Genomic DNA, 41,060 nt, shown 5'->3' with positions numbered 1-41,060 from the left:
GCGGGCTTTGGGGTCTTGGGGTGTCATGCCACAGGTCAAGGATGGCATGACGTTGCCAGCAGGATGCTCGAGATATCCCGGGCTGATGCTTTAGACCAGCTCGCGTTCTTCTTCTCGTGCACTGCGGCGGTCGCGGGCAACCGCACGGCAGATGACAACCAGTACCGCCAGTGTCAGCACCGGCCAGACCAGGACATAAACAGCGAAGAGTAACGTCATGATGAATGTCTCCTTGTGTTCAGGTGCTATGCATTCGTTGGAGTGGCAGGCCGTGTCTGGATCGAATCAGAGTCACGGCGATTCTCGGCATCCAGCGCTTCATCGTAGTTGCCGACCTTTTCACCGATGGTGGCAAAATCGAAGCGCTCCTGACGACTGGACAGGCTCATCACCACACACACCAGCGTGCTGGTGCCGTAGGCGGTAAGTGAAGCCAGCAGCACGGTGTAATCGCGAAGGAAGCCGGTGGCGAAGATCAGCATGGCAATCATTGCCGCAACACCTGCAATGATGCCGAGTGTGCGTCCGAGGAAGCCAAATACCATCAGGCCGATGATGACACCGCCCCCGATGCAGGCGAGCAACTCGAAGAACAACCCGCTGAGTCCAGTGAGCGGAACCAGTTCAAAGCGCGCAACGCAGAACAGCACCATGGCGACCAGTACCGAGACGGTAAAGGCGGCATTGGTGACCCGATTCCAGAAGCAGCTGGCGATGACAGGGAATACGATAGCCCCCCACAGCGCACCGACGAATACCAGCATCACGAGGATATCCAGTGAGAAACTGGCGAAGGTAATACCGAGCATCGTCGCGACAATCATGGTCACACGACCGATGAGCAGCATGCGTCTGGGGTCTGGCTTGCCGCGGGCGATATTCTTGCCGTAGACATCGGCCATGATGATGGCGGACAGCGCAGATAGATCAGAATCGGCGGTGGACGACAGTGAGCCGATCACCAGAATGAAGAACAGTGCGATGAAGAAGGGCGGCAAGTACTCAGACACCATCTGAGGGATCAGATTGTTCATGTCGCCATTCATGGGCTCGACACCCAGTGTCAGCGCCATCAGGCCGATCATGCCCAGGCCGATGACGATGGCGCCATAGCCTACGGTCGCCGTGATGAAGGTCGGTTTGATGTGGTCTTCATTGACGGCAAAGAGGCGCTGGGAAATGGTCTGGTTACCGATCGCGTAGGCCAGTACAGCCACGAAGAAGGGAGCCCCCTGATTGAGGATGGCATCCATCGAGAAGAAGTCCGCCTGTTGTGGCGTGACATGCTTCAAACCTTCGACGAGCTCTGCAGGCCCCCCCATGGCAAAGAACACCGCGGGTATGATGATGATGGCGATGGTCATCAGGGCGACCAGCTGGGCGAAATCGGTCAAGACCGATGCGCGGAAGCCAGACCAGAAGGTGTAGAAGAGCACCCCTGTCCCCGCCATGATCACGCCCGCCTGGAACGACAGCGGAGACAGCACGGAGACCAGTGCGCCGGCGGCAGTGAAGTTGACCATCAGGCTGATGATGCTGCCTAGCACGTTGGAGAAGGCCAGGATCAGCTGGCTGCTTGAACCGTGTCGCGCATGGATCAGCTCCCCCAGCGTGTGGGCATTGGGGGCAAGCTTGCGGAACCGACGGCCGAAGGGATAGATGAATAGAATCATCAGTGCCCCCCAGAAGCCATAGTGTATCGGGCCAGAGACGCCATAGGTGAAGCCCGAGGTAGCTGCTGCGTAGAACGATGCCGCCCAGATCCAGGTGGCGGTCATGCTCGCAGCGCCCATGCCGAAGCCGACTCTATGGTTGGAGACCATGAATTCGTCAGCATCTTCGGTTTTCTTGCGGATGCTGAGTGTTATCAGATAGGTGCCGCCATAGAAGGCAACCAATAGCAGCACGACAGTCAGCGTCGAGAATTGATATAACGATTCATTGTTCAAGAACGGACCCTCTGTGGGTTAACAGGGCACTGGTCAGCAGCAGAAATCACTGTCGACAGCGACGAGTAATGAGAGGAAGGTTCTTAGCCGTAGACGAATACAGCATTATTTGCACAGGCAACTGAGGTCCTGCGCAGCGCGATATGCCACGTCATTGATTATCGGCAGACTCAGTCGGTAGTGACTGGGCCCTTAGCACTTCCCGTCGAGGAAAGTGGCGGGGGGCGGGCGTCGGGGCATGCATCGTCCTTCATCAGTATAATGAAGTCTCATGATCTTCCTTGTTATTGAGTGTAGCCATCAGCTATGGCGGTTTTTTTAAGCAATATCCTTGGTCTACGGCATACGCTATGCACCCTGAGCGACTGGTCGCCAGGCACGTAAATGTATGCGGAATGTAACAATTATTTTTTCGCATTATGCTTTCCACAAGCAACCATAAATTATTCGTATTGAACTGTCCAATCTGGCCATTTCAAACGCGTTATCTGAAAAGCATTAAGCGGTATTTAAACTATCATTGCTGGCAAAAAGTCATTGAATCATGGTGGGTCACAAAGGCCGTCCAGTCTCACGGAATGCACGTGTTTCGACGTGCCGTGGATCGTTAGATGCTCGTGAGGTCGTTACAGCCAGGTGGACAAGACGCGCGATCGAATGAAGCGGCTCATCCCGATGCTTAACTTCACACCGCCGTGCGAAATATCAGCCTCCATCCTGTTCCGGGCTTATGAAGAAGCAGCCATGATCAATGGCGCCGACCTGCTGGTCGATGGCGGCTACACCGCGATCTGATGATCCGGCGAGTCCCATTGAGATAGCAGTAGATGTGAAAAAGGCACTGTCGATGACAGTGCCTTTTTTGTGCATATACCTTTTGGGCGCTTTTGGTTATCCTTTTAAATCTTTAATATTTCTCTTTTGATCATTGACCCAGTCTTTGGCATCAATACCCCAGACACCTTTGAATGATTTTAAAAAAATCAATAATATGATCAAAGGCATTATTATGGTTTTTATTAAGAATATAGTCATCAAGTTGATCATGGAGGTTATTGTATGATCTAGCTGTTGGCCTAGCTTTGTTATGTTAGACATGTTTGCTAGGTGACTAAGTTTTTGTTTGGTACTTGATAACCATCCTTCCGAGTCGCCATTGAGTTCCTCTTCTATATCCAATATGTCACTATCGATATTATCTAAATTATCTGTTAGATCTTCTAGCATTGCTATAGAATTTTTGAGATCTTGGTTTGCTAACTCACGATCATTGTCGAGGTCTTTGTATTCCTTGTCGCGGTCAAAAAAGCTGATTTTATCGAGAGTACTTAATTTTTCTTTATACGTATTCAGTGTGCTCTGTGTTTTATTGAAATCATTTTGCTTTTCAATAATATCTGATTGTACAGTTGTAAGTTCAGCAATGATGATCGATTTTTTGTTTGTCAAGCTAGCTAAATCATTTTCAAGTTTTTTATTTTCCTCAATCGTTAGCGAATCCTCTTGTTTTTTTGATTGGTTTTCAATATCCGTATCGACGATATCTTTTACGCCACCAAGTGCTATATTTTCTTTTTCAGCATAATCATCTACAAAAGCCTGACTCACTATTCCATTCATTAGTACGACCAATACGATTATAATCCTGAGGAATGCCATAGAGGCAAAAATCTTAAATAGGAAATTGGTCATTATTCTCTGTCTAGTAACTATTGCAACTGCAAATGCTAGCCCTGTGATTGTCAATATTGTTTTAAAAATAGTGGTGGAAGAAATTTCAATCAGCATCTTTTGACCAAAAAGGGATGCGATAGAGATTTTCATTATTTCCGAATATTGTTCAACAGCATCATTGATCGGGTCTAGCAACTGTCCTACTTGCAGTGATGCACCCACACCTAGTGAGAATTCGAATTGTGCTGTTTGTATCACTGATACAAAAGCATTGATTATTTTGGCAATACCGAATGCCGCCAAAGACTGATTGGTTGCTGAATCAATATAGTTCAAGGCTAATTTGTCGAGGTAACCAATCCAAGAAATAAAAATCACAAAAAATATAATAGCGAGAGTTATGTTCCTATGTTGGTTGTTTGTATCTATAGCCAGTGGTTGTTCTATTGACATTTCGTTCCCTTTCATTTTGTACTCTCTTATATTTATGGAGGTTTCTAACTTTGAAATTAGCACGACTGAAACTTTTTTTCATAGAAAATTTATAAGTGAAATACTGGTATAGATTAAGGTGTATCTAATTTACTGGTGATTTTTAATATCCAATTCCCCCTCTGCCCTGTGGCTCAACGTGTTAGGCAATGTAATGCAAGGCAAGACGCCGCGCCTCAAAATCTGGATAATGGCCCCATCGCGTAGCCGCCTTCGAGGCGCGCATGCTCATACTCTTCACAGCGGTGCATCGTTCATGGAAATCAAGGTCAACTTTCTCGACAACCTGAGGCTCGAGGCGAAATTCGATGACTTCACGGTCATCACCGATCAGCCCATTCGTTACAAGGGTGATGGTTCGGCACCGAGCCCGTTCGACTACTTCCTTGCATCGTCAGCGCTGTGCGCGGCGTACTTCGTGAAGGTGTACTGCGTGGCGCGGGACATTCCGACCGAGAACATTCGTTTGTCGCAGAACAATATCGTCGATCCGGAGAACCGCTATAACCAGATCTTCAAAATTCAGGTTGAGCTGCCGGAAGAACTGTCGGACAAAGACCGCCAAGGCATCCTGCGTTCCATCGAGCGCTGCACTGTGAAGAAGGTCGTCCAGACGGGGCCGGGCTTTGAGATCGAGACAGTCGATAACCTCGATGAAGATGCACAGGCACTGCTGATGGCGGAGCCGCCGGAAGGGCAGAGTACCTGGATAGAAGGCAAGGACCTGCCGCTGGAGCAGACCATCGCCAACATGACCGGTCTGTTGAATGACCTTGGCATGAAGATCGAGATCGCCTCCTGGCGCAACATCGTGCCGCATATCTGGTCGCTGCACATTCGTGATGCCGCGTCGCCGATGTGCTTCACCAATGGCAAAGGCTCGACCAAGGAGAGCGCACTGTGTTCGGCGCTGGGCGAGTTCATCGAGCGTCTGAGCTGCAACTTCTTCTACAACGACCAGTTCTTCGGCGAAGCGATCGCTGACAGCGAATTCGTGCATTATCCAAACGAGAAGTGGTTCCAGCCGGGTCCGAAAGATGAAATCCCACAAGGCGTGCTGGATGATTACTGCTTGGAGATCTTCAATCCCGACGGTGAGCTGGGTGGCTCCAATCTGATCGACACCAACTCCGGGCGTGCGGATCGTGGCATCGTGTCACTGCCGTTCGAGCGCAAGTCAGATGGCGAGACGGTTTACTTCCCGTCCAATCTGATCGAGAACCTGTATCTGAGTAACGGCATGAGTGCGGGTAATACCCTGCCGGAAGCGCAGGTGCAGTGTCTCTCGGAGATCTTTGAGCGAGCCGTGAAGCGCGAGATTCTCGAACAGGAGCTGACGCTGCCAGATGTGCCGCAAGAGGTGCTGGCCAAGTTCCCCGAGATCGTCGAGGGCGTCGAGGCGCTCGAGGCACAGGGCTTCCCGATTCTGGTCAAGGATGCCTCGCTGGGCGGACAGTTCCCGGTCGCATGCGTCACATTGATGAACCCGAAGACTGGCGGTGTGTTCGCCTCCTTCGGCGCGCATCCAAGCTTTGAAGTCGCCATTGAGCGTAGCCTGACCGAGCTGATGCAGGGTCGTAGCTTTGAAGGGCTCAACGACTTCATGCCGCCGACTTTCAGCTCGCATGCGGTTTCCGAGCCGAACAACTTCGTCGAGCACTTCATCGACTCTTCCGGCCTTGTCTCGTGGCGTTTCTTCAGCTCGAAGACGGATATTGAATTCGTCGAGTGGGATTTCTCCGGCACCAATGACGAAGAAGTCGCCAATCTGTTTGGTATCCTTGAAGAGAGCGGCAAGGAATCCTATATGGCCGTGCACGAGGATCTCGCGCGCCGGTCTGCCGTATTCTGGTGCCGGGCTATTCTGAGGTCTATCCGGTCGAAGACCTGGTGTGGGACAACACCAACATGGCGTTGGACTATCGCGAAGATATCCTCAATCTACATCGTCTTGATGATGAGCAGCTGTCGGATCTTTCGGAGCGTCTGGAGGAAAGCCAGCTTGATGATCATATGGACATCAAGACGCTGATCGGCATCGAATTCGACGAGAATACCGTGTGGGGTCAGCTGACAATTCTTGAGCTGAAGCTGATGATCGATCTCGCGCTGGGCCTGCATGAAGACGCGCTGGATCGCGTCGAAATGTTCCTGCAGTACAACGACAACACCGTCGTGCGTGGTCTTTATTATCAGGCCACGAAAGCAGTGCTGGAGATTACCCTCGATGACGAGCTGGAGCTGGAAGATTACCTCTACAACTTCCGCCGCATGTTCGGTGAAGAGACGATAGCGGCGGTTGTCGGCTCTGTGGAAGGTGAGGTTCGCTTCTATGGTCTTGAGCCGACCAACATGCAGCTGGAAGGTCTTGATCGTCACCAACGTCTGATCGAAAGCTATCAGAAGCTGCACGCGCATCGTGCTGCATTGGCCGCCAAGCAGTCATGATGGGCTAATATCGTCGTGAAAAACCCTCCTTTATCTGCCGGTAAAGGAGGGTTTTCGTGTCTGGGCGTGTAGAAACTTCTCGACCGCATTGGCGAGGCATTGTCAGACGACCGGTAGCATCGATTCTGGTATATTCAATACTTAAAATATTTCAATGCATGGAGGCATTATGTTACTGGTCGTCGGCTTGGCCCTGAATCTGTTGTTCGTGTTGTTTTTCCCGCAAATTGCAGCAGATAGAGACATGTCGGGAGATACTGCATTCGTCTTCCAGATGTCGCTGTTCGCCAGCTGGTGCATCAGTGTATTTGGCGCTGCCTTGCTGAAAGTCGGCAAGCACAAGGCCGGTTTCATTCTGGTGGCAATCGGTAGTCTGTTGTTCGTTCCTCTCGGGCTTGTTGCCATGATCGGTGCACGCAAGTTGAAGGAGAAAGATCAAGGGTCGTCTCTTGAAGCGCGTCGCGAAGCCTTGGCGAACGCTGACAAGGACGCTGCATGAGCACTCAGGTTACAACGGCGGAGCCGCTCGATTTCTATGCGGACAAGCACTCGCGAATGAACATGACATTGGCCTGGATTGCGCTGGCAATTCTTGTCGTGGTGTTTCTGTTCACTATATCCCAGAACATGACTAGCTCTGGTTTCGCGCCGCTCGTCATGGCTATCGTCATCTGCTTCATGCATGGCAATGCCTACAAGAAAAAACCAGCGGCTATCCTGGAGACAGATCACGTGTCGTTGCTGCTCAATCCTCTGGCGGGGCGCAAGCTGGCACTCTACAAGGAAGTGACCGGTCTGACGCTCAAGAAGGGGAAGGTATGCATCATCAAGTATGTGCAATCTGATGATGCCAAGTCGCGCGAAAAGACACTCAAGCTCAGCCTCAACATGTTTGATGAGGGACAACGCAATCCCCTGATGGAAGAGCTTTCGGTGCGTACCGGGTGCGATATCCTTCGCTCATAAGGAAAGAGGGAGGGGGCTGTCAGAACGTTTCTTTCGCGAAAGTCCTTGATGGCTTGGAAGGAGTGTCTGGTATTGGGACAGCCTCCACAAAAAGCGCCCGCATAAGCGGCGCTTTTTGTGGTTATTTCGCGACCTGGTGAGCCATCCATGCTCGGAAGCCATACTGCCATGGAGGTAGTTGATCACTTCGCTCCACCCGGTTTTTCAAGGCACCCAAACCAGGGGTAGAAATAGTGACCGTATCACCAAGGTGGTGAGTGAAGCCTTGTCCTGTACCATCACGGTCCTGAATGGGGGAGAACATGGTGCCGAGAAATAACATGAATCCATCGGGATACTGATGATGTGCACCGACCGTTTGTGCGATTAGCTCTTCAGGATCACGACTGATTTCGCGCATGTCACTGGAGTCCTCAAGCATGAAGTTATCATCCTTCCCTTCGACACGTAGACTCACGAGCGCAGATCGCACATCGTCCATGCTGAAATGTTCATCGAAGAGGCGAATGAACGGACCAATAGCGCAAGAGGCGTTATTGTCCTTGGCCTTACCCAGTAGTAGAGCGCTCCGGCCCTCTACATCACGTAAGTTGACGTCGTTGCCCAGCGTTGCGCCTTTGGCATGACCGTGCGAGTCCACTGCTAGCACTATTTCTGGCTCAGGGTTATTCCAGTGTGAGCTTGGATGTAGCCCGACCGAAGCGCCGAAGCCCATTGATGATAGCGGCTGGGACTTGGTGAAGACTTCGGCGTCTGGTCCTATGCCTACTTCCATGTATTGAGACCAGGCGCCGCGCTCCTGAAGCTCCTTCTTTAGTGTCATTGCGGCATCAGAACCCGGAACGATTTTCGACAGATCAGTGCCAATGAGATGCTTGAGCTCTTCACGTAATTCATTGGCACGTGCCGGATCTCCTCCTGCATTTTCCTCGATGACACGTTCCATCAGACTGACGGCAAAGGTTACACCACAGGCTTTTATTGCCTGTAAATCACAAGGCGCCAGTAAATAAGGAGGGGTCGCGGGGGATGAGAGAGAGTTACTGAAAAGAGTATCGATATCACAAAGGGTCTCACCCTGTGCGCAGGCCGCGAGAGAGCTGGCATTCTCGTGATCAAGTAGATCTGCCATCACGTTGACAGTGGCTGAAATGTCAATAACCTCACGGTCACGAACTACCACGATGCCAGGGCCCCGCTTCTCGCTACGCCAGACACGACCCACAAGCAAGGCACGTTCATGGTCTTGGGGTAGTAGAGAAATATCCCTATTTATAGTCTTAGCACTAAACATGAAGCCTTTTCCTTTTGAGATGAATAGTCAGAAGAGTGTGATGGCTAATCATGTGTCGCTGGCAGTATCCGACCTGGCGACATCATGCCTCTGGGATCAATCTGGCGTTTTATACCGCGCATTATTTCGTGTTCGGGTGCTGTCAGTGTTTCCAGGAAGGGGGCTTGTTTGGCTCGACCGATGCCATGTTCTGCGCTGATGCTGCCAGAAAACTCGGCGACTATATCGAATAGCTGAAGCTCGAGTTCGTGCAGTAAACTGCGCTTGGCCTCTTGTTCGAGAGTCGGGGGTGGCAAGACATTGAAATGAAGATTTCCATCTCCGACATGCCCATAAGCAATCACCGTACACTCAGGAGATGTTTCTTCCATGGATAACTGCGCTCGGTGGTGGAATTCGGACAATGCTGATAGGGGCAGTGATACATCGGTTCGCAAATGTTCTCCGCGTCGTTGTTGTCCCTCAAGCATGGCTTCACGAATTCTCCAGAGCTGCTTGGCCTGATGATCGCTGGTCGCCAAGACACCATCGTTGATCCATCCGTTCTCGATACCGATCTCGAACAGAGCTTCTATCATGCCATCCAGATTTACCGGACCGCTGGCCGCGACCTCCATCAGAATATAGACAGGGTGCCCCTCATCAAGAGGGTCTGGAAGGTCGGGGGCGACCTCAATGGCGAGTTCGAGGCAGATGCGGGGGATCAACTCGAAAGCGCTCAATAGGTCGCAGCAGCTACGGCGTGATTGAGCATAGAGCTTGAGTACAGACTCTACATCCGGGCAGCCGATCAGCGCAGTACGCGTCACTTGCGGGCGGGGAAACAGCTTGATCACGGCACCGGTCACGATGCCAAGCGTGCCCTCGGCACCAATGAACAGCTGCTTCAGATCGTAGCCTGTATTGTTCTTGTGCAGCGCTTTCATGTCGCAGAGCAGGCGCCCGTCAGGTAGCGCCACTTCCACCCCTAGTACTAGCTGGCGCATCATTCCATAGCGCAGCACGTTTAGACCACCTGCGTTGGTGGCAATATTCCCCCCTATCTGACAGCTTCCCTGTGCCCCGAGTGTGAGAGGAAAGAAGCAGTCTTCCGCTTCGGCAGCGTCCTTGATGGTTTGCAATATGCATCCGGCATCAACACTCATGCTGAAATTGATAGGATCCACGTGACGAATTCCATTCAGACGCTCAAGGCTGATCACCAGCTCTGGCGTGTCCCTGTCCGGCAGTGCGGCTTCCACCAATCCACTTCCTCCGCCCTGAGGAACAACAGGAATATCATTTCGGTGGCAATATCCCAGAATTTCGGCTACCTGCTCTGGAGTCGCTGGGCGAGCGACTGCCAAGGGAATACCGCCCTGCGCGCCGGCCCAATCAATCCGGTAGCGCGCGATATCAACATCATCACAAAGGACTCCAGAAGGTCCCAGCGTAGTGGTAAGAAAGGTAAGCAACTCATCGTGTGCGGTCATGATGTGGCCCCATTGAGCATGACTGAGCAATTACCTTTTGATGATGCAAGGTGATGCCCGTCTACGTGAATATGTGCCGAATTCATCTGAGTCCAGTAGTGAATTTCTGAGTTCAGAGCGGCCAGGAATATTGCGGCAGAATTCGAAGGATCTATCGGAACCACAACACCACCCCCGGGAATAGCAGGAAGACTGCCAATAGCCCGACAAGTGTGAAATAGAAGGGCATGAGACTCTTTACCAGGCTTTCCATGCCGACTTTTCCGACGCCACAGCCAACGTACAATACGGTGCCAACAGGCGGTGTGATCAGGCCAATGCCAAGAATGAATGACATCAGGACACCGAAGTAAACAGGATCAATGCCAAGCTTGACGACGACTGGTGTCATCAGCGGAGCCAGGATGACCATTGCTGGCGTTAAATCCATGAAGAAACCCACTACCAGCAGGAAGGCAGAGAGTATCAGGAGCAGGAGGAGCCTATTCTCGGTGATGGTCGATAGACTGGTAACAAGCTGCTGAGGAATCATGTTCGCTGTCAGCAACCAGGCCAGCACACTGGCGAAGGCGAGTAGTAGCATCACCACGCCTGTCAGCCTGCCGGTGGCAGCACATAGAGAGAAAAAGCGTTTGAGGCTAAGGCTGCGATAGACAAAAAACGACACGGCAAAGGCATAGACCAGTGCAATGGCGGCGCTTTCTGTCGGAGTGAAGACTCCCGTGAGAATGCCACCGACGATGATGATAGGAAGAAGCAATGCCAGAACTGCATCCTTGAGCGCGTCCTTGAGCTCAGGGAACGAGAAGGGTTGTCCGCGGCCATTCTTGCGTGATTGCACATAAGTCGTGGCGGCAAGGCCCAGGGTAATCAGAATGCCAGGGACGATACCTGCGAGAAACAATTGTGAAATCGAGGTGTTGGTGACCACGCCGAAGAGAATCATTGGGATAGAAGGAGGGATGATGATGCCAACGACGGAAGCCGCAACTACGATGGCAGTGGCGAGCGGGGCGCTATAGTGGTGCCGTTTCATGGGTTCGATCATCATGCTACCTACGGCAGAGGCATCTGCTACTGCTGAACCACTGATTCCACCGAAGAACATCGATGTCATCACTGCCACCTGACCGAGTCCCCCTGCGACAAAGCCGACCAAGGCGCTCGCCAGGCGTACCAATCGCGTAGCAATCCCTCCTTCACTCATCACTTCACCGACGAGAATGAACAATGGAATGGCGAGTAGTGGAAAGGAGTCGAGTCCATTGACGGCTTGAGCCACAATTGGTGACAACGAATAGTCGGCGTAGAAGAAGATGAACAGGCTAATGGCGCCAAGGCCGAAAGAGATCGGCATACCGATCACGATGCAGATGGCCAGACCGATCAGAATACTCCAAAGAATCATGTTGCTTGTCTCCGCAGTAGCTCGATAAGCGCGAGTGTGTTGGCAATCAGAGTGAGGATTGCCATGACAGGCATGGCGCTATAAAGCCATGTCTTGGGAATACCCAGCATTGGTGTGGCACTCGTATAGCCTGAGATCAGATCCGTGAATCCGACCAATATGCAAATGCACACTACATAAATAATGGCAATGGCCATGAGCTCAAGCAGCTTGCGTATACCGGAAGGAGCGAGCTCCTTGAAGTAAGTCACCGCTACATGCTCTCGTTCGAGGCTGCCGAGTCCGGCACCGAGCAGGACAAGCCAGATGAACAGTACGCGTGACATCTCTTCGGCCCACTCGTATGACGTGTTGAGTACGAAGCGACCGAAAACATTGGCGGTAACGCAAAACACGACCCCGATGACAAGGAGTCCGACAGATATCCTCAGGGTGGTGGTGATGTACCTCAACCAAGCTGGGGCTGTTGTCTGTAACGACATGAGTCACCTCCCTGGTGACGCGCCCTGCGTTGCCGCGAAATATGGCAATACAGGGCGCTTTGGGTAGAAGGGACTACTGTGAAACTGCGCGGATATCGTCTATCAACTTACCGCCAATCTTTTCACGCCAGTCGTCATAGACGGGAGCTAAGCTGTTCTGGAATGTCGCGACTTGTTCAGGTGTGAGCTCCGTTATTTTCATGCCTTCATCGATCAATTCCTGCTTGATCTGGACATTCATGGAGCGACTCACCTCGCGCTCATAGTCACCCATCTGCTGAGATGCTTCCGTCACCAGTTGCTGGTAGCCATCGGGAAGTTTTTTCCAGAAGCGTTCGGATACCAGCGTGATGAAGGGGGTGTATACGTGGTTCGACTCAGTGGCATAGCCTGGACTTCGTTGAATTTTGAGGACTGGATAGTGATCCAGGGATTTTCTTGTCCATCCACCACACCTTGCTCAAGTGCCGTGAAGAGTTCAGCAAAGGACATGGGAGTCGGATTGGCACCAAGGGTGCGCCAGATATCCAGATGAATCGGATTCTGCATGGTGCGGACCTTGAGGCCACCAAGATCACCAGGAGTCGTCACGGCCTGTTTGCTATTGGTCAATTGGCGATAGCCATTCTCTGCCCACCCGATGGCGACCAGACCATTCGTGCTAGCAGTTTCCAGCATGCGATCGCCAATCTCTCCATCCAGTACTTCATCTGCGACTTCTGGCGTGGGGAACAGGAATGGAAGATCGAATACGGCAAACTGAGGAAACATACTGACCAAGGGTGAGGTAGAAGGTGCCGTCATCTCCAGGGTGCCCGCCTGCAACGCGCTGACAGCCTGCAAGTCATCGCCAAGCTGAGCGCTGTGAAAAAGCTCGACCTGGATATGGCCCTCACTTCTTTTCTCGACAATATCCTCAAAATATTCCAGTCCACGATATTGTGCACTGGACTGTGTGGTACCTATGCTGAATTTCAACGTGTAGTCATCGCCATCACCTTGAACCACTGCTCCTTGTACTTCTGGAATGACGGGCATCTCTGTAGCGGCCTGTGCTGTCAATGATGTACTGGATAGTACAAGTGAGCTGATAGCAATCATCATAGATTTTCGAGATAATCGTGAGTTTTTATTTTCTTTACCGTGAAATGAATTGGCATTTTTGGCGCAATGGCTTGTAATTGTTGTCATGCATTTTCTCCATAATGATAGGCCTAATGGGATTGGACTATCGTGGAATATCATAGTTTTAACATTCTTTTTTACGATGTTTAATGGATAGGTATTTATGGCAGATATGATTGGGTTTATTGCCACGCTTGTCCATCAGGAAATGTATAATTTATCCTAGAGTCGGGCTTCATGGTGATGCTGTACCCTGGTGAATCAGGGACAAGATAGTGACCAGATCTAATTTGTACTGGATCTACAAAATGATCATGAAGGTGATCGACATATTCGAGAAGACGACCATCGAGTGAGCCAGATATGGCGATATAGTCGAACATTGAAATATGTTGAGTATATTCACATAGGCCCACGCCACCACCATGAGGACACACTGGGACATCGAACTTTGCGGCCAGGAGCAACACAATGATGACTTCGTTTAGGCCACCCATCCGAGCAGCATCAAGCTGACAGTAATCTATAGCCTCGGCCTGCATAAGCTGTTTGAACATCACGCGATTATGGCAATGCTCACCAGTAGCAACACCGATATTTCCGAGGCGGCGGCGAATTTCAGCATGCCCAAGTATATCGTCAGGACTTGTGGGCTCCTCGATCCAATGAGGATTGTACTCAGCCAATCGACGCATGTTGACGATGGATTCATCGACATCCCACATCTGATTCGCATCCATCATCAGAGTACGTTCTTCACCGATTTCCTCGCGCAATATGGCAGCGCGGCGACGGTCTTCCTCAATGTCTCCACCCACTTTCTGCTTGAAGTGTTGCCAACCATCATCAATGGCTTCACGACATAGCCGTCGCATCTTGTCTTCTGAATAACCTAACCAGCCAGCCGAAGTGGTATAGGCCGGATAGCCATTTTTCCGAAGCTCGGCCTCACGTTCGGCTTTACCCGATTCACGACGCTTGAGTATCGATATTGCTTCTTCAGGTGTCAGGGCATCGGTGACAAACCGAAAGTCCAGGCAGTTGACGAGCTGCTCAGGGCTCATGTCGGCCAGAAGCTTCCAGACAGGTTTACTTTCACGTTTGGCCCATAGATCCCAAATGGCATTGATCATGGCGGCGGATGCCAGGTGGATGACACCTTTCTCAGGACCTAGCCAACGTAGCTGGCTATCACCACTCGTGAGTTCACGCCAGAATTCCCCCATACGCTGGGTAATGTCTTCGAGTCGTTGCCCCGTCAGGCGTGAAGCTAGAGAGTTCACGGCTGCTACGCAGATCTCGTTGCCTCGTCCGATAGTGAAGGTAAGGCCGTGTCCGGTGACATCCTCACCCTGATCGGTATGAAGAATCACATAAGTGGCGGAGTAATCCGGTGCTGCATTCATGGCATCAGAACCGTCAAGGTCCCGAGAGGTTGGGAAACGAATATCAAGTGCTTCAACGCGAGTAATAATTGTCATTCTAGTGAGTGTCCTATTGTTTTTTGATCCTGATGTTCTGGCTGTTTGAATAAGTTACGAACTCAAAAGCATGCTTTTTCGAGCATGATATATTTCTACGTCTGATAGACTTTGGTGCCATTGTGATAAATTATTCTTACGATATATCACCGATGAAATCTATGAGTTTCGTAGAATGTATTTTGCTCATTTTCTTTCTATTGAATATTTTTATCAGAGAATTTTTCATGGATTTTTCAAGTTTGTTTTTCACTGACAAGTCAGTGTATGTAAATAGTAAAAGATTCCGCCAATGGTTTTTTTTGCCTAGGCGATAACGTCAGGTTATCATCAGGTTTTAGTCCTCGAAGATAAGGTGTTTCATGTCTAATGACAGTGGTTCTCACGTGAGAAGTTGGCTGAGATTGAAGCATTTGGTGGCGCTAGTTTCCTTGGACGAAAGTCGGAATATGCATGCTGCGGCGCGACAGATGAATATCAGTCAGCCTGCCGTAAGTAAAATGCTTAAAGATATAGAAGGGTTTCTTGGGACCGCGCTATTTGTCAGAGATGTTGGAAGAATAGAGACTACTCAGGCGGGAGGGCGAGTGCTCCAGTATGCTCGACGTGTACTCAATGATACCAATCGATTGATGGATGATCTTGTGTCACTGAGAGAAGGGGGATGTGGGAAATTGATGGTAGGGTCTGTACCAGGTGCCGCTCCTGTCATGCTGCCGCATGCCATGTCCATTCTGAAGGAGACGCGTCCACAGTTGGCAATCAGTCTTCTCGAGAATTCCAGTGACCGACTGCTTGTTGATCTGGAGTATGGCTTGCTAGATGTCGTGATAGGGCGCTATACAGAACACTCCCAGCGTCATCTTTTCGATTTTCATCGTCTTAAAGAAGAGCCGGTATCAGTGGTGGTAAGACCTGACCATCCACTATGTCAGGAAGTTCCAACATTATCTGATGTCGTCAGATGGCCATGGGTATTACACCCGATGACCAGTCCGATGCGCGGGCTTTTCGAGGCAGCCCTCGCTGAAGCAGGTGTGCCTTCGCCTCGAAATGTCATTGAAACGACATCGACACAGGCATCTCTTCAGCTGATAGCATCCTCGGATACCCTGTCCGTATTACCGAGCTCGGTATTGAAGACATTATTCGTCGAAGGAAAATTTGCGACATTGCCACTAGTTATCGGTGACCCACTCGGATACTACGGTGTGATGACTCGACGTGATGAGCCTCATACTGAAATCATGTCTGATTTTATAGCGGCGCTTGTTTCATCATCGGATTAGGGAGGTTGGGTGTGGTTGATACGTTACATTGATGTTTCTTTCTACTGTTTTGACACGCCATTAATGTGGAGTGAGATGATAAGTTATGATGAGATATTCATTGTTTCAGCTATGGTTTCAGTAGAGAAATACCAAGTCTATTAAGGGAGAGCACTTTATTGATGGAGTGCTCTCCCTCTTATGAGATATCTCTTGCCAGCCAGGCCCTGTTAGATTTCGCGTTTACCGTCCATCAGTCGGCTGACACCCAATGGATTATTATCCTTAAGTGCTTGGGGAAGCAGGTCTTCGGGCAGGTTCTGATAGCACACTGGGCGTAAGAAGCGGTGTATCGCAGCACTTCCTACTGAAGTGGTACGTGAATCTGATGTGGCTGGATAGGGGCCGCCATGAACCATGGCGTGACAGACTTCCACACCTGTTGGCCAGCCATTGACCATGACACGTCCAGCTCGGCGTTCCAGCGTAGGAAGCAGTGAGCGAGCGATATCGATATCTGTATCATCCATCTGAAGAGTTACTGTCAGTTGTCCTTCCAGGTGTTCGGCAACGCGCTTAAGATCGCTGAGGTCAGAGCACTCTACGATCAGTGAAGTAGAGCCGAAGATTTCCTCTTGCAGAGCCTTATCTGCCAAGAAATCGCCAGCATTGGCGATGAAGAGCCCAGTCTGGCATTGGTTGGGCCCTTCGCCAGCCTCGCCATATGCGACGTGTCGAGCATGATTGTTGGAGGCCAGCTTTTCCACTCCCTTGCTGTAAGCATCGTAGATACCTGGTGTCAGCATGGTTTGACCGCCACTCGATTTGATCTCCGTGCTGGCGGCATCAATGAATGCGTCCAGGCCCGCGCTCTTGATGCCGACCACGATCCCCGGCTGGTACAGAATTGTCCGGCGCCCATGTTGAGTGAACCTACAAATGCTTTACCTAGGTCAGGACCGCGAGTCTTGAGTGCTTCCGGTAGCAGGAATACCGGATTGATAGAGCTCATCTCTGCATAGACTGGGATAGGTTCCGAGCGATCTTGCGCGATTCTCATCAGAGCAGTGCCCCCAGAGCGGGAGCCTGTGAAACCTACTGCTTTGATCCGTTTATCACTGACGAGGGCTTGGCCAACGTCAAAGCCAGAGTCATAGATCAGCGAGAAAACTCCTTCGTCGAGTTCACACTCGGATACCGAGGCTTGTATGGCGCGGCCGATCAGTTCAGAGGTGCCAGGATGGGCGGAATGAGCCTTCACTATGACTGGGCAACCTGCGGCGAGCGCCGAGGCTGTATCACCACCGGCAACCGAGAAGGCCAGCGGGAAGTTGCTGGCACCAAATACGGCTACCGGGCCGAGGGAAATATGCCGTTGGCGCAAATCGACGCGCGGCACAGGCTGGCGTTCCGGTAGTGCGGGATCGATGCGCACATCGAGCCACTCCCCGGCGCGCACGATATTGGCAAATAGGCGCAGTTGGTTACATGTTCGCCCACGCTCACCCTCCAGCCTTGCGCGAGGCAGGCCAGATTCTCGCATGGCCCGCTCGATCAGGCTGTCGCCGATGGATTCGATATTTTCTGCAATGGCTTCCAGAAAGGTGGCTCGAGTGTCGAGATCGGTTTCGCTATAGCGATTGGAAGCCTTTTCTGCGAGCTCGCATGCACGTTCGACCTCCGCCTTGCTGCCTGCGTAATAGATTGGCTCCAGACGTTCGCCAGAGGAAGGATCGATTCCTTGGATGACAGAGCCTTGGGTCAAGATGGCTTGACTACCGATGAGTTGCTTGCCTTCGAGGGTCATGATGATTCCTTGGTTAGGGCATGAAAGAGCGCTTAATGCTCAAGGCTGAGTTGGATCACATCAGGAAGCAGAACGGCACAGGTGGGAACGCATCTTGTAGCGTAGATCACGCTTTCGGTGTCACTCCTGCTCCTTATCTGTGCCTGATGACAGTCGCTGCCGGGGTATTTTCTGATCTCACTTTAGCGCCTATTTGAATGGTATGTACAACATACATAAGTATAAGTATGTCATATGAGTGCCCGCGTCTTGCTCAAGTTGCTTACTGGTATCCGAGCTGCTAGCTAACGACTGATAGTATGTTCAACATATACCTTTGTATGGTTTTTTTATTGCCGTCTCTCTCGTAGTGTTGCCACTACCACATCTGATCGCTCAGGATTCTGGCAATGACACATGACGCATCATCAGTGAGTTCATACAAAGTGCCTGCCAGCGGTGACACTCCTGCTAGTACGCCAAGGCTACGTAGCGCTGAGTGGTTTGGTACTGCTGACAAGAATGGCTTCATGTATCGCAGCTGGATGAAGAATCAAGGTATTCCTGATCACGAATTTGAAGGAAAACCGATCATTGGTATTTGCAATACCTTCTCTGAATTGACCCCTTGTAACGCTCACTTTCGCAAGCTCGCCGAACACGTCAAGAAGGGGATTCTGGAGGCAGGCGGCTACCCAGTGGAGTTCCCTGTATTTTCCAATGGGGAATCGAATCTGCGACCAACGGCGATGTTCACGCGGAACTTGGCCAGCATGGACGTCGAGGAGGCCATTCGCGGCAACCCTATGGACGGCGTGGTGCTTCTGGTTGGCTGTGACAAAACCACTCCTGCACTGCTGATGGGGGCGGCCAGTTGCGACTTGCCGACGCTGGTGGTCACTGGCGGTCCGATGCTCAACGGCAAGCACGAAGGACGCGATATCGGCTCCGGCACCGTGGTCTGGAAACTCTCTGAACAGGTCAAGGCTGGCGAGATATCGCTGCATGAATTCATGTCCGCCGAGGCGGGCATGTCACGCTCGGCGGGCACCTGCAACACCATGGGCACTGCCTCGACCATGGCCTGCATGGCGGAGTCTCTCGGAGTCTCGTTGCCCCATAACGCGGCGATTCCCGCGGTTGATTCGCGTCGCTATGTTCTTGCCCACCTATCTGGGAATCGTATCGTCGAGATGGTGCATGAGGACCTGAAGCTCTCGAAGGTATTGACGAAGGAGGCTTTCGAGAACGCTATTCGCACCAACGCAGCCATCGGTGGCTCGACCAATGCAGTGATCCACCTGAAGGCCATCGCTGGACGCATGGGAGTGGGGCTCGAGCTGGATGACTGGAATCGCATCGGCCGTGGCACGCCGACCATCGTCGATCTGCAGCCTTCAGGGCGCTTTTTAATGGAAGAGTTCTACTACGCCGGTGGCTTGCCTGCAGTGTTAAGGCGCCTCGGCGAGGCCGATCGACTTCCCCACAAGAAGGCTTTGACTATCAATGGCAAGACCTTATGGGACAACGTCAGGGATGCGCCGCTGTACAACGATCAGGTAATCCGCTCGCTGGACAATCCACTGGTGGAGGACGGCGGTATGTGCGTACTACGCGGCAATCTGGCGCCAAAGGGGGCTGTGCTGAAGCCGTCGGCGGCAACTCCGGAGCTGATGCACCATCGTGGGCGTGCAGTGGTATTCGAGAATTTCGATGACTATAAGGCGCGTATCAATGATCCGGATCTCGAGGTCGACGAGCACAGCGTTCTGGTGATGAAGCACTGCGGCCCACGTGGATATCACGGTATGGCGGAGGTCGGCAACATGGGCCTGCCTTCGAAACTGCTGGCGAAGGGCGTGACCGATATGGTGCGCATTTCTGATGCCCGGATGAGCGGGACGGCCTACGGCACCGTGGTGCTGCATGTAGCGCCGGAGGCTGCGGCAGGTGGACCTTTGGCCGTCGTGCAAAACGGTGACTGGATTGAACTGGATGCTTATGCCGGAAAGTTGAATCTTGAGGTTGAGGAGGAGGTGTTGGTCCAGCGGCTAGCAGAAGGTGATCCGAGAGCAACCTCCAACCATATTGCCAGCCAGGGCGGTTATCGCCAGTTATATATAGAGCATGTGCTGCAAGCTGATGAAGGCTGTGATTTCGACTTTCTGGTCGGCTGCCGTGGCGCGGATGTGCCGAGGCACTCTCATTAGAATTCCTTGCGATATATTCATACCGATCTTTCCGACAGCGGCTCACCCGAGTCATTCAGCTCCAGAATGAGCTTGAGCACAACATCCTTCTTAAGTAATCAGATTATTGCGCTTGTCACCCTTGAATGGAGTCTCGCATGACGAATCGCCCCCGCCTCACCTCCGACCAGCTTCGCTCACGCTGGTGGTTTGATAACCCGGAACACCCGGGTACCACTGCGCTTTGTATCGAGCGTTACATGAATTACGGCGTGACCCTGGAGGAGTTGACGTCGGGGAGACCAATTATCGGTATTGCTCAATCCGGCTCCGACCTGACTCCCTGTAATCGTCATCATCTCGAGCTGGTAAAACGTGTGAAGGATGGTATTCGCGCAGCTGGTGGGGTGCCCTTTGAGTTTCCCATGCATCCAATCCATGAAAACGTTCGGCGGCCAACCGCTGCGCTCGATCGAAATCTGGCATATCTCGGTCTAGTTGAAGTGCTGCATGGTTACCCACTGGATGGTGTGGTAATGACCACTGGCTGTGACAAGACCACACCAGCCTGCCTCATGGCGGCGGCTACGGTGAACATTCCCGCTATCGTGTTATCAGGTGGGCCGATGTTAAACGGCTGGCGTGGCAATGAGAGGGTGGGGTCAGGTACGGTCATCTGGGAGCTGAGGAAGCGCTTGGCTACCGGCGACATTGAATATGCTGAATTTCTCTCCAGAGCGACTGACTCCGCCCCGTCGGTTGGCCATTGCAATACCATGGGTACTGCCTCAACCATGAACTCCATGGCCGAGGCCCTGGGGATGAGCTTGCCTGGCTCCGCGATGATTCCCGGGCCTTACAAGGAACGCTCGATGGTTGCCTATCAAACAGGCGATCGGATCGTGAATATGGTTTGGGAAGATATCAGGCCGCTCGATATTTTGACGCGCGCGGCCTTCGAAAATGCGGTGGTGGTGTGTTCCGCGTTGGGGGGGTCTTCCAATGCGCCGGTTCATGTCAATGCCATCGCGCGTCATGCCGGTGTAAAGCTCGATAACGACGACTGGCAGCGTCTTGGGCATCCCGTGCCTCTGCTGGCTAACGTGATGCCGGCGGGAGCCTACCTCGGTGAAGAATTTCATCGTGCTGGTGGGGTACCTGCCGTGGCGCTCGAGCTGCTAAAGCATGGGCTGCTGAATGGTGACGTGATGACCGTCAATGGCCATACGATGGCTGAGAATCTAAAAGGTAACGATACGTTGGATGATGACGTCATTCGCCGTTTTGATAATCCGCTGGTTGCCCATGCAGGATTCTTGAACCTCAAAGGCAACCTTTTCGACTCGGCACTGATGAAAACCAGTGTCATCTCGCCGGATTTTCGGCGCCGATTCCTGGATAACCCAGAGGATATTGAGGCCTTCGAGGGCCGGGTGGTCGTATTTGACGGCTCCGAGGATTATCACGCTCGCATCGATGACCCAAGCTTGAATATCGACGCGACGACCATTCTCGTCATGCGCGGAGCGGGGCCAGTAGGGCATCCGGGTGGGGCTGAGGTCGTCAACATGCAACCTCCTGAAGCCTTGATTCGACAGGGTATCGAGTCGCTGCCGTGTCTCGGTGATGGCCGTCAGTCAGGAACATCCGGGTCGCCTTCCATTCTTAACGCATCACCCGAAGCTGCCACTGGCGGCCCCTTGGCATTGCTTGAAACCGGGGATCGGTTGCGTGTCGATCTAGGCAGAGGGCGGGTGGTTTTGATGGTGGATGAAAGCACCCTGGAGCTGAGGCGAGAACGTCTTGATGCGATAGGTGGATATCCTTATCCGGCTCATCAGACTCCGTGGCAGGAAATACAGCGAACACTGATAGAACCACTAGATCGAGGGATGACGCTACGAGGCGCCGATGAGTATCGCGATGTGGCCCGCGTCAGCCCTCCACGAGACAACCACTGATTGGCGCGCACGCAGGCATGATCGTCGGCTAGCGATCATCCTGAGAGTCATGGTTTTCAGGAGCAATCGCGGGAGGCAGCTTCATAATTGATGGTACCCGTTTTGCGTTAGCAACAAATGAAGGAGGCAATACACTTCACGGTGGGGTAGATGGATTTGAGCGTCGCTTATGGGAGGCCCGGCCTTTCAGGGAAGGGACGGGCGTTGGTCTTTCGCTGATATTGGAAAGCGCTGACGGTGATCAAGGTTTTCCTGGAAGGCTGAGCATTGAAGTGCGCTATACCCTGCTTGCGGAGAATACTCTCGATATCCGCTATCAGGCAGTGACGACGAAAGCCACTCATGTGAACCTGACGCATCATGGTTATTTCAATCTTGAGGGAGAGGGTGAGGGCAATGTTCTCGATCATCTTCTGATGATCAATGCCGACGCCTTCCTACCGATAGACGACGCTCTGCTTCCTGTCGGTGATCTTCGCTCTGTCACGGATACGCCTTTTGACTTCCGGCAACCGATCTCTATTGGCGCCCGCATCGAGACAGACGATAGGCAGCTTGTGCAGGCCAATGGCTATGACCACAATTTCGTGGTGACACAGGGGAATGAGGATAGCGAGACTCTGACACTGGCTGCGGTGCTTGAGGCACCACGGTGTGGACGAGTCATGAAGGTCTATACGACGGAGCCCGGAATTCAGCTGTATTCCGGGAACTCTCTGGATGGCAGTTTGATTGGAAAATCAGGCAACGCCTACTCAAGATATGCTGGTGTGGCGTTGGAAACACAGCACTTTCCGGACTCACCTCATCATCCGTCGTTTCCATCGACATTGCTGAAGCCCGGTGAGAGATATACCAGCAATACTCAATATCAATTTTCTACCCGTGCCGACCTGGGGCTTGCTGGCGTATCAGAAAGGGCCTGAGAGAGTATCTCGGCAGCAATTCCGCGCGCTGCGACGATGCGGCTGTCGTCGAGAACCCTTGGGACGATGCGTGAGGCATCTGGAAGCAGTCGATTCTGATGCTCCTCAAACATGGTCAGGGCTGGCTCCATCAAGGCTGGGCCAAGGCGGGTCAAAGAGCCCCCAATGACAATTTCCGCGGGGTTCAGTGTGTGATGCAGGTTCAATAGAAGCATGCCGAGTGCTTCGCCGGCATGCTTCAGTGTGGTTGCGACTCTGTTCTGCTCCGGATGACGAGCTATCGCCTTATCCAGCTCACTCTCTTCTGAAATACCCAGTGCGGCACGAATTGACCAACCACTCACCAGAGTTTCGGCACACCCTCTATTGCCGCAATGGCAATAGAGGCCGCTGGGTTGGAGTACCGTATGGCCGATTTCTCCCGCCAGACCATGAACCCCGCGGATAACGCGCAAAGGTCTGCCTTCGACGAGGCCGCTGCCTATCCCCGAGCCTGCACTTATATAAAGCAATGATCCCGGAGTGGGATGATGTGCGTTTCGGAAGTACATTTCACCAAAAGCCGCTGCTTTGGCTTCGTTATCCATCAGCCATATTCCCCCGAGATGTGGGAGACGTTCCCGCAGCATGTCGAGCAGGGCGACATCTCTCCATCCAAGATTTGGGGCCAGGCTCAGGCGTCGTTGACTCGGAGAGGTAGGGCCCGGAACGGCAAGCCCTAGTCCAAGACATTCACGCTGCTTGATCTCGGGTGTCTCGAGTATCTCCTCGACAAGGATTGCCAGCCTATCCAGCGTCTCTTCTGGAGTAGTTTGGAGCAAGGCCAAATGGCGCTCTTCAAGAATGGTTCCTCTCAGCGTGCAGGTCACGACGTGTAGTTCGTGCACACCTATCTCGACACCTACGAGTGCGTGGCGAGTTTCGTTGAGATAAAGCGCTCGTCCGGGGCGCCCACCGCCGCGGCGTTGTAAATCCCCCTCCTGTAGCCACCCTTCGTTCAGTAGTGCCTGTACGGCGGCGCCGACTGTCACCTTGGTAAGTTTTGAGCCTTGAGCGACTTCTGCTCGAGTAAGCCCCGGGGTTTGACGCAACGCCTCCAGGACGGCGCTGCGATTGAGCTGTTTCAAGAAGCTGAGGTCACCGGCTTGTGGACGAGGAGCAAAGGTCATGGGCTGGAAGGCTTCCTGTCGAACGATGGGTGAGAATTCTTACAGTGTATCAAGAAGTTGTCATTCATGACGTAGCTGAAAGCTAGACGTGGTTGGTAATCATAAATTACTAATTGGCATGAAAAGGAGGGTGAGTGATGCTGGCTCTGTGATGGAGGTGTGCTGTTTAAATATGGCGGAATAATCCATAAGTCCGTGGATGATAGGTGTCTATTGGAGAGGTGTGGGGGACTTAAGTGTAATGGAAGTTGGCGAAAATATCGTTAAGCTCCCATTGATAAGTAAATACTGTTAACTAACTATTTCGCAGGCTTGCCGATACAAGGGCGGACCTCATTGGGTGCCTTTCATGAGTCAGGCGCCTGAATCCACGCCATTCAGAGGTAATTTCATGACTCCACCTTCCACGTCTCCCATCGCTATCTACCCGGGATTGGCCACCAAGCGTGTGGTCATCACTGGTGGTGGTTCCGGTATTGGAGAGGGCTTGGTAACGGCTTTCGTCGAGCAGGGGGCAGAGGTCCACTTCCTGGATCTCCAGGATCAGTCGTCTGATATCTTAGCGGTAGGTCTTGATGGCGAAGCAGGCTCACGTGCGATCTATCACCAATGTGACCTCACCAATCTCGAAGCGCTAAAGAGAACCCTAACTGATATCGGTGATATCGATATTCTCGTCAACAATGCGGCCAACGACGATCGCCACTCACTTACTGATATTACCCCTGCTTATTTTGATGAGCGTATAGCAGTCAATCTTCGGCACTTGATTTTCGCAAGCCAGGCTGTCGCACCGGGGATGGCGCGTCGAGGAGGTGGCTCCATCATCAATATGGGGTCCATCAGCTGGCATCTCGGGCAAGCGGACCTCGCACTCTACGAAACCTCCAAGGCCGGTATTGAAGGTCTGACACGAGCGCTAGCACGTGAACTCGGGAGTGATGCCATCAGGGTCAACTGCGTCGTTCCCGGTAACGTCAAGACACCACGACAGTCACGCTGGTACTCCGAAGAGGATGAAGCGCAAATTGTCGCTGAACAGAAACTCAAGGTGCGTATTTATCCCCATCACATCGCCTCAATGGTGCTGTTTCTGGCATCAGAGGGTGGGGCTGCCTGTACTGCGCACAATTATTGGGTCGATGCGGGTTGGCTATGACGGCTGATGGCGTTTGTCAGGGGTGCCATTAATTACCTGTCGTCATCATCACTCGTTTTGTCAGCAAGCAATATCAGGTTGTAAGTCACGCCAATGAATAACAAAAAGGAATTCCCATGCACGCCGAGACCTTGCCAGAGCTGGCGCAATTAAAGCATCAGCGCTATATCTTCGGAATCTGTTGTATTGCCGCTATCGGTGGCTTTCTCTTTGGTTTTGATAGTGGTGTCATCAACGGCACTGTCGATGGGCTTCAAGCCTCATTCAATTCGAATAGTGCAGGCACTGGGTTCAACGTCGCCTCAATGTTGCTGGGTTGCGCTGTCGGTGCTTTCTTTGCGGGACGTCTGGCTGACCGATTTGGTCGACGTACGCTGCTGATAGCCTCTGCCGTATTCTTCATCGTCAGTGCCTGGGGTTCTGGCGTGGCCGAGAGCTCGCTGGAATTTGTCGTATATCGGGTATTGGGAGGGATTGCAGTAGGCGCTGCCAGTGTCATGACGCCCGCATATATCAGTGAGGTTGCACCAGCCAATAATCGTGGTCGCTTGGCGACCATTCAGCAGGTGGCAATAATCTCTGGTTTATTCGTGGCTTTTCTCAGCAACTATGTATTGGCTAACGTTGCAGGGTCTTCCACGGAAAGTCTATGGCTCGGTTTTGAGGCCTGGCGTTGGATGTTCTGGATCGAGATGGTGCCTGCGACGATATTCTTCCTCGCATTATTGAGCATTCCGGAGAGCCCGCGCTTCCTGATCAGTCGGGGGCGCGAACAAGAAGCGGGTAGTGTGCTGACAACGCTGATGGGCGAAGAAGACGGGCGTGTCAAAGCGGAGGAAATCCGCCATTCACTCGTCAAGCATCATGCTCCAAGCTTGCGTGACTTGTTCAATACCTCCAATGGACGTGTTCATCGTGTCGTCTGGGTGGGTATCGGGCTGGCAGTATTTCAGCAGCTGGTGGGTATCAATGTCGTCTTTTATTATGGCGCGGTGCTGTGGCAGGCAGTGGGCTTCTCCGAGGGTGATGCCCTATTGATCAACGTGATCAGTGGCGCAGTGTCTATCGGGGCTTGCCTGGTGGCTATCTCGCTGATTGATCGTATCGGACGTAAGCCACTGTTATGGGCTGGCTCCGTTGGCATGGCGGTGACGTTATGCATAGTGGCATATGCTTTCTCTACCGCCTCAAACATTGACGGAGCATTATCATTATCAGGCAGCATGGGGATTGTTGCGCTGCTGTCGGCCAATGCTTATGTGTTGTTCTTCAATGTGTCATGGGGGCCGGTAATGTGGGTCATGCTAGGGGAGATGTTCCCTAACCAGGTTCGTGGCTCCGGGCTCGCTGTCGCAGGACTATTTCAGTGGCTCGCCAATTTTGCTATTACCATGACTTTCCCGATCATGCTGGCGGGTATCGGCTTGGCGGCCGCGTATGGTGTTTATGCTTTCTTCGCTGCCTGTTCCATTGTGTTCGTGATGAAGGCTGTCAAGGAAACGCGTGGTAGAGAGCTGGAGGAGATGGAGTACGAATAAGGTTTTGCTTCAGTGACGTTCTCTATTGGAGTGAAGTTCACTAATTGATGGTCAGCGGTATCACTCAATCAGCCTCATTGTTATCAATGAGGGGCTGATTGAGTTCAAGAAGAAGGGGGAAGTGCAAAGTGACTGCCAAGGATGGTCTCGCCTGGCTCGAGGCCGAGTGCATCCGCTGTTCCGCCGAGAACTGCTTGAGCTGCAAGAAAGGCTTTCTGAGGCTGACGTGTGCGAATTGCCTCCATCAGTATTCGATGGCGCTCCAGGCTTGCTTCGGGGTCAGTAGCATTCTCGTTGGACATCTCAATCAGCAGGTAGATTGAAGGCCGTAGAATATGCGAAAGCTGTGACCAGACGATGTTGCGAGTCGCTTTGAAGATTGCCACATGAAACGCGATATCGTAATCACTGTGCAGACGCTTCATGCCATTTTCCGCGGCATTCATGTCCTGGGCCATGCCATCGAAAGCTTCCTCTATGGCGACGAGATCTCGTGCAGTGGCACGACGTGCGGCCGTCATCGCTACATAGGGTTCGACGTCCAATCGAAAGGCGAGAATCTCGCGTTGTATTTCTGGATTGGGGGCCGCGTAGCAGGTCATCCAATGAGTGACCTGAGGGTCCAGAATATTCCATTCTTCAAATGCCCTGACCTTCGAGCCATGGCCCGAGATGCGCTCAATGATGCCTGCGTCCACAAGCTGGCGCAGATCGCTACGGACTGCGGAGCGATTGATCTGAAATTCCTCGGCTAGATCCACCTCTTTGGGGACGAAGCTGCCGGGACGATATTTACCGGAGAAGATGGCTTCAGCAAGATATTCACTGATGCTAGGCCGTGATCTGGTGCCTTGAAGAGGGGGCTGCACTGGCTGACTCCACTAGAAAACGCGTTTGATGCTAGCGAATGTTGAACATAGTCTCAATCTTATCAGTTTCTTGCTACCGCGTTCCTGCTATCAAGTTCTTGATACATGCTATGCATGCTGCCTTTTTTACTCGGTCTGCATGTCGGTAGGATCATTCTCCTGAATTGCGACAACATTCGATAATCTGATCCCTTAGCCAGCGATGTGCGGGGTCTTTCTGATAGCGGCGATGCCAGCTGAGATGGAAGGGGAACGAGGCGAATGCTACCGGTGGCGCGACGGTGGTCACGGAAAATTGATCGCTGAAATGCTGACACAAGCCTGTCGGCAGGCTGGCGATCAAGGGCGAGCGCTCGAGCAAAGAGGGCACGGCCATGAAGTAGGTGACCGCGAGTGCTACCTCGCGTTTGAGTCCATGCCCCTCCAGCTGCTTGAAGATGCCACTTTTCAGGCGCGTATGCGGTTGTACAAGCACGTGGGCATGTTGCTCGAAATCTTCTTTCCTCATTCGTCCCGCGCTATCCAGTCGTTCCAGCAGCGGGTGGCCGTTGCCGACCAGGCAATCGATGCCTTCCCGAATCACCTCACGCACCACCAGATTTTCCGGTGGCTCTACCTGACGCCCGAAGGCGAGATCCGTGGTGCCGCTCATCACGCCGGCTTCGCTCATGTCTTGCGATAGTCGACGTACCTGAATCGTGATGCCCGGCGCCTGTTCACGCAGAATGGCGGCCAGTTGTGGCAGCACCAGTACCTCGAAATAGTCGTTGGCCGCGATCTCGAAATGACGACATTCGGTATCCGGGGCGAAGTGACGCTCGCTGTTGATCAGACCGTCGAGGTCTGTCAGAGCAGTCTCGATGGTCGGGAACAGATGCTCGGCCTTCTCCGTCGGACGCATGCGCTGACGGTCACGAATGAACAGCGGATCATTGAATAGCTCGCGCAGCTTCGAGAGCGCTGCACTCACTGAAGGCTGGCTCAGATGCAGTCGCTCACCCGCACGGGTGACGTTCTGTTCGAGATAGAGCGCATGAAAGGTACGCAACAGATTGAGATCGTAGTTGAGCTTCATGATGGCACCAGAGAGTACGAGAGCGATGCGGAGCGCAGACAACACTACTATTTGTCTCGATGATAGCAGCTATCCGTACTATCGATTGTGATGATGATGACATGCGCAGTATGGTGGATCTCAACACACGGCGAGCGATTCGCCGCTGCACGTTCCATCTAATGCAACATCGCAGCATCCCCGCACAAGGAGAGCGTCATGAGCAAGGTACTGGTCGTCGTCACTTCCCACGATACCCTCGGTGACACAGGCAAGAAGACAGGCTTCTGGCTGGAAGAGCTGGCAGCTCCCTACTACGTGATGAAAGATGCAGGCGTCGAGGTGACACTCGCCTCTCCCAAGGGTGGTCAGCCGCCGCTTGATCCGGCAAGCGAAGGCGAGGACTTCCAGACGGATGCCACTCGCCGCTTCGACAAGGACACTGCCGCGCAGCAGGATCTTGCCACCACCGCCGTGCTGTCCGAGATGCGCGTCGAAGATTACGATGCCGTCTTCTATCCGGGTGGCCACGGCCCGCTGTGGGATCTGACCAACGACGCCGATTCCATCCGTCTGATCGAGCAATTCCATGCGGCTGGCAAGCTGGTCAGCTCTGTCTGCCACGCACCCGCCGTGCTTCTGAACGCACACAAGCCGGATGGCACTCCCTTTGTTGAAGGTGTGCATGTCACTGGCTTCACCAATGGCGAAGAGGAAGGTGTCGGCCTCACCAACGTCGTGCCGTTCCTGGTGGAAGACGCGCTTCAGCAGAAAGGGGGAATCTACGAGAAGAAAGATGACTTCGCCTCCTATGCCATTCAGGATGGCCTGATCATCACTGGTCAGAACCCGATGTCTTCCGAGGCGGTGGCAGAACTGCTACTCAAGAGCCTCGAAGCCTAAGGCACGTCACAAAACGGCCCTTCACCATCAGGTGAAGGGCCGTTTTTTTATGGGCTGACGCCGAGTGGGACGGCGACGAGATTCCGTTCAGCGCGAGACGTCATCCTGTTGAGAGACGCGCTTTTCGCTACTCCTGATCAGCTGTCCGTTCTCCCGCCAAGGATGACGTGGCGGGTAACACGAGCGTCACAAGATGGCGTGCGCCATCGAGGGGGACACGGATCGTTTCCGCCTCACAGAGTATCTCATCTCCATTCAGTTGCGCTGTTGAGACAATGAGAGCGGCGTCCGTCGAGCGTTTTACCTGAAGCGTGTAATGCGACGACGCCACGCTGATGGTTGCCTCGAATCCCGGCCAGGCAGGCGGCAGGCACGGGGCGATGACAAGGACATCGCCTTCGCGACGAATACCGAGAATGCCCTCCAGGCCCGCGCGGTACATCCAGCCTGCGGAGCCCGTGTACCAGGTCCAGCCACCGCGTCCTTCATGTGGCGCAATGGAGTATACGTCCGCGGCGACGACATAGGGTTCGACCTTGTAGCGTTCCGCTTCCTCCAGACTGAGAGCATGATTGATGGGGTTGAGCAGCGAGAACAGGTTGGCCGCCTTGTCGCCCTGTCCCAATGTTGCATACGCCAGGATGGCCCACATCGAGGCATGGCTGTATTGGCTGCCATTTTCCCTGAGTCCGGGAGGATAGCCACCGATATAGCCCGGGTCATGTTCAGGCTTGTCGAAAGGCGGCCAGAACAACAATGCCAGCCCGGGGTCCACCCGGATCAATTCTTTCTCCATCGACCGCATGGCGAGTGCGGCACGTTGTGGATCGGCCGCGCCGGACAGCACCGCCCAGGTCTGGGCAATCGAATCGATGCGACACTCATCGCTTGCATGAGTCCCCAGCCAGGTGCCGTCATCGTAGGTCGCACGTCGATACCACTCACCATCCCAGGCATGTTGTTCGAGGGATTCGCGTACCGACTCTGCGTGGGCACGCCAACGTCTGGCGCGAGACTCTTCGCCGCTTCGTTGCTCTGCGAAGGGCACGAAAAGCGCCAGGGTGCGTATCAGCAACCACCCCAGCCACACGCTCTCGCCCTTGCCGGCTTCCCCTACACGGTTCATGCCATCGTTCCAGTCACCCCCGCCGATCAATGGCAGACCATGCTCACCCGTCAGCGTCAGGCATTGATCGAGACCACGAGCGCAATGCTCATATAGTGAGGCTGTTTCGTCAGCAATCATGGGCTGGAAGAAGGCGTCGTGTTCACCGCTGGCCAGCAACGCGCCTTCGAGGAAGCTCACCGGCTCATCCAGCACGGCAGTGTCGCCTGAGGTGGTGACGTACCGGGCGCAGGCATAGGACAGCCAGACCCGATCGTCGGAAATGCGCGTACGCACGCCCTGACCGGAATGCGGAAGCCACCAGTGCTGGACATCTCCTTCGACGAACTGACGCGAGGCGGCACGCAGCAAGTGATGTCGAGTCGTTTCGGGGCTGGCGAAGGTCAAGGCCATGCCGTCCTGCAGTTGATCACGGAAACCGTAGGCACCACTGGACTGATAGAACGCGGAACGCGCGGTGATGCGGCAGGCCAATGTCTGATAGAGCAACCAGCCATTGAGCATGATATCCATGGCGCGATCGGGGGTTGTGACTTGCACCGCTCCCAGCTGCTCATTCCAGTGGGCGGCCACCGCCGCGAGCTCAGCATCCAGGTCGGCCTGACGATACCGGAGAATGAGTGCCCTGGCGTCTTCATCGCTATGACATTGGCCGATGAAAGAGGCGATCTCGACGGTCTCGCCGGGCGCCAGCACGATGCTGCATTGCAAGGCCGCGCAAGGATCCCACCCGGCGCCCACGGCGCCTGAAAGGGGAGTGCGACCAGCAAGGCTTGCGGGGGCGGCATGGCTGCCACCATGGCCGAGAAATTCGCCGCGATCAGCGGTCCAGGTCGTTTGCAGGCCGCTGAGATCGGCGAAGGCAACACGTCCGGGGAAGTTCATGTTCCACGGATTGCTGGCCAGCAGCGCGCCACAACTTTCATCCCGGCGTGTGACAATGAAGGGGGCGGATGCGCCGCGAGACAAGCTCAATGTCCACTCCGCATAGGCCGTGACAGACAGCTTGCGTGGCCGTTTCGAATGGTTTGTCAGGGTGAGACGCGAGATCCGGATAGGGTCATCCAGCGGCACGAAATGGATCAGGTCGAGGCCGATACCGTGAGCCTCGTGTTCGAAACGGCTATAGCCGAATCCGTGGCGGGCCACGTAACGACCCTGATCACGTACCGGCATTGCCGTTGCCGTCCATACTGCCAGGCTCTCTTCATCGCGCACGTAGATCGCATCGCCGCAGGGGTCCATCACAGGATCGTTGGACCAGGGCGTGAGCGTATTCTCGCGGCTGTTGTCGGCCCATGTATAGCCTGCGCCTTCCGCCGATACCTGAAAACCGAAGCCGGGGTTGGCGACGACATTGAGCCAGGGAGCCGGCGTGCTGCGGCCGGCCTCCAGGATCGTCACATACTCCTTGCCCTGCTTGTCAAAGCCCCCGAGACCATTGAAGAACTCCAGCGCAGGCAGCATGTCTTCGTTCTGAGGTGCTTCGTTCTGAGGTGCTTCGTTCTGAGGTGCTTCGTTCTGAGGTGCTTCGTCCTGAGGTGCTTCGCCCTGCAGCGGTTGCACTGTTGCAGGCTCAGGCTGGTTCGTCGTCTCGGACATCGCGTCGGGCATCTTCCCGGACGGCGGATAACACAGTGCAGGCGGTATCAGAGCGAGCTGGTCGGCAATGGGTCCACGGTGCGCCATCAGCATCACCCTCGCCACGGACTGCAGCAACAGACGTGATGCAAGGCTCATCAGGTCAGCGCGCAAGACGATGACCGAGCCCTGATCATGGCCCTCGTGCATGCGCGGGCGTGTCTGGCTGCTCTGCACAGCGGTTTCTATCGCTTGCTGTAGGTCCTGGACATAGGAGGAGGCGCGCTCATTGATGATCACCAGATCGACGCCAAGGCGCTTCATTCGCCAATATTCATGGGCGCGCAGCAGCTGGCGTACCTGGGCCATGTCCTCGGTGGAATCGATGCGCACCAGTACGATCGGCAGGTCGCCGGAAATGGCCAGCGGCCACAGTGAGGATTGCAGGCCAGCGCCGCGTGCAATGGCCTCCCGCGAGGCCCTGAATCGGATATCGGCATACAGGATGGGGGCGGCCAGGCGCTGGAAGTCCGAGGCCTCTTCTGGCGTGATCCCCAGATGGCGAAGCTGAACCTGTGCCTGGGTCCAGGCCAGCGTCTTGGCGCGTTCATAGGCGCTGCGGTCGTGGTGCTTGTCGATCAGATCCAGCAGCGCTTCGCGAGACGCCGCCACGACAGTCCAGAAGGCGATGCGAGTGACTTTTCCGGAGGGCACCTTGAGGCAATGGCGCAGTGAGAATACCGGGTCGAGCACCGTGCCGGTCGTGTTGCTCAGGCGCTGTTTTTCCTTCAGGGCAGCGGCTGTCATCACCGTGCGCCCCCTGCCGATGAATTGGGCGCGATCGGTCTCGTACTGGAGCGCGCCGAGGGATTCGCCTTCCACTATCGCGAAGTGCGCGGCCCAGATCTCAGCCTCATCTGGACTGCGTCGACGACGTGTCGCGATCAACGCCTCGAATTCTTCCAGGTATTCGGTAACCACGAACAGCTTGGCAAACGCTGGATGAGCATTCTCGGTGGTGGGCGTGGTCAGTACCAGTTCCGCATAGGAGGTCACTTCGATCTTGCGCGCCTTGCGCCCGCTGTTGGTCAGGGACACGCGACGGACTTCGCTATCATCCTCGCCAGAGACAAGGACATCGAGGTGAGTGGTCAGGGTGTCCTGGCGATGCGTGAAGCGGGCATAATCTTCTGCAAAGAGTACATCATGGCTGTCTGCCTTCGCTTCTCCGCCACTGCCGGGCATGGGGCCACTGGCTGACCAGACGGTGGACGTGTCCCTGTCACGCAGGAAGATGAGGCTACCCAGGTGATCACGGGTCGCATCTTCCAGCCAGCGACTGATGGCGATGTGCTGCCAGCGGCTATAGCCGGCTCCTGTCGCCGTCAGCATGACGGAATAACGACCGTTCGAGAGCAGGTGGGTGACGGGTGCGCCGGCACACGTTGCCGGGATACACCGGATCGCCCGACCATCGTTGAGCGTGTCTCGCGGGGGTGACGTGACTTCTTCTGCGCGAGGATGCGCGATTGCCATGTTGCGTGGGATGCGTTCTTGCAACAGCAGCTCGCAGGCCTGAATGATCGGCTCACGATGGAAGCGTTCACGCATCTGTCCGTCATGAAGGGTATTGGCAATCGCCACGATGCTCATGCCCTGATGGTGGGCCATGAAACTGCGCACGATGGAAAACGGCTTGCCTGCCTGGAGGCGCGAGGGCGTGAAATCGAGTGCCTCATAGAATCCATGGCGACCCAATGCGCCCAGCTCAGCAAGGCGCGCGAAATTGCGATGCGCGGCGAGGGGCTCGACCATCGTGGCCAGCCCGGTCGCGTAGGGCGCGACGACCAGGTCCGCTGACAGGCCACGCTTCAGCCCCAGCCCCGGTACGCCGAAATTGGTGTACTGATACGTGAAATGCACATCGCGAACGTTATAGGCCGATTCGGAGATCCCCCACGGCATGTCGCGTCCTGCGGCATAGGCCATCTGGCGCTTGACCACCAGGCGATTGGTTTGCTCAAGCAGACTGCCGGCCGGCGCCCGCATCACCAGCGATGGCATCAGGTATTCGAACATCGAACCTGACCACGAAATCAGCGCTGAGCCATGCTCAAGTGGCGTGGCCGTCCGTCCGAGACGGAACCAGTGGCGCGTCGGAGCATCGCCCTTGGCAATCGCCAGCAGACTGGCCAAGCGGGCTTCGGAAGCGAGCAGGTCATAACAGCTACTATCGAGTGCATTGTCGTCCACGGAATAGCCGATCGACAGCAACTGGCGTTCAGGCACGAGCAGGAAGGCGAAATTCATTCCCAATGCCATCGCTCGAGCGTCGGCAGCAATCTGTCTGAAGCGCGCCAGGAGCTGGTCACAGGGATCAGTCTTGGTGGACTCTTTTTGATCGTGGTAATGCTCGGCGGCCGACTTGCGCAGCACCCCTACCCAGAACAGCACTTCTTCGGCCCAGCCTGCCTCGGTACCGCGCAGGGAATCATGGGCGATTCTCGTGGTGTGATCCGCGAGTTGTCGCAGTGCGGACAGGCCCGTGATGAACGACGCATCTGTCTGCAAATATCCTTCGATGTCCTTCAGGCAGAGGCAGAGCGGTGCGATCAGTGTTGCATGTGTCGCCGGGACTGCCTTGAGGGCGTCGCGTAGCAGGCTCAGATTGTCGGCGACGCCTTGACGCAGAGTGGGCAATTGCCGGGTTCTTGACCAGGTATCACAGGCATTGGCGACCACCAGCAGATGGCCCGCCAGATTGCCGCTATCGACCGAGGAGACATATCTTGGGTCCAGCGGGCGCAGGTCACGAGTATCGTACCAGTTGAAAAAATGTCCACGGTAACGGGGAAGCGTCTGCATGACGCCCAGTGTGGCCTCCAGACGCTCGGCGGTATTGAGCGCACCCAGCCACCCAAAATCCCGGGCGGCCAGAGTGGACAGCAGATAGAGCCCCATGTTGGTGGGAGAGGTGCGATGCGCGATGACGGGCTGAGGGGTTTCCTGAAAATTGTCCGGTGGCAGCCAGTTGTCGCGAGCGGTGACGAAGGTTTCGAAGAAGCGCCAGGTCCGTCGCGCGATCAAGCGCAGTTCACGTGCTTCGGCATCAGACAGCGGCGCCTGATGTTCAAGGCACCCCGGCCGACTGACCCAAGCGGCGATAGCTGGCGCTGCCAGCCACAGCAGGCCTGCCAGCAGTGCCACCGGCCAGGCCTCGGGCGACTGGATCACGACACTCAATGCGGCGGCCAGTGCCAGCAATGTCCCCGGCGCCATACTGCGATAGAAGCCGGTCAGCGTCAGTCGCGGGCGACCGGTTGACTGGGCCGCCGTCGTCCACTCAAGCAGATGGCGGCGAGTGATCGTGACCCGAATCATCGTCCTGACGATGGCATCCAGCATCCGCCAGGCCTGATCGGGCAGGAAGGCGAGCCACAATAGTGTCTGTATCGACGCCAGTCTGAGTTCGGAGAACCATTGCTGAAAATAGTGGCGCACGTTGATGCCAGACCGCCTTGGCACCAGCGACAGCAACAGCGGCAGAAGCGGAGGCGCGGCAATAACGATGATGGTGCCCAGTGTGCCCAACAGCGCCGCGGGCAGCGGCAATAACCAACTGATGATCAGAAAGGCGAGCAGGAGTGGTACAAGGAGTGAGCGGCGAAGGTTGTCCATCAGTTTCAGGCGCCCGGTCCAGGGCATCGTCTGCGCAACGATCCATGGCAGCAATTGCCAATCGCCTCGTGTCCAACGGTGCTGGCGCTTGGAGGCAACATCGTAGCGGGAGGGGAATTCCTCGATCACTTCGATATCCGAGGCCAGCCCGGCCCGAGCAAACACGCCTTCGAACAGATCATGGCTGAGGACGCTGTTTTCTGGCACACGCCCGCTGAGCGAGGCTTCGAATGCATCAATCTGGTAGATGCCCTTGCCGGCGAAGGACCCCTCGCCAAGCAGGTCCTGATAAAGGTCTGAGGTCGCCGCAGCGTAGGGATCTATTCCGCCGGGCGCGGAAAAGAGACGTTGGAAGATCGAGCCTTGTCGACCCATCGGTAGCGAGGGTGTGACACGTGGCTGCAATACCGCATAACCCTCAACGACGCGCTGGCGGCTTTCATCGAACCTGGGCTGATTCAGCGGGTGCGCCATCTTGCCGATCAGTCGACTGGCTGCCCCCCGCGGCAAGCGTGTCCGCATCCAGCGTGATGACATACTGCACATCACTCGGCATGGCCGCGGGCGCCAGGAAGGTGGTGTCGTTGGCACCGCGCAGCAGGCGGTTGAGCTCCTGTAGCTTGCCGCGTTTTCGCTCCCAGCCCATCCAGCAGTCTTCACTGTGATTGAAGACCCGTCGCCGGTGCAGCAGGAAGAAGCGATCATGACCATCAATGTCGCCATGGCGCTGGTTCAATTGCGCGATCGCTTCACTGGCGGCCGCCAATAGCGGCGCATCGTCGTTGATGTGTTCGTGCTGAGCATCGACCCATCAGTGAGCAGCGCATAGACAAGCGCACCGCCACCGCTGGCCAGATGATGTACCTCCAGTCGCTCGATCTGCTCGTGAAGTTCGGCCGCATTGGTCAGCAAGGTGGGTACGGCAATCAGGGTGTGCAGATTGGCGGGGACACCTTCGGAGAGATCAAGGCTGGGTAGCGGCTTGGGGCCAACACAGAAGATGATGAGGCGACTGGCCAACAATGTCGCGATCTCGGTGGCCGGCAGCAACCCAAGCAATCCGAGTAGCCACAGCCAGCCAGTGACCGATTCACCGCCGGACAGTGACCATAACCCTGTCAAGGTCACTGCCAGCAACGCGGCGGTCATGAGTGCAATCAGGCTCACGTAACCGCCAATGCCTGCGCTGACAAAGCCCTGGCGTATGCGCTGGCGCAGTGAAGGCCGAAAGCCGAGGGTTCGTTCAAGTGCAGGGCGCCCAGCGGCTATCAGAAAATAGCCGGGATCACCGCGGCGAGCGGTTTCGATGGCGCCCTCAGCGTTGGCCAGTGCTGCGTGTGCGGCGGCCAGGGCGTGCTCGGCAACTTCCAGTTCTTGCCAGTCAGAGCCACGCGCCAGTTGCTCCACGGCACTGCGATAACTATTGCGGGTCGGGAAGTCGAGAGTCGCGAAGAGAGGGCTCTGGTTGAGCCGCGTATTGACCAGACTGACGCTTTCGAACAACTCCGCCCAATCGATACTCGAGACGAAGTGCATGCTGGTGATGATGTTGCGCACGGTAACGTTGGCGGCCCCCTGATGTTGCTGGGCTCGCTGTACCACATTGTCGACAGAGCCGCCTTGAGACCTGACTTTCCGCTCAAGCCAGTCCACCATGGGATTGGTGCGCGGATCCAGACCTCGCAAGCGCTTGGCCAGCTGGGCGACGAAGGGGTCTTCTAATGGCGTTGTGCTTCGCGGCAGCGTACTGATATCCAGGGTTGGATAGAGTTCCTCCGGCACCAGCCACTGACTGGCCAGGGCATCTGCCTCATTGCGGGCAGACTGCTCGCTGACAATTTGTTCGGCGAGGCGCCGCAGGTTTTCGACAAGCACGATGCGAAGCGTGATCGCGACCGCCCAGAGCTCGCCGATCGTCAAGGGCTGAACGCGCTGATAGGCCGTGATGAAATCGTGCAGAGTGTCGATGTCGAGGTGGCTGTCGGTGTGAACCACAAAGGCCCAGGCAAGGCCAAAGACACGCGGATAGCCGGCAAATGGGCCTTCTGCCAGTTTGGGAAGCTGGTGATAATAGCCGGGAGGAAGGTCATCGCGAACCTCGCGAATCTGGGCCTCGATGAGATGATAATTATCGAGTAGCCAGGTGGCGGCAGGCACGATGTCGCGTCCCTCCGCGACTTCCAGCGCACTGGCGCGATAGGCCTTCAGTAGCACCTTGGCATTATCCTCAAGTCGTGCCGACAGCGACAATACTTTAGGAGGCGTGTCAGTGATACCCTGCGCGAGCGCAAGGCTACCGGCATGTTGTTCGAGACGCTCAACACTGAACAGCTCTCCCCGCACGGGGGCTGTATCATGCCAAGGTGAAGACGAAGACGAAGGAAAAGCCCGGAGCACCATATTAAGGAGAGAGGTCACGAGCGCTATCCTGGTCGATGCGCATTACCCATGGGGGCAAGCGATAGTACGTCACCAGAAAGTATGTAGAAAGCTCATGAAACTGTCTGTTCGCTAGCGCACATATCCCTCCCTGCCGCGGCGCCTCGGCAATTTAACGTAGTGTGGTGTTCAACGGTTTGTTATTACCAGTGAGCACTCAGTCTTTTTAAGCATTCAGGCATTCAGGCATTCAGGCAATCAGGCAATCAGGCAATCAGGCAATCAGGCAATCAGGCAATCAGGCAATCAGGCAATCAGCGAATAGGGCATCAAGCGATCGCTTTCCTTTTTTACCACCGCATAACACTCACAACTTCGTTCTTCGAGTCGCGGTCTGTCGAGTACCGTGATATGGCCACGTCGATATTCGATGATACCCAGTTTATGCAGTTTTCCGGCCGCCTCGGTAACGCCCTCACGACGCACTCCCAACATGTTGGCGATCAACTCCTGGGTCATGTCCAATTGATTACTCGGCAGCCGGTCCAGGGACAGCAGCAACCAGCGACATAACTGTTGGTTGATCGAATGATGGCGGTTGCATACCGCTGTCTGCGCCATCTGAGTAATGAGTGACTGGGTATAGCGCAACAGCAGGTGCAGCATTTCGCCATGGCGGTTGAATTCATCCTTCAGCTGATCTACCGGCAATCTGAACGCCAGCCCAGCACTCTGCACAATCGCGCGACTGGTGGTGCTTTCTCCCCCCATGAAGACAGCAATACCGACCAGGCCTTCATTGCCGACCACCGCGATTTCTGCAGAGGCACCATTCTCGGTCACATAAAGTAATGACACGATCGCATCAATGGGAAAGTAGACGTGATTCAGTGCGCTTCCTGACGTGTGAATGATCTGCCCCAACGAAAGTGGCACGGTGTCTATGTGCGGTGATAATCGTTTCTTCACGTCATCAGGCAGTGCCGCTAATAAATGATTATGATCATGAGTCAGACGCTCGGTCATACCTTTCCTCCAATGAAAGGGTTTGTGTAGCAACATCCATTGTCTTGACATTATGTATGTCTTTTACTTCTGTGATTTTATATGGCTATAGGTGGGCGTAGTATTGTCTTCGCTATTCAAGATGAATCGAAGGTCTAACGACGTTACTCACCTTCTCGAGAAAAGCCGACATCAAGTGTGATCAGTCTATTTGTTGAGAATGGAGGTGACGCTGAGTATTACGGCAGCATGGCACCCCGCAATAACGTCAATAACGACGGAATGTTACTGAATAAGTGCTAGTTGACTCGTCATGATGACAGTCAAGACGTGATGGCGAATGGAGCTGACGCTACAAAGTAACATAGTCTCAGTGACCACATGCTCATGACAGTCTCTTGTGATGCTGATGGATAGGCCAACCGTATCTATCGTCGGTGTGAGAAAGACGCGAGGTTTGACTGCCTGAAACAGGCCAGCGTCATCAACGAAAATGGGCGCCCACTCATCGAGAGTTGGACGCCCATTTTCATCTTCCTATCATTCTCTTCCCGTCATCATCTTCCTGTCTAGAAGTAGAAGATAGGTCACGCCACATGCTTATTTTTGCTCCACCCAGGCCTTCCAGCCGCCGTACTCGCTGATGTCCGTCATCGGCACGTCGCAGTCAGCGGAGACCGAGCAGATGAAGCCCGCGACCCAGCGGCCGTCTTCGAGCTCGATCTGACCCAGCCCCAGCGGGAAGGGTGGGAGACACTGAACTGCACCAGATTGACCTCGCGGTCCTTCAGGGACTCGATGGAATCGCCGTCGCGCACCATCACGCCGTCATTGCCATCGGAGTAGTCACCCAGAATCAGCGCGGTGGAATCCACACTGCTGGCGGCGGGGAGGGTGAGGGCGTCCATGTTGGTCATGGCGCAGCCATCGACATTGCCGGAGGTGTACTGATTGATGGACTCGACGTAATCGTTGACCTGCACCACATCGATGTTGATGTCGTACTTCTTGGCCCACTTGTCGACGATTCCCTGGGTGTCCGCGTATTCCCACGGCATCCAGCCGGCATACACCGACCAGCATACGCTGAAGGAATCCTGCGCCATGGCCTGTGGGCTCAGCGAGGCGCCAAGCAGCAGCGCGCCGGCCAGCGCGGCACGTCGGGAGGTCTTGCTGGATACGGCGGATACCGCAGGGGAATCAGATGCGACAGCAGCGGATGGCGCCTGAGCGCAGGCATCCGAGAGGGAAGTCGTAGACGGGGAAAGGCGAGCGGGCTGGGTCATTGTCGTTATCTCCGGCGGAAAAAGTGAGAGGCGCCGACCTTTTCAGGCGTTGCGTCTCCCGGGCTTTTATCCCGCCGTGTAACCCCCAGCTGGAGGTCGAGTGCTCTCGGACCAGTCGTGACGGCTATCAGCCAGTCACCGGAACCCTAGCGCTCCATTGGTGTAGATTTTCGATTGTTGTATGCCTATCGGTGCCTCCCTGAATGTCTAGCAGGAAGTGTGGCATTGTAGGATTTATCAGATTAATCAATTGGTTATAGGCAATAAATGCTGTCTTTGAGGATATGGTTTACAGAAAATGCACCATTCGTGGTGCTGTTTTAAGACCAGTGATCCATATTGGTGAAAAAATTAGCGTTGGCTTTGGGTAATTGTCGGGTCCCGTCTGATTA

General features: G+C 54.4%; 26 protein-coding genes, 3 pseudogenes and 1 riboswitch. Of the genes and pseudogenes, 11 read left to right on the top strand and 18 right to left on the bottom strand.

Going from position 1 to position 41,060, the window contains the following annotated elements; genetic code table 11:
* Nucleotides 1-90: 90 nt before the first annotated feature.
* Nucleotides 91-219: a putative transporter small subunit gene (locus BF12_RS22440; RefSeq protein ID WP_211242445.1), complete on the bottom strand. Its 129-nt coding sequence runs from the start codon at nt 217-219 to the stop codon at nt 91-93.
* 26 nt (nt 220-245) lie between these two features.
* The gene (locus BF12_RS0112040; RefSeq protein WP_024952494.1) at nt 246-1,949 is read right to left on the bottom strand and encodes a sodium:solute symporter family protein; all 1,704 of its coding nucleotides are present in this window, start codon (nt 1,947-1,949) and stop codon (nt 246-248) included.
* A 636-nt stretch (nt 1,950-2,585) separates the two neighbouring features.
* On the opposite strand from BF12_RS0112040, the gene BF12_RS22055 reads away from it, so the two are divergent.
* A complete protein-coding gene (locus BF12_RS22055) occupies nt 2,586-2,744 on the top strand; it encodes an SDR family oxidoreductase (protein ID WP_248623693.1) in 159 nt (52 codons plus the stop codon).
* Between the two features lie 96 nt (nt 2,745-2,840).
* Here BF12_RS22055 and BF12_RS0112030 read toward each other — a convergent pair whose 3' ends face one another.
* Nucleotides 2,841-4,091, bottom strand: coding sequence for a hypothetical protein (locus BF12_RS0112030; RefSeq protein WP_024952493.1), 1,251 nt, complete (start codon nt 4,089-4,091; stop codon nt 2,841-2,843).
* A gap of 280 nt (nt 4,092-4,371) precedes the next feature.
* Between BF12_RS0112030 and BF12_RS19890 the strand changes: the two are divergent.
* From BF12_RS19890 to BF12_RS0112015, 3 genes and pseudogenes are all read left to right on the top strand, one after another.
* Nucleotides 4,372-6,563 (top strand): annotated as a pseudogene (locus BF12_RS19890) (OsmC domain/YcaO domain-containing protein).
* Between the two features lie 169 nt (nt 6,564-6,732).
* Entirely contained in the window at nt 6,733-7,062 is a 330-nt protein-coding gene (locus BF12_RS0112020) for a hypothetical protein (protein WP_024952492.1), read from the top strand.
* Entirely contained in the window at nt 7,059-7,529 is a 471-nt protein-coding gene (locus BF12_RS0112015) for a hypothetical protein (protein WP_024952491.1), read from the top strand. The genes BF12_RS0112020 and BF12_RS0112015 overlap by 4 nt, the downstream gene beginning before the upstream one ends.
* A 121-nt stretch (nt 7,530-7,650) precedes the next feature.
* Here BF12_RS0112015 and BF12_RS0112010 read toward each other — a convergent pair whose 3' ends face one another.
* The 6 genes and pseudogenes from BF12_RS0112010 to BF12_RS0111985 all read right to left on the bottom strand — a co-directional run bounded on the left by BF12_RS0112010 (nt 7,651) and on the right by BF12_RS0111985 (nt 14,791).
* Complete coding sequence (locus BF12_RS0112010; RefSeq protein ID WP_035160058.1) at nt 7,651-8,823, bottom strand: fumarylacetoacetate hydrolase family protein; 1,173 nt, start codon at nt 8,821-8,823, stop codon at nt 7,651-7,653.
* Nucleotides 8,824-8,867: 44 nt separating this feature from the next.
* Nucleotides 8,868-10,295, bottom strand: coding sequence for an FAD-binding oxidoreductase (locus BF12_RS0112005; RefSeq protein ID WP_024952489.1), 1,428 nt, complete (start codon nt 10,293-10,295; stop codon nt 8,868-8,870).
* A gap of 151 nt (nt 10,296-10,446) precedes the next feature.
* Nucleotides 10,447-11,703, bottom strand: a complete 1,257-nt coding sequence (locus tag BF12_RS0112000; protein WP_088743381.1) for a TRAP transporter large permease — start codon at nt 11,701-11,703, stop codon at nt 10,447-10,449.
* Nucleotides 11,700-12,185, bottom strand: coding sequence for a TRAP transporter small permease (locus BF12_RS0111995; protein WP_024952487.1), 486 nt, complete (start codon nt 12,183-12,185; stop codon nt 11,700-11,702). Before BF12_RS0111995 ends, BF12_RS0112000 begins: the two co-directional genes overlap by 4 nt.
* Before the next feature lie 73 nt (nt 12,186-12,258).
* Nucleotides 12,259-13,223 (bottom strand): annotated as a pseudogene (locus BF12_RS19885) (TRAP transporter substrate-binding protein).
* A gap of 269 nt (nt 13,224-13,492) precedes the next feature.
* Entirely contained in the window at nt 13,493-14,791 is a 1,299-nt protein-coding gene (locus BF12_RS0111985) for an L-fuconate dehydratase (RefSeq protein WP_024952486.1), read from the bottom strand.
* 362 nt (nt 14,792-15,153) lie between these two features.
* Between BF12_RS0111985 and BF12_RS0111980 the strand changes: the two genes are divergently transcribed.
* Nucleotides 15,154-16,080, top strand: a complete 927-nt coding sequence (locus BF12_RS0111980; protein WP_024952485.1) for a LysR substrate-binding domain-containing protein — start codon at nt 15,154-15,156, stop codon at nt 16,078-16,080.
* Between the two features lie 209 nt (nt 16,081-16,289).
* On the opposite strand, the pseudogene BF12_RS19880 reads toward BF12_RS0111980, so the two are convergent.
* Nucleotides 16,290-17,866 (bottom strand): annotated as a pseudogene (locus BF12_RS19880) (aldehyde dehydrogenase (NADP(+))).
* A 509-nt stretch (nt 17,867-18,375) separates the two neighbouring features.
* On the opposite strand from BF12_RS19880, the gene BF12_RS0111960 reads away from it, so the two are divergent.
* The 3 genes from BF12_RS0111960 to BF12_RS21730 all read left to right on the top strand — a co-directional run bounded on the left by BF12_RS0111960 (nt 18,376) and on the right by BF12_RS21730 (nt 22,921).
* Nucleotides 18,376-20,055 carry an IlvD/Edd family dehydratase gene (locus BF12_RS0111960; RefSeq protein ID WP_024952484.1) on the top strand — a complete coding sequence of 560 codons (1,680 nt, stop codon included), beginning with the start codon at nt 18,376-18,378 and terminating at the stop codon, nt 20,053-20,055.
* Nucleotides 20,056-20,192: 137 nt separating this feature from the next.
* Nucleotides 20,193-21,995, top strand: coding sequence for an IlvD/Edd family dehydratase (locus BF12_RS0111955; RefSeq protein ID WP_024952483.1), 1,803 nt, complete (start codon nt 20,193-20,195; stop codon nt 21,993-21,995).
* Nucleotides 21,996-22,060: 65 nt separating this feature from the next.
* Complete coding sequence (locus tag BF12_RS21730) at nt 22,061-22,921, top strand: galactose-1-epimerase (RefSeq protein ID WP_084488094.1); 861 nt, start codon at nt 22,061-22,063, stop codon at nt 22,919-22,921.
* On the opposite strand, the gene BF12_RS0111945 is transcribed toward BF12_RS21730, so the two are convergent.
* A complete protein-coding gene (locus BF12_RS0111945; RefSeq protein WP_024952481.1) occupies nt 22,867-24,090 on the bottom strand; it encodes an ROK family protein in 1,224 nt (407 codons plus the stop codon). The genes BF12_RS21730 and BF12_RS0111945 overlap by 55 nt on opposite strands.
* Before the next feature lie 391 nt (nt 24,091-24,481).
* Between BF12_RS0111945 and xylB the strand changes: the two genes are divergently transcribed.
* Nucleotides 24,482-25,249, top strand: a complete 768-nt coding sequence (xylB, locus tag BF12_RS0111940) for a D-xylose 1-dehydrogenase (protein ID WP_024952480.1) — start codon at nt 24,482-24,484, stop codon at nt 25,247-25,249.
* A gap of 116 nt (nt 25,250-25,365) precedes the next feature.
* Nucleotides 25,366-26,787 carry a sugar porter family MFS transporter gene (locus BF12_RS0111935; RefSeq protein WP_051510958.1) on the top strand — a complete coding sequence of 474 codons (1,422 nt, stop codon included), beginning with the start codon at nt 25,366-25,368 and terminating at the stop codon, nt 26,785-26,787.
* Nucleotides 26,788-26,891: 104 nt separating this feature from the next.
* On the opposite strand, the gene BF12_RS0111930 is transcribed toward BF12_RS0111935, so the two are convergent.
* Entirely contained in the window at nt 26,892-27,656 is a 765-nt protein-coding gene (locus BF12_RS0111930; RefSeq protein WP_024952478.1) for a FadR/GntR family transcriptional regulator, read from the bottom strand.
* Nucleotides 27,657-27,807: 151 nt separating this feature from the next.
* Nucleotides 27,808-28,731 carry a LysR family transcriptional regulator gene (locus BF12_RS0111925; RefSeq protein ID WP_024952477.1) on the bottom strand — a complete coding sequence of 308 codons (924 nt, stop codon included), beginning with the start codon at nt 28,729-28,731 and terminating at the stop codon, nt 27,808-27,810.
* 198 nt (nt 28,732-28,929) lie between these two features.
* Between BF12_RS0111925 and BF12_RS0111920 the strand changes: the two genes are divergently transcribed.
* On the top strand, nt 28,930-29,613 hold the full coding sequence (locus BF12_RS0111920; protein WP_024952476.1) for a type 1 glutamine amidotransferase domain-containing protein: 684 nt from the start codon (nt 28,930-28,932) through the stop codon (nt 29,611-29,613).
* 127 nt (nt 29,614-29,740) lie between these two features.
* On the opposite strand, the gene BF12_RS19875 is transcribed toward BF12_RS0111920, so the two are convergent.
* From BF12_RS19875 to BF12_RS23710, 5 genes are all read right to left on the bottom strand, one after another.
* Nucleotides 29,741-36,472 (bottom strand): glycoside hydrolase family 94 protein, encoded by a 6,732-nt coding sequence (locus BF12_RS19875; protein ID WP_248623691.1) that lies wholly within the window; start codon nt 36,470-36,472, stop codon nt 29,741-29,743.
* Nucleotides 36,438-36,734: a hypothetical protein gene (locus tag BF12_RS22905; protein WP_248623690.1), complete on the bottom strand. Its 297-nt coding sequence runs from the start codon at nt 36,732-36,734 to the stop codon at nt 36,438-36,440. The genes BF12_RS19875 and BF12_RS22905 overlap by 35 nt, the downstream gene beginning before the upstream one ends.
* Nucleotides 36,731-38,341 carry a hypothetical protein gene (locus BF12_RS22900; RefSeq protein ID WP_248623689.1) on the bottom strand — a complete coding sequence of 537 codons (1,611 nt, stop codon included), beginning with the start codon at nt 38,339-38,341 and terminating at the stop codon, nt 36,731-36,733. Before BF12_RS22900 ends, BF12_RS22905 begins: the two co-directional genes overlap by 4 nt.
* A 342-nt stretch (nt 38,342-38,683) precedes the next feature.
* Entirely contained in the window at nt 38,684-39,403 is a 720-nt protein-coding gene (locus BF12_RS0111910; RefSeq protein WP_024952475.1) for a Crp/Fnr family transcriptional regulator, read from the bottom strand.
* A gap of 579 nt (nt 39,404-39,982) precedes the next feature.
* Nucleotides 39,983-40,105 (bottom strand): allophanate hydrolase-related protein, encoded by a 123-nt coding sequence (locus BF12_RS23710; RefSeq protein ID WP_439644514.1) that lies wholly within the window; start codon nt 40,103-40,105, stop codon nt 39,983-39,985.
* Between the two features lie 616 nt (nt 40,106-40,721).
* A riboswitch (guanidine-I (ykkC/yxkD leader) is annotated at nt 40,722-40,829 on the bottom strand.
* Nucleotides 40,830-41,060 lie beyond the last annotated feature (231 nt).

It is taken from the genome of Cobetia crustatorum (genome assembly GCF_000591415.1).
Lineage (GTDB): Bacteria > Pseudomonadota > Gammaproteobacteria > Pseudomonadales > Halomonadaceae > Cobetia > Cobetia crustatorum.
This window is presented reverse-complemented; position numbering and strand designations above follow the sequence as displayed.

Bases quoted from the DNA above. Each gene is read 5' to 3' on its own strand.
- BF12_RS22440 (WP_211242445.1), bottom strand. From the start codon at position 219: ATGACGTTACTCTTCGCTGTTTATGTCCTGGTCTGGCCGGTGCTGACA.
- BF12_RS0112030 (WP_024952493.1), bottom strand. From the start codon at position 4,091: ATGAAAGGGAACGAAATGTCAATAGAACAACCACTGGCTATAGATACA.
- BF12_RS0112020 (WP_024952492.1), top strand. From the start codon at position 6,733: ATGTTACTGGTCGTCGGCTTGGCCCTGAATCTGTTGTTCGTGTTGTTT.
- BF12_RS0112015 (WP_024952491.1), top strand. From the start codon at position 7,059: ATGAGCACTCAGGTTACAACGGCGGAGCCGCTCGATTTCTATGCGGAC.
- BF12_RS0112010 (WP_035160058.1), bottom strand. From the start codon at position 8,823: ATGTTTAGTGCTAAGACTATAAATAGGGATATTTCTCTACTACCCCAA.
- BF12_RS0112005 (WP_024952489.1), bottom strand. From the start codon at position 10,295: ATGACCGCACACGATGAGTTGCTTACCTTTCTTACCACTACGCTGGGA.
- BF12_RS0112000 (WP_088743381.1), bottom strand. From the start codon at position 11,703: ATGATTCTTTGGAGTATTCTGATCGGTCTGGCCATCTGCATCGTGATC.
- BF12_RS0111995 (WP_024952487.1), bottom strand. From the start codon at position 12,185: ATGTCGTTACAGACAACAGCCCCAGCTTGGTTGAGGTACATCACCACC.
- BF12_RS0111985 (WP_024952486.1), bottom strand. From the start codon at position 14,791: ATGACAATTATTACTCGCGTTGAAGCACTTGATATTCGTTTCCCAACC.
- BF12_RS0111980 (WP_024952485.1), top strand. From the start codon at position 15,154: ATGTCTAATGACAGTGGTTCTCACGTGAGAAGTTGGCTGAGATTGAAG.
- BF12_RS0111960 (WP_024952484.1), top strand. From the start codon at position 18,376: ATGTATCGCAGCTGGATGAAGAATCAAGGTATTCCTGATCACGAATTT.
- BF12_RS0111955 (WP_024952483.1), top strand. From the start codon at position 20,193: ATGACGAATCGCCCCCGCCTCACCTCCGACCAGCTTCGCTCACGCTGG.
- BF12_RS0111945 (WP_024952481.1), bottom strand. From the start codon at position 24,090: ATGACCTTTGCTCCTCGTCCACAAGCCGGTGACCTCAGCTTCTTGAAA.
- xylB (WP_024952480.1), top strand. From the start codon at position 24,482: ATGACTCCACCTTCCACGTCTCCCATCGCTATCTACCCGGGATTGGCC.
- BF12_RS0111935 (WP_051510958.1), top strand. From the start codon at position 25,366: ATGCACGCCGAGACCTTGCCAGAGCTGGCGCAATTAAAGCATCAGCGC.
- BF12_RS0111925 (WP_024952477.1), bottom strand. From the start codon at position 28,731: ATGAAGCTCAACTACGATCTCAATCTGTTGCGTACCTTTCATGCGCTC.
- BF12_RS0111920 (WP_024952476.1), top strand. From the start codon at position 28,930: ATGAGCAAGGTACTGGTCGTCGTCACTTCCCACGATACCCTCGGTGAC.
- BF12_RS19875 (WP_248623691.1), bottom strand. From the start codon at position 36,472: ATGGCGCACCCGCTGAATCAGCCCAGGTTCGATGAAAGCCGCCAGCGC.
- BF12_RS0111910 (WP_024952475.1), bottom strand. From the start codon at position 39,403: ATGACCGAGCGTCTGACTCATGATCATAATCATTTATTAGCGGCACTG.